Raw genomic sequence first — 56,849 nt, 5'->3', positions numbered from 1 at the left:
CGCGGCGCCAAGCATCTCGAAGAACTCGGCGACATGGCAGAGGCCGGTTACCGCGCCGTCATGCTGTTCGTGATCCAGCGGCATGATTGCGATCGCTTCCGGATTTGCGGTGATCTCGATGCGGTCTATGCCAGGGCTTATGAGCGGGCTTTGGCGCGCGGCGTCGAAGTCTATGCGCTGAAATGCAGGGTCTCGCCGACGGAAATCGCGCCTGCCGGGTTGATCCCGATAGACGAACCCGGCATAGCTGCATTAGATACCAGTATAAAGATTTCTGCTGAAGGCTAGTCATGGTGAATTACATCGAAGCGGCAACGGCGCCGGCAAAGAATACGGGCGCTATCCGCATTTACGGGCAGGATGCCTTTGCTGGAATGCGCAAGGCATGCCAGCTGACCGCCCGCTGCCTCGATGAACTGGCCGCGATCGTCAAACCCGGCGTGGCGACCGACGTCATCGACCGCTTCGTTTTCGAATTCGGCATGGATCACGGCGCCTATCCGGCGACGCTGAACTATCGCGGCTACATGAAATCCTCCTGCACGTCGATCAACCACGTCGTCTGCCACGGCATTCCCAACGACAAGCCGCTGCGCGAAGGCGATATCGTCAATATCGACGTGACTTATGTGCTGGATGGCTGGCATGGCGATTCCAGCCGCATGTATCCGGTCGGCGAAATCAAGCGGTCGGCCGAGCGGCTGCTCGAAGTCACCTACGAATCCCTGATGCGCGGTATCGCCGCCGTGCGCCCCGGTGCCCGAACCGGCGCCATCGGCGAAGCGATCCAGACCTATGCCGAGGGTGAGCGCTGCTCGGTCGTGCGTGACTTCTGCGGCCACGGCGTCGGCAGCCTTTTCCATGACTCGCCGAATATCCTGCATTACGGCCGGGTCAATGACGGCCCGGAGCTGCGCGAGGGCATGATCTTCACCATCGAGCCGATGATCAATCTCGGCAAGCCGCATGTGAAGGTGCTCGGCGATGGCTGGACGGCCGTCACCCGCGACCGTTCGCTTTCGGCACAGTATGAGCACACAGTCGGTGTCACCGCGACGGGCTGCGAAATCTTCACCCTGTCGCCCGGCGGCCTCGACCGCCCCGGCCTGCCGCCGCTGCAGGGATAGTTCATGGCAAAACGTCCCGCTTCTTCCAACGGACATGGCGACATGCCCCTCGACAGAAGCGGGGAGACGGAGGCTTTGGAAGAGGCCCCGTTTCTGGACGAGCGACTATTCTTCGCACCCCAAGCCGCCAAGCCCGCCCCGATGGCCAAACCTACCCAGGCGAAGGTTGAAGCCGATTACCACGGCCATCGCGAGCGGTTGCGCAATCGCTATCGCGACGGCGGCGACACGGCGCTGGCCGATTATGAAATTCTCGAGCTGCTGCTTTTCCGCCTGATCCCGCGCCGCGATACCAAACCGATCGCCAAGGCTCTGCTAGCCCGCTTCGGCTCGCTCGGCGGCGTGTTCGGTGCGCCGGTCAGCCTGTTGACCGAGGTCAGCGGTGTCGGCGATGCGGTCGCACTCGACCTGAAGCTGGTGGCGAGCGTCTCGCAGCGCATGCTGAAGGGCGAGTTAGCAGGCAAGCCCGTGCTCTCTTCATGGAAAGCGCTCATCGACTATTGTCACGCCGCCATGGCACATGAGGCGCGCGAGCAATTTCGTCTGCTGTTTCTCGACAAGCGCAATGCCTTGATTGCGGATGAAGTCCAAGGTTTCGGCACGGTCGATCATACGCCCGTCTATCCCCGTGAAGTCGTCAAACGCGCGCTGGAGCTCTCCGCTTCGGCGGTAATACTCGTCCACAACCATCCCTCCGGTGACCCGACACCGTCGCGCGCCGATATCGATATGACGAAGACGATCATCGATACCGCCGCCCCTTTGGGCATCGCCATTCACGATCATATTATCATCGGCAAGAACGGTCATGTCAGCTTCAGGGCACTGCGGCTGCTCTCGTAAGTGACATTGCCGGGATCGCGGATCTCGGGGCCACGTCGTTCGAGGGACGATATTTGGACCAAACGTCAATGCGCCGACATCGGTGGGCTGAACTCAAGCCACCACCGCCAAGCCCGGCGAAGCACGCAAGCGGGCTATGTCGCGCGCCGGCGGCTCTCCAAAATGGCGGCGATATTCGCGACTGAACTGCGTCGGGCTTTCGTAACCCACGCGGAAGGCGGCGGTCCTGACGTCGATGTCCTGGACCAGCATCAGGCTGCGCGCGTCCTGGAGCCTGAGCTGCTTCTGGAATTGCAGCGGCGTCAGCGCCGTCACGGCGCGAAAATGCTCGTGCAGGCTCGACGGACTCATGCCAACTTCCGCGGCAAGCCGCTCGATGCTGAACCGTTCCCGAAAGTTCTGCCCTATCCAGGCGATAGCGCGGCCGACCTGGGCCACCCGACCCTGGCTGGAGGTGATGTGGCGCATCCTGGCGCCGTCCGGGCCGGCGAGCAGGTGATAGAGAATTTCCTGCTCGATAAGCGGTCCGAGTACTGGCAGCGCTGCCGGATCGTCGAGGAGGCGCAGCAGGCGTAGGACCGCGTCGAGCAGACGAGTGCCAGCATCGGACACCGTCTTGCCTATGGGCGAGGATGGCGCTCCCGCTGGCGGCGGTACACGCGACGCCAACTCTCCCAGCATGACCGGATCGAAATCGAGGTACAGGCAGAGATAGGGTTTGTCAGGCGTCGCCTCGACCACATGGCCTATAACCGGCAGATCGTAGGTCACGACCCCATAGCGCCCCGGTGCATATTGGAACACGCGGTCGCCCAGCATAACCTCCTTGTGGCCCTGCGCGACGAGGCACAGTTGCGGCCGGTAAACATTCGGCATCGGCATCGTCACCGTAGAGGATCGAGCAAGCGTCATCCGTTCGATGGGGGTGGCGTGGAAGCCATCCCTCGAGACGTGTCGGGCAATTACGGCCGCGATTTCGGTCAGTGTTTCCATGAATCGGACCATCGCACGTGCGCGGAAGGGCGGCAATGCGAACCGCGGCTTCTCGAGGATTGGGCAGTAATCCCGGCGCATCAGGCTAACGGTTCGGCTTCGCCGCGCATCATGATGTCAGTATCGCCTGGGTCACGGCAAACCTGGCGGCAGAACAACTAAGGAGCGAACATGACAATCGATAATCTGAAGATCCCCGCCGTCGCACTGGGAACCTGGGCTTGGGGCGATAGCGGCGAGACTGGCGACGGCTACTTCGGCAGCCTCTTGACTCGAGGTGGCCTGGAAGAACTTGCCGACAAAGCACATGCGGCCGGCTTCACCCTATGGGACACCGCCATGGTATACGGCATGGGCCGTTCAGAAACCGTACTTGGGGAGGTCCTGAAGCGCTACGCCCGCAGCGGCTACCAACTCTCGACCAAGTTCACCCCGCAGGCTGCGGGGACCAGCGATGATCCGGTGGCGGACATGCTGGAGCAGAGCCTGGCCCGCCTCGGTACCGACTACATCGACCTCTACTGGATTCACAATCCAGCCGATGTAGCGCGGTGGACGCCTCACCTGATTCCGTTGCTAAAGAACGGAAAGGTCAAACATGTCGGCGTCTCGAATCATAACCTGAGCGAAATCGAGCTCGCCAACCGGATCCTCAGAGAAGCCGGGTTCCGGGTCGAAGCCATCCAGAACCACTACAGCCTCCTTTACCGCAGCTCTGAGCAAGCCGGCATCCTGGATTACTGCCGCAACCAGGGCATCCCGTTCTTCGCCTATATGGTGCTCGAACAGGGCGTCCTGAGCGGCAAATACAGTCCAGAGAATTCGCTGCCGGAAGGCAGCAACCGGGCGAAGACTTACAATGGCATGCTGCCTCGGCTGAAGGCCTTGACGGACATGCTCACATCGATCGGCCGGAAGCAGGGTGCGGCGGCTCCCGATGTCGCGATAGCTTGGGCCATCGCCAAGGGCACAACGCCGATCGTCGGCATCACCAAATCCGATCACGTCGATGGCCTGGTCCGAGCCACCAGCATCAGCCTCACCGGCAATGAAATCGCAGAGCTGGAAGCTCTCGCTGACGCCGCTAATGTGAACACCCGCGGCTGGTGGGAACAAGAGATGTAAGTCCCTCGGGCCGCTGCTCCCAGCGTGTTGCGGGGGCAGCGTGTATTCGGCCTGGCCGCTTCCTGGGTCGCGGGGAGCGGCTAGCTCTTGATAGTGACGCATCATTTCTTCGGCGGTATTGATCCCCGATCTTCCATCGGGAGATCCCACACCGTCTCGCGCCGATATCGACACCGCCAAGCTACTGGACATCACCGTTCACGACCATGTTATCATCGGCAAGAGCGGTCATGTCAGCTTCCGCGCGTTGCGACTGATCTGAAATTACCGCGCGCAACTTAACTTATACATTCAAAAAGCAATTATATCATTTTGATAATATACATATTTCTTAATTCTGCTTTCGGTTCCGGATTCTCGAGCCTCCAAAACCGCCAATCGCGGTCCCCATTTTGGGTTTTCAGTTCAGCGTCAGGATGATCTGGCAGAAGGATCGCCGCATTCCAGTCGGCGAATCCGCTGGCGGAAGTCGTTGTTTTGATTTGGCCAATCCGCTTGCGCGGTTGGCCCGCCCCGGAGATCGCATGCCGAAGACATCGCCAACGCTTTCCCATCGCCTCCTTCGTGTTGGCCGCGGCGCGCTTGTCGCCTTGGGAGCCTTCGCAGCGGTGGCCGTCGGCTTCTACGCGCATATGCTCTGGACGACGAACTTCCACCCGGTTATCGCCGGCGAGCTCTATCGTTCCTCTCAGCCATCGGCCGCCACGATTGCGGAGCTTCAAAAGCAATATGGCATCAAGACCATTATCAACCTGCGCGGCGAAAACAGCGGTCATCGCTGGTATGACAAGGAAGTCGCCGAGGCCAAACAGCTCAACATCAACCACATCGATTTCCATATGTCTTCCGCTCGCGAGCTGACGCAGCAGCAAGCCGCACAGCTTATCGAAATTATGCGCGATGCGCCCAAACCGCTTCTCATTCATTGCCAGGCGGGAGCGGACCGCACAGGGCTTGCTTCAGCGCTCTATCTCGCTGCCATAGCCAAGACGAACGAGTCAACGGCAGAAAACCAGATGTCGATCTTCTACGGCCATCTTTCATTTTCCTTTACTCGCGCCTACGCCATGGATCGGACATTCGAGAAGCTGGAACCCTGGCTCGGCTTTTCCGCATCCTGACTGCCGGCCCTTCCTGTTAGATAATCTGTAACATTGAGCAGCTACCGGTTGACGGAGTGCATGTTGCGTTGCGACATTGATTCCCTATCCAGTCATCCGAGGCTTCCCGATGGACCAATTCGATCTCCTAGTCGTGGGTAGCGGCCCTGCAGGCCGCAGAGGCGCTATTCAAGCCGCCAAACTCGGTAAGAGGGTGCTCGTCATCGAGCAAGGCAAACGCGTCGGCGGTGTCTCGGTCCACACCGGCACCATTCCCTCTAAGACGCTGCGCGAAACCGCGCTGAACCTCTCCGGCTGGCGCGAGCGCGGCTTCTATGGCCGTGCCTATCGCGTCAAACAGGAAATCAGCGCAGAGGATCTGCGCCGCCGCCTGCTGATCACCCTCGATCACGAAGTCGAGGTGCTCGAGCATCAGTTTGCCCGCAATCGCGTTCAGCACATGCGGGGCAAGGCGAGTTTCGTCGATCCGCAGACCATGCAGGTCGTCAAGGACGACGGTGAAGTCATCAATGTCACAGCGACGAGCATCCTGCTCGCTGTCGGCACCAAGCCGTTCCGGCCGGATTACATCCCCTTCGATAGTAAGACCGTGCTCGACAGCGACGAGCTGCTCGATATCGAGGAACTGCCGCGATCAATGGTCGTCATCGGCGCCGGCGTCATCGGCATCGAATATGCGACGATCTTCAGCGCGCTCGACACGCAGGTGACGCTGATCGATCCGAAATCGACCATGCTCGATTTCATCGACAAGGAAATCGTCGAGGATTTCACCTACCAGCTGCGCGATCGCAACATGAAACTGCTGCTCGGCCAGAAGGCCGAGAAAGTCGAGCGCCTGCCAAGCGGCAAAGTGGAGCTGACGCTCGACAACGGCCGCCGCATCGCCACCGACATGGTGCTGTTTGCCGCCGGCCGCATGGGCGCGACGGATACGCTCAATCTGCCCGCTGCCGGCCTCGAAGCCGACGCGCGCGGCCGCCTGAGCGTCAATCCGGAAACCTTTGCCACCAAGGTCCCGCATATCTTTGCCGCGGGGGACGTCGTCGGCTTTCCGAGCCTTGCCTCCACCTCGATGGAACAGGGCCGCATCGCCGCGCGCGTCGCCGTCGGCGCCATCGCCAAGGAACCGCCGAAATACTTCCCTTACGGCATCTATGCCGTACCGGAGATTTCCACCTGCGGCCTCTCGGAGGAAGAGGTCAAGGACCGGCATATCCCCTACGAATGCGGCATCGCGCGCTTCCGCGAGACCTCGCGCGGCCACATCATGGGCCTCGACACCGGCCTCCTGAAGATGATCTTCTCGCTGAAGACGCGCCGCCTCCTCGGCGTGCACATCGTCGGCGAAGGCGCGACCGAGCTCGTGCATATCGGCCAGGCCGTGCTGAACCTCAAGGGCACCGTCGAATATTTCGTCGAGAACACCTTCAACTATCCGACGCTCGCCGAAGCCTACAAGATCGCCGGCCTCGACGCCTGGAATCGCATGGGCGACATCAAGTCGGAGCTTTGAGGGGATTATGATTTGAAGAGTTTATGGGGCCATCCTCGTCCTTCGACGCTCCAGCCATTTGCTTCCGCTCCTCAGGATGAGGATGGAACAAGGGTCATGCGCAAAAGATGAGCCCTCACGGTGGGGAGGCCCGAAGGGTCGTCTCGAACCACGAGCACGGATGATAACTCACTCCTGCCCTCCACCAGATCTCGGAGGTCTACTCACGATACAAAAAAGCCCTGCCGCGAACGGCAGGGCTTAATTTTAGTCCGGTAGAAAACCGATTACTCGGCGCTGTCTTCAGCAGCCTTCTTCTTCGGAGCAGCCTTCTTCTTCGGAGCCGCGGCTTCTTCGCCTTCGGCGGCAGCGTCCGTAGCTTCGGCCTTGGCGGCAGCCTTCTTCTTCGGAGCGGCCTTCTTGGCAGCCGGCTTGTCTTCAGCTTCGTCGTCAGCCAGCAGCGCTTCCTTGGAAACGGTCTTGTCCGTGACGTCGACTTCGGTCAGCAGATGGTCGATGACCTTCTCTTCGAAGATCGGCGCGCGCAGGTTGGCGGAGGCGCCGGGCGTGTTGCGGAAGAATTCGAGGATTTCCTTTTCCTGGCCCGGGAACTGCTGGAGCTGTGCGTAAAGCGCGCGCTGCAGTTCGTCTTCGCTGACTTCGACGCCGGCCTTTTCGCCGATTTCGGACAGAACGAGGCCGAGGCGAACGCGACGCTCAGCAAGCTTGCGGTATTCTTCGCGAGCCTTTTCTTCGGTGGTGTCTTCGTCTTCGAAGGTCTTGCCGGATTCGCCGAGATCGGTCTGGATTTGGCGCCAAATGCTGGCGAATTCAGCTTCGACGAGCTTCTGCGGGGTGTCGAACTGGTACATTTCGTCCAGCTGGTCGAGGATCTGGCGCTTGACCTTCTGGCGGGTCACCGAGCCGTACTGGCTTTCGATCTGGCCGCGAACGATTTCCTTCAGGCGGTCAGCCGATTCGAGGCCAAGCTTGGAGGCGAGTTCGTCGTTGATTTCGACTTCGCCGGGAGCTGCAACTTCCTTGACGTTGATGTCGAAGGTGGCTTCCTTGCCAGCGAGGTTCTTGGCCGGATAGTCGGCCGGGAAGGTTACGGTGATGACCTTCTCATCGCCAGCCTTGACGCCGACGAGCTGTTCTTCGAAGCCCGGGATGAAGCGGTTGGAGCCGAGAACGAGCTGCGAGTCTTCGTCCTTGCCGCCGTCGAAGGCAACGCCGTCGACCTTGCCGAGGTAATCGATGGTGACGCGGTCGCCGTTGGCGGCCTTGCCCTTCTTGGTTTCATAGCTGCGGGCGCTTTCGGCGATCTTGAGGATCTGCTCGGTCACTTCGTCTTCGCTGATTTCAGCGACTTCGCGGGTCACCTTGATGCCGTTGACCGGCTTCAGCTCGATTGCCGGGATGACTTCGTAGGAAAGCGTGAATTCGAAATCGGCCTCGGCGGAGAGGATCTTTTCTGCCTCGTCCTTGTCTTCGGTCATGGCGACTTCCGGCTGGGTTGCCGACTTTTCGCCGCGCTCGGTCAGGATCGCCGGCGGCTGGTCGCGAACGATTTCGTTCACCAGATCGGCCATGATCGACTTGCCATAGACCTTCTTCAAGTGCGAGACCGGAACCTTGCCCGGACGGAAGCCGTTGATGCGGACCTTGTCCTTGACCTCGGCGAGGCGCTCGTTCATGCGCACTTCCATGTCCTTGGCCGGGATGACCACCTTGATTTCGCGCTTCAGCCCTTCAGCGAGCGTTTCGATAACCTGCATTGTCCTACCTTCATTCATGGCGGCCGTGCCCAGACAGCCGTTCGTTTCGATGAGCACGACGCCGGAAAATCCCGAGCGTGGCTTGGATGCAATTCTCTTTCACCTTGCCAGAGCGCCGCGCCTTCGAATGAACGCGCAAAAGGCAGCTCTATCCCGTTACGAGCCAAAACATCCTGTCCCCTTCCTCATCGAAAGCGGGATGCTTTGGGCAAGATGGCGCGTCCTGCGGCATTTCGGAAGACAGACTTCATCAGCCTCCCCCCGTCCACAAGACAGTGTTGGTGCGGGTAGAGAGACTTGAACTCCCACGCCTTGCGGCACCAGAACCTAAATCTGGCGTGTCTACCAATTTCACCATACCCGCGTTCCCAAAACCGCATGGCGAATGCCTGCCCATGGGGCCTTCCGGAGCGCGGCGTCTCTATATCACCCGTTTCAAACCACGCAAAGGAAAAATGACGGTTCCGCGACGACGCTTAAAGCTTATCGGAGCTCTTCGCGCAGATGTCGTCAGTAAAGCGGCTCTTCGTAGACGGATTTGCCATCGAGCAGCAGGCTTCTGATATGGACAACACCATCGGAAGACACGCGAGCCGCGATGGCGACGCGATTATCGTTGCGGGCGCTCTCGAGATCGTGCCCCTGCCCCTCGGGCACGTAATAGCGCTCGATGCCATAGGTCACCCCGATGATCGCCTGCTGGGGATCGGTGGCATCGCCATAGAAAACATAATCGACAGGCAGGCTTTTGAGCACGACCGTGTCGGGTTTCGGACCGAGCGCTCCGAAAGATGATTCGACGATGCCCCAGTAACCGTCATCCTGCTTCTTCAGACGAACGGACAATATCGCGGCGCTTCGGCTCATCTTCGGTGGTCCCTCGACCATCGTCGAGAACGGAACCCGCGAAATGTCGTAGTTCAAGGTCACATAGTCACCGCGCAGAAGATCGCGTGGATCGACCGGCGCCGTCTTCAAGAGAATCTCGACGCCGCTCCGCAGACCCCAGGCCCGCTCGCCGACCATGTAGCCCAGCACGGCGGTCTGCAGAGCCGCAACGACGATGGCGGCAATCCAAAGGCGGCGGGGGCCGATGGTAGGGCTCCTCTCAGCGATATCAGTCATGCCCGCGTCCCCTGCCCGCGATTATCGGAAAAACGCCGTTCCAGCTGGATGACCAGCCAGGCGGCAATGGCCACGAGTATACCAGCCACAAGGAAGAAGCCGGCAGTACCGATGATGGAGCCGATCGTCTCGCTGGCGAGGTAGAGAACCTCGCAGGCAAAGACGAAATAGGCGAGATAGCGCACCGCACCATTGTCACGGCCGGCAAGGGCGATGGCGATCACCGAACTCGCCAGCGTCACCGCCGCAACGATGACGAGCGGCAGCTTGTCTTCCACCCAGACGTTGTTTTCGAAGGATCCATTGCTGATCTCGGCATGGACCAGGAAGAATCCGATCGAGGCGATCAGAAAACTATAGAAGGCCGGGGCCGCTCCAGCCGTCCGCACAAGCGACATCAGCGGCGAAGCGGGAATGCTGACGAGAAGAAAGGCCGCCATTCCGAGCCCGGCGAAGAGGATCGCCGTGTTCAGGCTCTCATGCCGGGCGAAAAGCCAGGTGAACCATCCCACCAGCATGAGGTAGGCGAGATGCCGCGCGCCTGGCGCGTCGACATAGCGAACGAGCGCAATCAGGATGACGGCCATCAGAGGCGGCATCCAAGGCATGACGCCATGCCACTGATCGAAATGGTCCCATAGATAGACGCAGCAGAACGCCCAGGCGAGGAAGCCGGCCAGCACGACCTGCGCGCTTAAGCGAAACAGTGCCGCCACGATGCAGGCCGCCGCAAACCAGACGAGCATCATCGTCAGTTCGTCGCCGGACAGGTTGTACATCTGACCGACAAGCGCCATAGCGCCGCCGAAGCTCAGCGTACCCAGGATCAAAAGTCCGGATGCAACAATCGAACGACCCAGAGTAAGGAGATGCGCCGCGCCGAGATAGAAGGCCCATATCATCGCGACGAGCCCTACGAGGCGCGCAATCCTTGGAATTGCCTCCCAATTGGCGGAAACGAAAAGCAGTATCGCCAGGCCAAGAAGCACGGCGGCTATGATAGCCAGCACTCGCCCCGCACTGAAGCTCGTTCGGCGACCGTCATATTCACGCAGCACCGCTTCTGCAGCACCTGCATCGACAAGACCTTTTTCGACCCAGATTTTCAGATCCCGTTCCAGCCTGCCCCTATACATCCCGGCTCCCTAGCTGCGACTCCCCTTGCATAGGAGAAATACCACAATTCAGCCATCTACGCCGCCGGCGCTTTCCGCACAAATATGTCTCACATTAATACAGAATTAAGTGGCAATCTGGCATCATATGGTCAGGTATCTCGATACCCTCGCAAGGCATGCGCATTCGGCATACCTCCCATGAAATTATTGCGCTGCACAAAATTAAAAAGTCATACTATTAATAGAACAACAAAACACGGCGATGGCGCGCCGGGCCGGCCCAGGTCGGAAAAGCCTGGGGATTTACGTCCCGACACGGAATTCGGAGCCGCACACTCCTCCTCCCAGTGCGCTCCGATAGATTGACGACACTCCTCCTCCCAGTCGTCAATCATCTCAAATGACGCCCACCGCATCCTCCTCCCGCGGTGGGCGTTATTTTTCCACCTAAATCGGTTTCATATGCTTCGAACGCCCCGATGGGCCGGCAAATGCCGGAACCTGACGCGCAAGCAGTCGAGCGAAGATCCGCAGGCGGAAAGCGGCCGACGCAGCCCTCCCCAAACGGCATGGCTGGCCAAAACATGGCCGAATGCCGGCAAAAAACGGAAAGCACCTGCGAAAGCCGGGGATTACCTTGAAGCGAGCCTCTCAGGAAGCTCTTCATTCGGCCGCGATATGCACATAAAGCAGCCATCATCTTAGGCAGATCGCCCCAAGGCTTGCATAACATGCATAGGTGACATGAAGCATTCGCTCTTTTAGTTTTCGCGCCGCAGCATATATTTAAATCCATTAGATCGACGACGGAACCAATCGCGGAACCGCTCGATCCCAGATCCTCGAAAGGGACTTAAAATGAACCTGACCCGCTCTTTCAACAACTGGCGCAAGTATCGTCAGACCGTCAACGAACTCGGCCGCATGAGCTCGCGTGAACTGCACGACCTCGGCATCGACCGCGCCGACATCCATCGCGTTGCCCGCGAAGCCACCGGCCGCTAATCGCCGGATAGGCTTCGCCCAATAGCGAAAGCCTTCTCAACGCCCGTTGCGGACCGCCGCGACGGGCGTTCTTTTTTGCCTGCGACTGAGCAGCTGCAGCATGATTGGGTTAGATCGAGCTATTCGCCATATGCAAAGCAGATAAATTTTAGGCATTGGCGGCTTTTTGGGCGTCATATTGCACAAATGCATAGCAGACGCCTTTTCTTTGCACTGCACAAGAGACCTCCTCGCGCCTATATAGAGTGCAAGCGCTGAGACGGTAATCGTACCGCTCGCAACCAAGATACCGAGGATAAGATCATGAACCCGATTCGCATTGCAAAGAACTGGATCAGCTACCGCCGCACCCTGAACGAACTTGGCAACCTCTCCAGCCAGACCCTTTCGGACATCGGCGTCAGCCGCTACGAGATCCGCAATATCGCTGCCCGTTCCTTCCGTTAATCGTTGGGAAATGCAGACTGCTTCAAGACGGCGCCTTTCGGCGCCGTTTTTGATTCCGGCGATTAGCCCCGTTCGATTTAATCGACCAGCAGAGCTTCCGTTGATCAGCGGCGAGCCGCCCACCCCACTGGCGCCGGATATCAGTGCCGCCAGCCATACAGCGTATGGCAACCATACGCCCCCAACTGGACATAGCCACCGCCGCCATCGCGCGCGATTTGGGAACGGAACCACGCCTTTTCTCATTTACAGATGGAAACCTTTTGGCAGGGAGGCGTGAGAATGCGAATCCAAGGAATTTACGCCGCGCTCGCGACGGCAAGCATGGATAGGGCGCAGGCGTTCTATACCCAACTTTTCGACCGGGGACCCGACGATCGTCCCATGGATGGGTTGATCCAATGGCGCAATGTCGCAGGCGCGAACATTCAAATCTTCCATGACAAGGAGAATGCGGGATTCGGCAGACTAACCATTGTAGTGCCGAAAATGGATGAAGCCCGCAGATCGCTCGAAGACTTTGGCGTGAAGCTCACAGGTGAATCGGAAAGTGACTACGGAAGGATCGCCCACTTCGCGGACCCCGACGGAAATCGCATCACTCTGGCAGAGCCGCCTTCGAGGCCTTTCGGTACATAGCCCTACCAAGCGCGGGACCAGAGATTAAGTTTGCCATAAGACCGCTGCGCAGTTTTGCGCGGCATGCTTTAGCAAAGCGATTGGATCGCCGCTCCGCCCGTGATAATGACGCGCGCATGACACAGACCAACTCCCATTCCCCCATCCACGTCATCGGCGGCGGGCTCGCCGGCTCGGAAGCCGCATGGCAGATCGCCAGCGCCGGCATACCCGTCATCCTGCATGAGATGCGCGGCGTGCGCGGCACGGAAGCGCACAAGACCGACGGACTTGCCGAACTGGTATGCTCCAACTCGTTCCGCTCCGACGACGCGACCAGCAATGCCGTCGGCGTCATCCATGCCGAGATGCGAATGGCGGGCTCCCTCATCATGGCATGCGCGGACAAGCACCAGGTGCCGGCCGGCGGTGCACTCGCTGTCGACCGCGATGGTTTTTCAGCAGCGGTGACGCAGGCGGTGGAGAGCCATCCCTTGATCACCCTCGCCCGCGAGGAAATCCAGGGCCTGCCTCCGAAGGAATGGGACCAGGCGATCATCGCCACAGGCCCGCTGACGGCGCCCGATCTTGCCAGCGCCATTCAGGCCGAAACCGGCGCGGATGCGCTTGCCTTCTTTGATGCCATCGCGCCGATCGTCTATCGCGAGAGCATCAACATGGACATCTGCTGGTATCAGTCGCGCTACGACAAAGTCGGCCCCGGCGGCACCGGCAAGGATTATATCAACTGCCCGATGGACGAAGCCCAGTACAATGCCTTCGTCGATGCCCTGATCGACGGCGATGCCGTCGGCTTCAAGGAATGGGAAGGAACGCCCTATTTTGACGGCTGCCTGCCGATCGAGGTCATGGCGGAGCGCGGGCGCGAAACCCTACGTCATGGGCCGATGAAGCCGATGGGCCTGACCAACGCACACAATCCCACGGTCAAGGCCTATGCCGTGGTACAGCTGCGCCAGGACAATTCGCTCGGCACGCTCTACAACATGGTCGGCTTCCAGACGAAGCTGAAATATGGCGCGCAGGCAGAGATCTTCCGGCTGATCCCCGGCCTTGAGAATGCGGAATTCGCGCGCCTCGGCGGCCTGCATCGCAATACCTACATTAACTCGCCCACGCTGCTCGACCGCTCGCTGGTGCTGAAGTCCCGCCCAGGCTTGCGTTTCGCCGGGCAGATCACCGGCTGCGAGGGTTATGTCGAGAGCGCCAGCATCGGGCTGCTCGCCGGCCGTTTCGCCGCTGCGGAGCGCAAGGGTGAAGCACCGTTGCTGCCGCCGTCCACCACGGCGCTCGGCTCGCTGCTGAACCACATCACCGGCGGCCACATCGTTTCGGACGAGGAGCCGGGCAAGCGCTCCTTCCAGCCGATGAACATCAATTTCGGGCTTTTCCCGGAGCTGGGGCCGGGGTCGATCGTCAAGCCGGAGGGTGTCAAGCGCTTCCGCGGTAAGGACAAGACCATCATGAAGCGCCAGCTTATCGCCAAGCGCGCGCTTGCCGATTGTGCGAAATGGCTGGGCGTGCAGGCGCCGGTTCTCGCAGAGAGTGCCTGACTGTCCCCTAGCTTTCGGGATTTTCAAGCCTTGGCCGGCGACGCCTGCTCCTGCAGCTTGGCGTCGTCACCGGCCACATAATTGCCGAGCAGCCAGAGCGATACTTCCGCGGCTTCGGCTGATGTCTTGAATTCGAACGTGCCGTTATGGTGGGGCGCATCCAGAAAATCGACGGTCAAGCCGCGACCGGTTGCTGAGGTCTTGGCATGCGCCCGGCCCGGCTCGATCAAATGGACGCTGAAGTGATTGCGCACATTGCGCATGAAGCCCGCTTTGTCGTCATGCAGCCGTACGAAGACTGCCTGTCCGTCGGCCGTCGTCTGCAACTGGCGGATCGCTTCGGTTGGAAAGGCGCGGCCGAACTCCAGAATGGCGAGGCCGGTATCGTGCAGGCCGTCTTCCTTGTTCTGCGATGCCATGCGCGTCGCGTAATAGGCAATGAAGATGACGATCGCGAACAATATGCACCAGACGATAATACCCATGGCAACTCCCCCGGAAATGCAAATTCAAGTGCCCGGCCTTCTGCATACAGGCCGAGACTTGCGCGAGCTTGTCGTATTTTAGATTTTCTTTGTAATCGACGCCATCGCCATGCGCGTCTGCTTGCGCCATTGCGGTAATCCCAGGGATCGATCGAAGAGACCGGCGCCGAGCTTCTGGGCCTGCTTCAAGACCGGTTCGGCCAGTATGACGGGAAGAAAGGCCGGGAATATCGCCGGCGATATGGCTCCTGCCGCCCTCGCCTTGGCAAGATGCTCGCGGCCCAGGCCGGCAAATGCTTCGATCGCCGCTGAAATGCGCTGACTATCCTCACCGGCAAGGAAGGAGTCGCGGTCGAGACCCGTTGCCGTTAGAATCTCAAGCGGCAGGTAAAGCTGGCCGCGATGGCGATGGAGCGGCATCAACAGCAGCAGTCCGGCAACCGCCTGTGCGACACCGGCATGGCCTGCGGCATCCGCGGAACGCTTCGCCTCATCCGCCGACAGGACCAGGCTTGCCAGCTGGATCAGGGCCGAAGCCGTCTCGCCGGCGTAGCCTTCGAGGCTGCTGCGGCTCTCCATGGGATCGTCGTAGAGATCGAAGATGCGCGCGTCGATCATGTCGATCAGCGTCTGGCGCGGCAAGCGGTACTCTTCGATCGCGGTCAGAAGCTCGGACGCCAGCGGATTGGCTTCGCTCGAGCCATGAGCCTGCCCTTCAAGAAGATCGCGCCAGTACTGCATGCGCACTTCACCGGGCAGCGGTTCGTGCACGAGATCCCGCACGCGCGCCAGCTCTGCATTGAAGGCATAGAGCGCAGCCAGCGCGGGACGTTTCTCTGCCGGCGCCAGCAGGCAGGCGAGATAGCGATCGCGATCGGTGTCGCGAAGCGTGGCGAGGCAGATGTCCCGATTGCTACGGGGCGCAGCTGTTATCGTCATACGTGGATCCGAAGGTCAAACGGCGATCAGCGCCGCAGCCACGGCACGCGACTCGGACAGCATGATATTGAAGGTGCGCACGGCAGCGCCGGTGCTCATCGGGTCGGACGAAATCTGTTTGGCGCGCAAGGCTGCCTTCAGCTCGGCGGGGAGCGGTCGCAGCTCCGTGCCGGTGCCGACGAGCAGAACTTCGATCTCGGCAGCTTCATCGAGAACCTTCTGGAAGCGATCCGGCGTCAGCGCATCGCCCTGCAGCATGTCCCAGCCATAGATGCCCGAAGGCAGGCAAAGCAGCGAGCCGCGATGCGACATGTCGGCAAAGCGGAAGCCGCCATTGCCGTAAGCGTCGATCGGTGCGCGCCCGGGAAAATGCGCGTTACGGATTTCTATTCCTTTAGCCAATGTATCACACCGCTGGTTTGCCTGACTGGATATCGCCGGCCGCGGGTCCATTGCTTTCGCCGCCGGTCTGGAACTTGTCCGGCCGCAGCTTGAACAGGATCAGCACCGGCGCCGCAATATAAATCGACGAAAAAGTGCCGACCGCGACGCCGAAAAGCAGCACGAAGGTGAAGGCACGGATCACCTCGCCGCCGAAGATGTAGAGAGCGAAGAGCGCCAGAAGCGTCGTCGCAGATGTCAGAATGGTACGAGATAGTGTCTGATTGATGGAGGCGTCGATCAGAATCGGCAGCGGCATCTGGGAATAGCGCTTCAGATTTTCACGCATGCGGTCGTAGACAACGACCGTGTCGTTCAGCGAATAACCGACGATGGTCAGGATCGCGGCAATGCCGGTCATGTTGAATTCCATGCCCGTCAGCACGAAGAGGCCGAGCGTCAGAATGACGTCATGCAGCGTCGCAATGATCGCGCCAACCGCAAATTGCCATTCGAAACGCAGCCATATGTAAACGAGAATCGCAACGAGAGCCGCCAGAACGGCAAGAGAGGCCGTCGTCGTGATTTCACCCGACACGGCGGGACCAACCACCTCTACGCGTGAAAAATTATAGTCCTTGCCCAATTCGTCCCGCACGAGGGATACGGCGGATTGCTCGGCATTTTCACCGCCCTCCTGCGCATGCACGCGAATCACGGCGCCGAGGCGATCGGCAAGCCGCTCGACGCGCACATCGCCCGGAATGACGGCCTCGAGGCGCGATTGGATATCCGCCGCGTCGGCAACACCCTGCTTGGCGCGGACCTCGATAACCGATCCCCCGGCGAAATCGATACCGAGATGCATGCCGACCGTCGCGAAGGTGACAAGCGTGATGACCGACAGAGCCGCCGATACCGTGAAAGTGTAGCGGCGAATGCCCATGAAGCGGATATTGGCGTTGTCGAAAACGCCGCTCCGCACGCCAACCAGCAACGTGCGCGGCTTGCGGCGCGATATCCACATATTCACCAGCGACCGTGTAACGAAGCAGGAGGTGAAAAAGGTGGTGAAGACGCCAACCATGAGAGTGGCGGCAAAGCCGCGAACAGCACCCGTGCTTGCATAGAAGAGAATGGCTGCAACGATGAGCACGGTCAGATTGGCGTCGGCCACGGTCGCGGCTGCCCGGTTGAAACCGTGGCGCAACGCATCGACGAGAAGATGGGTTTTCTTTTCCTCTTCGCGCACTCGCTCATAGATCAGCACCAGCGCATCGAGGCCGATACCGATGATCAGGACGATGGCGGCAACACCCGGCAGCGTCAGCGTGATGCCGAGCACGCCCATGAGCGCTGCCACCATGATCAAGTTGATGACGAGCGAGATGGTCGCGATGATGCCGAGCAGGCGATAGAAACCAACCATCAAGGCGGCAACGAAGACCGCAGCGGCAATGCAGGCAATCAGGCCGTAACGCGCCGTTTCGCCGCCGAGGCCCGGCTGAATAGTCCGCTCCTCGACCGTCGTCAGCATTGCCGGCAGCGGTCCGCTCTTGATCATGACGGTCAGATCCTGCGCACCTTGAACAGTGAAATCTCCCGGAACATCGATCTCGCCGGTGGCGATGACGGTCTTCAGGGAAGCCGCGGAGATGACCTGATCATCGAGAACGACGACGATGATCTTGCCGAGATTGCTTGCGGTCGATTGCGCGAAGCGGTGGGTGGCCTCCGGCGTCAGCTTGACGGAAACCGTCCCCTCGCCGCTCTGATCGTTGGTAACGGAGACCGCGTCGGAAAAATCGACGTTCGAAAGCAGAGGTTGCCTCTGCACGAGATAGCCGACTGGCGGGTCGTCTTCGGAAAACAGCACATCGGATCCGGCGGGCGGGTGATTATCCATCGCATCCTGGACCGTCACCGATGGATCGACGAGACGGAAGCTGAGTTTGGCGGGCTGGCCGAGGAGGTTCTTCAGCCGCTGCGCATCGGCGAGATCGGGCACTTGCACGACGATGCGGTCAGATCCCTGCCGGCGGATCAGCGGTTCCCCGACGCCGAGTTGCGCGATGCGGGCATGGATGACCTTGATCGCGCGTGCGATCGCCGCTGACACATGGCTGTTGATGTCAGCATCGGTGATATCGAGCGTCAGCGCACCGTTGTCTCCCTGGGACAGAACCACGGACGGCTTGTCCGGCCCAGCGGTCAACGGTCGCAACGCCGTCAAAGCAGTCTGAACCTGTGCGGGATCATTGATGCGAAGCTGGATCTTGCGGCCGGTGCCCGTCAGGCCCGAATAAGCGACATTGACGGTGCGCAACCGCGTCGAGATATCGCCGACGATGGTTTCCAGGCGATCCTTTTCGACGTCACCCCGTTCGATCTTCAGCAGCAGATGCGATCCACCGCGCAGATCCAGACCTAGCTCGATCTTTCGATGCGCCCACCATGCCGGGAGGGATGAAAGCGCGCGCTCACCAAATAAATTGGGAGCGGCCAGAAGCACGCTCAAGAGAACGACGAACCAGATCAGGGCGGTCTTCCACCAGGAGACGTGCAGCATCGCTCTCTCGACTTAGGGCTTCCCTACCGCGCCCCGCTTTCAAAAGAAAATGCAACGGGCGCAGTAACATCTTGAAATTGTGCACAATCCCTCAAGAAAGTCGATCCCGATTTTCGAGGATGCGCAAGCGGCGACAGGCGCCGCTCTCAGCCAAGGGCCTTAAGCGGCATCTGCCTTGACCGGCTCACCCTTGACGCGAACTTCCGAAATGGCGCTGCGGACGACACGGATGCGTACGCCTTCGGCGATCTCGACTTCCAGTTCCTTTTCGTCGATGACCTTGGTGACCTTGCCGACGATACCGCTTGTGACGATCTGATCGCCGCGGCGGATGTTCTTCAGGATCTCGTCACGCTTCTTCGCCTGAGCGCGCTGCGGACGAATAAGAAGGAAATACCAAACGACCATCAGCGGCACAAACAGGATGATCATTTCAAAGCCGGACCCGCCGAACATGCCTGCGGCTGAATCTGTCGCGCTCTGCGCATATGCGTTGGTGATAAACATCGAGAACTCCCTTGAATTCCGAGCGGGAACAGGCCCCGCGTCAGGTGGCCGGAATATAGTTAGGCGCATGGCGATTGCAACAAAAACAGCCGCCAGCCGTACCGTTTTCCCGGTCTGTTAGCCTTTCAGCCCCCAAAGGAGCATGATACCCGGCAAGACAGCGCGCATTTTACGACTTTCTTGTTCAGTATTCAGGAGGAAACGGTGACTGAAGACCAAAATGCCCTGATCCTTGCCGCGGTCCGCCGCCTTGCCGAAGCTGTCGAACGCCTTGCCGGACCGGCTCCGGCCGTCAACGACTGGAATGCCGCCGATTGTTTCGTCTGGGCTCCTGTCCGGCTCCATCTGCAACCGGTTCCCCGGCCGAACCGCGTGGCGCTCACCCTCATTCGCGGCGTCGACCATGTGCGCGACATTCTGCATGAAAACACCTTGCGTTTCGCAGAGGGCTTTGCCGCCAACAACGTCCTGCTCTGGGGCGCGCGCGGCATGGGCAAGTCGTCGCTGGTCAAGGCCGTGCATGAAGACGTGCGCCGCTCGACCGGCGTTTCGCTGAAGCTGATCGAGGTGCATCGCGAAGATATCTCGTCGCTGCCCGTGCTGCTCGATATCCTGAAGGCGGCGGCGCATCGCATCATCATCTTCTGCGACGATCTCTCCTTCGATCACGACGACACGGCTTATAAGTCGCTGAAGGCGGCGCTGGATGGCGGCGTCGAGGGGCGGCCGGACAATGTGCTGTTCTATGCGACGTCCAATCGCCGCCACCTCCTGCCGCGTCATATGATGGAGAACGAACAGTCGACCGCCATCAATCCTTCGGAAGCTGTGGAAGAGAAGGTTTCGCTCTCTGACCGCTTCGGCCTTTGGCTCGGCTTCCATAAATGCAGCCAGGAAGATTACCTGCAGATGATCGATGCCTATGCCGATCATTTCAAGCTCGATCTCGATCGTGCGCAGATGCATCACGAGGCGCTTGAATGGGCGACGACCCGCGGCGCCCGCTCCGGCCGCGTCGCCTGGCAATATATCCAGGATCTGGCCGGCCGGCTGCGCATTGTGTTGGAACGGGATTGATCTTCAATCATCTAGAGCCTTTCCGCTTTTCTCCGAATCGCGAAAACGCTCTATCCTCTTGTTTTTACGCAATCCCGGACGGAAAACCGCTTCGCACTTTTCCTGGAATTGCTTTTGGCCATGAACGACAAAAAGCCCGGCACTGACCGGGCTTTTTGCAGAGTCCTTGAGACGCACTACCTATTCAAGGAACGTCATTGGGTTGACCGGAGCCGAATTCTTGCGGACTTCGAAGTGCAGCTGCGGCTGGCTGACATTGCCGCTCATACCGGACGTTGCCAGCGTCTGGCCGCGCTGAACCTTCTGGCCACGGGTAACGCTGAGCGCATCGGCATGGCCGTAGACGGTGACGGTACCGTCGTCGTGACGGACAAGAACCGTGTTGCCGAGCTCTTTCAGGCCGTTGCCTGCATAGATGACGACACCGTTTTCGGCAGCCTTGACCGGCGTGCCCTCGGGAACCGAGATATCGATACCGTCGTTGCGGCTGCCGTTGACGTTGGAGCCGTAGCCGGCAACCACGGCACCGCGAACCGGCCAGCGATACTTGCCGATGCCGGTTGCTTCCGGCGCATCGGCCTGCGCATCCGACTTGGCGGCGTCATTGATGGACTGGCTCGGAGAAGCGGAGGCAACTTCCTTCGACTTGGCAGATGTGTCGTTTGTGGTATCCGCATGAGCGACAGTCTTCGGGGCCTGCTTTGCGATCGGTTCGGCGGCCGCCTGCTTCGGCTCTGCGACCGGCACGGCGCCGGGCTTGGCCGAAACCTTCTGGGGCTCGATGGAAGCAGTCTTGACCGGATCTGCAGCGGCAACGGCGCCGTGCGGCAATGCCAGCGCCTGGCCGATGCGGATGCCGTCGCCGGCCTGCATGTTATTCGCGCGCTTCAGTTCGGCGACGGTAACACCGCTCTCCTTGGCGATGCGAGCAAGCGAATCGCCCGGCTTGACGACGTAGGTGCCGGCGCCCTTCGGGGTCGGACCCTTGCCATTGCCGGCTGCAAGCTTGTTAGGATCGGCGAGGCCCGCCTGAGATTTGCCGCGCATCTGGTTGCCGGAAGGCAGTGCGAGGGCTTCCTGCTGCGGTGCCTTGGCAGGGCCTGGCATCTTGCCGCCCTTGGAAAGATCCGTCGCCTCGGACGCCATCTTGGCCGGGCCTGAAACACCGGCGCCATTCATCGTCGGGATGATGATCTGCTGACCGGGCTGAGCACCGGCGCCGTTACGCAGGCCGTTGGCGCGCAGGATTTCCTTTTCCGGAACGCCGTAGCGGCGCGACAGAAGCGCAATATTTTCGCCCTGGCGCAGCGTTACGCTCGGCGCGTTGACCGTGGTCCAGCCCGGAGACATCTCAGGCGCTGCCGCCGTCTTGATCGTGCCGGTCGACATCGCATCGGGTGCGAGAGCCGGCGCGGCGCGAGAGCCGTTATTGTTGTGCGATGCCGGGAACGGCTGAGCAAGCGCTTCGGTTTCGGCGCGCGAACCACCACGGGGACGAGCGGCACTGGCGGAAGCGCCGGGAGGAGCAAGTTCGGTGCGCTGAATTGCGACAGGTGCGGTGGATGCACGTGCACTGGAATAGGACGGATTATAGCGGGCCGGTGAGTTCGGATAAGGTTGCGATACCGGCGCGCTCTGCTGCGAATAATCCTGCTGACCGTAACCGCCGGCCTGTGCGACATCGGCGCGCGGTACTGGATCGCCGTTCGGACCATTGAGGCCGCGCCGGTTGATCGAACCGGTCGTCACATTGTCCGTCTTGTTGAAGAGCCCGCTGAACCGGGTCGTATCTGAGCTGCAAGCCGTCGCGGTGCTCGCCAGAAGAATGGCCACCAGGACTTTCCCTGCCGATTTACCGAAGTTCGAAGAAAGACTGAAACCCATGACTCGACCCACTTGAGACGCAACCGATTATGGGTCGATTAAAGCGCGTTAATCTTACCATGCGGTTAAAGCACTGGTGCGGCATGTGTTTTTTTGAGGAATTGCTAACCATAGAAGATGAAACGGCGCCGAGACGCCTGGTTTCACAGGCATTATCCCGAATTGAGCCTCAAAGATAAGAGGCGAGCATCGGCACGATGGGCTGATAGGGAACATCGAACAGCTCTTCGCGCTCGAAGCGGCTGCCGGTCTTTGTCAGCCGCACCAGACGGCAGACATCGTCCGATACCATCAGCGGCGCGATCATCGATCCGCCCGATACCAGCTGCTCGGCATAAAAGCGCGGCATGGTCGGAAATGCGGCGGTGACCAGGATGCGGTCGAAAGTACCCTCGCCGGGCAGACCGGTGCTGCCATCTGCCTGGCGGATGACGACATTGCGCAGTCCGAGCGCATCCATGCGCTGCTGCGCCGAAGTGGTCAGCGTCTTGTATCGGTCGATCGTCAGAACACGCTCGACGATTCGCCCCATGACTGCGGCGGTGAACCCGCTCCCCGTCCCGATTTCGAGAACGCGGTGTCCAGGCTTGATCTTCAGGCTGTGGAGAATACGCACGACCAGATCGATGCCCTCCATGAAGGAACCGCAATCGATCGGAATCGTGCGGCCGGAATAGGCATCATCGGTAAATTGCGGCGGCACGAAAGGCAGGCGCGGCGTCTGCTCGACCGCCGTCATGAGATCGATATCCAATATGCCTTCCGCCCGCAGCCGTAGAACCACGGCCGCAAAGCCTTCCTTTTCCACCAAACGAGGTGTCAATCCGCTACTCCATACCGAGCGCCCGCGCCACGCGGTCCTGCGCCGAATAATCCGTCAGATCGAGTTTCAAAGGCGTTACCGAAATACGATTTTGTTTCAACGCCTGAATATCAGTCCCCGGACGGAAGATACCACTGCGTTCGCCGAAGCGAAGCCAATAATAGGGGAAGCCGCGGCCGTCGGCCCGCTCCTCGACCTGCACATTGAAGGCGAGATTGCCCTGTGCCGTCACCTCCGTCCCATCGACCTCGCCGGGACGGCAGTTCGGAAAGTTGAGATTGAGGAAGGTCCCGTCGGGCAGATCGACATCCATGAGCTTGCCGAGCAAGGCCGGAGCATGCGCCTCGGCTACTTCCCAGGGCACGACGCGGGCACCGTTTTCATAGACATAGGCCTGGCTCAGCGCAAAGGAGCGCACACCCTGCAGGGTGCCTTCGATCGCGCCGGCTATGGTTCCGGAATAGGTTACGTCGTCGGCGACATTGGAGCCGGAATTGACGCCCGAAAGCACCAGATCCGGTTTGCCGTCCAGAACCTGCCGGATCGCCATGATGACGCAATCGGTCGGCGTTCCCCTGAGCGCAAAGTGCTTGTCGGAGACCTTGCGCATGCGCAACGGCTCGGAAAGGCTCAGCGAATGAGCAAGGCCGCTCTGATCCGTCTCTGGCGCGACGACCCAGACATCATCAGACAAAGTGCGGGCGATACGCTCCAACGCAGCCAGTCCTTCGGCATGAATGCCGTCATCGTTGGTCAGAAGAATACGCATCGCCCCACCGCTTGATTATGCTGCTTTCTCGATCCTTGTCACACCACCCATATATGGCAGCAGTGCGTCGGGAACAGTGACGGAACCATCGGCATTGAGATAATTCTCGAGAACGGCAATCAGGCACCGGCCGACTGCGGTGCCGGAGCCGTTCAGCGTGTGAACGAACTTGGTGTTCTTGTCGTCCTTGCCGCGATAGCGCGCATTCATGCGCCGGGCCTGGAAATCACCGCAGACCGAGCAGGACGAAATCTCGCGATAGGTATCCTGCCCCGGCAGCCAAACTTCGAGGTCATAGGTCTTGCGCGCGCCGAAGCCCATGTCGCCGGTCGAGAGCGTCATGACGCGATAGTGCAGACCAAGGCGCTTCAGCACTTCTTCCGCGCAGGCCGTCATCCGCTCGTGCTCGGCAATGGAGCTTTCGGCATCGGTGATCGACACCAGCTCGCACTTCCAGAACTGATGTTGGCGCAGCATGCCGCGCGTATCACGGCCGGCAGAGCCGGCTTCCGAGCGGAAGGACGGCGTCAAGGCCGTGAAACGCAGCGGCAGCTTTTCTTGATCAAGGATATCGCCGGAAACGAGATTGGTCAGCGAAACCTCCGCCGTCGGGATCAGCCAGCGACCGTCCGTGGTCCTGAAGGAATCCTCGGCAAATTTCGGCAGCTGGCCGGTTCCGAACATCGCCTCGTCGCGAACGAGCAGCGGCGCGCTGACTTCGGTATAGCCATGCTCGCTGGTGTGAAGATCGAGCATGAACTGGCCAAGCGCCCGTTCGAGGCGAGAAAGCTGCGCGGTCAGCACCGTGAAGCGCGAGCCGGAAAGCTTGGCGGCACGCTCGAAATCCATGTAGCCGAGCGCTTCGCCAATATCGAAGTGCTCCTTCGGCTCATGGTTCCAGGTCGGCTTCGCGCCCCAGACATGCTTGACGACGTTGTCGTGCTCATCCTTGCCGACGGGCACATCCTCGAGCGGGATGTTCGGAATACGTGACAGCGCATCATGGAGCTCGGCCGTCAGCGCGCGCTCTTCCTCTTCGGCAGCCGGGAGCGAGGTCTTGAGGTCGGCGACTTCGGCCTTCAGCTTCTCGGCAATCTCGTTGTTCTTCTGCGCCATCGCCGCGCCGATCTCTTTCGAGGCGGCGTTACGGCGGGACTGCATATCCTGGACGGACTGAATGATGGAGCGGCGCTTCTCGTCGAGCGCAATGAGGCTTTGCGACTGAGGCTCCGCACCGCGCTTTGCAAGCGCTGCATCGAAAGCTTCGGCATTCTCACGAATCCATCTGATATCAAGCATCTTCGTTCCAGGTCGTTTGACATGAGTACAGCTCCGACCGAGGTCTCGGTCGGAGGTCGAAACGGCAAATACCTGGGAAACGAAGCTGAGGCTCCCCTCGCCTAGACGTTATCCGTCTTGGTGATCTCGGAAGTCCCGCCAGTCTCTTCAAGCGCTTGCCGGGTACGCTGGCGTTCCACGAGTCGCGCCGCGTAGATGGAAATCTCGTAGAGAAGGATCGTCGGCAGTGCAAGGCCGATCTGGGACATCGGATCCGGCGGCGTCAGCACAGCGGCAACGATGAAGGCGAAAACGATCGCGAATTTGCGCTTTTCCGCCAGCCAGGTCGACGTCAGCAGGCCGACGCGCGCCAAAAGCGTCGTGATGACGGGAAGCTGGAAGACGAGGCCGAAGGAAAAGACCAGCGTCATGATGAGGCTCAGATATTCCGAGACCTTCGGCAACAGCGCGATGCCCACCTGACCATCGGCTGGCGCCTGCTGCATCTTCAGGAAGAACCACATGACCATGGGTGTGAAGAAGAAGTAGACGAGTGCTGCGCCCATCAGGAACAGGATCGGCGACGCGATCAGGAATGGCAGAAAGGCGGAACGCTCGTTCTTATAGAGACCTGGCGCCACGAACTTGTAGATCTGCGCGGCGATGATCGGGAATGAAATCACCAGGGCACCGAACATGGCGACCTTCACCTGGGTGAAGAAGAATTCCTGCGGGGCCGTATAAATCAGCTCGGCCTTGGAGAGATCGAGATGAGCCCATTCGACCGCCCATTTATAGGGATAGACCAAGTAGTTGAAGAGATGCTTTGCAACTGCAAAGCATCCGATGAAGGCGATGAAGAAGGCTACGATCGACCAGATGAGCCGCGTGCGCAATTCCATAAGGTGTTCGATAAGCGGCTGCGGCTTATCATCGATATCACCCGTCATGCCTGGTCCTTCTTCTTGGGCGTTTTAGGCGTCGCCTTGCTGGCGGTAGCAGTCGGGCGCTTCCTGGGAGCTGGAGGCGCCTTCTCTACGGCAGCAGCGGTCGCGACTTTGCGCGGGGCCCGTTTTGGCTTTTCCGTCACGACGGGCGTCTGGACGGCGGCGGCCGCAACATCGTCAGTCTTGGCAACCGGCTTCGGACGCGGCTTGCGCACGGCCTTCGGCTTTTCAACGACTGCACTTGCCACCGCCTCGCCTGCAACAGCGGATGGCTGTGGAGCGGGTACTACCACCGGGCTCGGATTGTTCGACGCCGATGTGGCCGACAGTGCCTCCGGCAAGCCGGACGAAACGCCCGGGACCGGCTCGGATGGCAAGGGTGTTGCGGCAGGTGCGGCCTTGTCGGTGCTAGTTGCGCGCTGCAGATCGGCCTTTATCTCGTTGCCCATCTCGCGCAGCGGGTTCATCGCCTCCCGCAGCGAGTTGACCGGATTGAGCTTCTGGGCGTCGGCGATCGTCTGGCGCACGTCGTCCAGTTCCGCCTCGCGCATGGCCTCGTCAAACTGGGCGCGGAATTCGCCAGCGACCTTCCTTGCCCGAGCCGTCATCTTGCCAATTGTCCGCAAGGTCGCCGGCAATTCCTTGGGGCCGATCACCACCAAGGCCACGACGGCAATAACCACCAGCTCGGACCAGCCTATATCGAACATGCAAAGGCTCCTGGGCCAACGGCAAGCCTCTCAGCTTGGCGCCTGCCCGACATGATTACTTCGTTTCGTCAGCCTTATGCTCGACCGTGCGGGACGTCGCCTGCGTCGACGACGTATCTTCGTCGTCGTTCATGCCCTTCTTGAAGCTCTTGATGCCCTTGGCGACATCACCCATCAGCTCCGGGATCTTTCCACGGCCGAACAACAAAAGCGCGATGGCCAGGACGATGAGCCAGTGCCATATGCTTAGAGAACCCATTGCTTTAACTCCCAATTACAGTGTCTTTCCGATGTAAGACGTTTGCGGATGTTTTTCAAACACCAAAATTTACTGCATCCACGCATATCGGGATGACGAACGCCCATGCGGGCGACCAAGCGTCTCCAAGTCGAGAGGATAATTTGTATATTCGCATCCACTGATGGCGAAAGAGAGACTTTGCCGGTGGTTTCGTGAAAATTTACGGAGAGAGCAGCAACCCGTTCCAACGGTCACCAAATGGCTCAATCGCTGGAATTTGCGCCACTCGGCGGCAGTATCCCAAGCTCTTCCAGATCCATCTGGGTAATCGGATCCTCGTCTTCGGTCAGCTCATCGTTCATCAAGGGCGACGGAATGTTGAAATTGGCCGGAATCCGACCAGACAACAGCCCTGCCCCCTTCAATTCTTCGAGACCGGGCAGGTCGCGCAGCTCCTCCAGGCCGAAATGATCGAGGAAATCGCGTGTCGTGCCGAGCGTGACCGGCCGCCCCGGCGTCCGGCGGCGGCCACGAAAGCGAACCCAGCCGGCCTCCATCAGCACGTCGAGCGTGCCCCTGGAGGTCTGCACACCCCTGATGTCTTCGATTTCGGCGCGCGTCACCGGCTGGTGATACGCAATGATGGCCAGCACCTCCAGCGCAGCGCGCGACAGCTTGCGCACCTCGCTCTCGTCGCGCCGGATCACGAAGGAGAGATCCGCAGCCGTACGGAAGGCCCAGGCTCCGTCCACCTGCACGAGATTGACGCCGCGCATGGCGTAATCGGCCTTGAGCTTCTGCATGATGGCGGGAATATCGACGCCATGCGCCACACGCTCCGCAATGAAAGCCTCCGAGACCGGCTGGGCCGAGGCGAAAACCAGCGCTTCAGCGATCCGCTCGGCATCGCTCAACCGGCGCTCGTCGATCTCAAGCGTTTCCGCCTCGGGTTCCATATGCTCGTCGTCCGGCTCGTTCACGCTCGTCCCTGTCCTATTCCGCCGCTTCCAGCGACGAATGCTTCGGCCCGCGCCGCATATAGAGCGGCTGAAACGCGCCTTCCTGGCGAATTTCCAGCTGCCCCTCGCGCACCAGTTCGAGCGAGGCCGCAAACGCGCTGGCGATGGCCGTTACGCGATCGCTGGCAGTCGTCATGTAGCTCAGCAGATAATGTTCCAATGCCGTCCAATCGGTGATTTCGCCGATCATCCGGTCGAGAATGACGCGGGCATCGGCGAGCGACCAGACGCGGCGCTTCTCGATCGTCACCTGGGTCACCGCTTGACGCTGACGCAGGCTGGCATAGGCCGTCAGAAGATCATAGAGGCTGGCATCGAAGGCGGATTGGCGCCTATCGGGAATATGTTCCGGTGCGCCACGCGCAAAGATATCCCGACCGAGACGATTGCGATTGACGAGGTCGGTGGCCGCGTCGCGCATGGCTTCCAGGCGCTTCAGGCGGAAAGCCAGCGTTGCGGCCATCTCCTCGCCCGTCGGGCCGTCTTCCTTGCTTTGCTGCGGGATCAGCAGCTTGGATTTCAGATAGGCGAGCCATGCGGCCATGACGAGATAATCGGCCGCGAGTTCGATGCGAATGCGGCGGGCGCTTTCGATGAACTGAAGATATTGCTCGGCAAGCGCCAGAACGGAAATGCGGGACAGATCGACCTTCTGGGTGCGCGCCAGATGCAGCAGCAGATCGAGCGGTCCTTCAAAGCCGGCAAGGTCGACGACAAGCGACGGCTCGTGCGAGCCGCGCTGCGTCTCACCCTCCTGCCAGAGCTTGTCCATCGGCGTTGCCGCCTGCTGAAGTTTGTCCGTGCTGCCGCTCACTCTGTCACCCGTCCGTTCCTCGAAGTCCGGTTTTACGCCACTGCGAACATCGCGTCGAATTCTGCCCGAATAGAGGCTTCATTAGCGCCATCATTTCTGCCGAATGCCGCCTCGACCGCCTTGACCCTTGTCAGCGATGCGCCCGCCAGGACGGGAACATTGCGCACGACCTGCTGCATCTCGTCCATAACGCCATTGCAATGCAGCACGATATCGCATCCGCCCGCAATAATATTTGCCGCGCGCTCGCCGATCGTGCCTTTCAGGGCATTCATCGAGGTATCGTCCGACAGGAGCAGCCCCTGGAAGCCGATATGCCCGCGGATAATCTCCTCGATCACCTTGCGCGAGGTCGTGGCCGGGTTCTCCGGATCGATATCGGTGAAGACGACGTGGCATGTCATCGCCATCAGCTCGTCCTTGAGTGCGACGAAGGGTGCGAAATCATGCGCCTCCAGCTCCGCAAGCGGCACCGAGACGACCGGCAATTCGTGATGCGAATCCGCAAAGCCGCGCCCGTGGCCGGGCATGTGCTTCATGACGGGCAGCACGCCGCCGGCTTTCAGGCCGTCCGCCGCCGCGCGTCCCATCTCCGTCACCGTCACCGGATCGCCGCCATAGGCACGATTGCCGATGACATTGCTCGATCCCTCCACAGGCACGTCCAGCACCGGCAGGCAATCGACATTGATCCCGAACTTCAGCAAATCGAAGGCGTGCAGCCTCGACATCAGCCAGGCGGCACGCAGGCCGCGTTCACGATCCTGACGGTAGATATCGCCAAGTGCCTGCCCCGAGGGGTAATGCGGCAGGATCGGCGGGCGGATGCGCTGCACCCTGCCGCCCTCCTGATCGATAAAAACAGGAGCATCGCGCCCGACGCTGTCACGCAGGGACGCAACGAGATCGGCAATCTGCGCCGGCTCTGAAATATTACGTCCGAACAGGATAAAGCCCCATGGCTGCTCCCCCTGATAGAAGGATCGCTCTTCGGGCGTGATGGAGTGGCCGCTACAGCCGAGGATCATGGATTTCGATTCGGTCATATCCGAATCATAAGGCTTGCGCCGGGAAATGCGAGTGACGTCAAGCGGAGATACACAGGAACAGCACATTTCAAACGAAAACGGCGAGCCGATGCCCGCCGTTTTCATCAGTTCCGTATCCGATCCTTACTTCGAGATCAGGCAGGTGCCGCCGGCGGCGCGATAGCGCGTGCAGATGGCTGCGGCCTCATCCTTCGAGCCGGCGACGACGCGGACGCGATAGTAGGTGCCCTTGCCGGCGATATCGGCCTTGCGGATCTCAAGCGGATGGTTGCCGATGACACCGGCGAACTTCACCTTGAGGTTTGCCTGCGACTTCTGTGCATCGGCCTCCGTCGGCAGCGAGGCAATCTGGACACCATAAGCGCCGCCGCTTGCGGTAGAGCCTGTAGCCGGCGCTGCCGCAGCAGGGCTTGCCGATGCGACCTGCTTCGACTGGGCCTTGGGCTGAGCTTGAGCTTGAGCTTGAGCTTCCTGGGCCGGAGCAGCCGTATTGGCCTTGGCGGCCGGTTCGGGACGTGCCGTCGGAACCGGGTTCGTCTTGACGACGCGGATCGGCGTGCTTTCGGCGCTGGCGGCATTGCCACTATCGGGCTGGGCCGCTGCCGGCGTATTTGCTTGAGACGGGCGCGGAGCGGTCGATGCGACCGGATTGTTCGCAGGCTTCGCGACGGCGGTCGTCGTCGTATCGACGGCCGGCTCGTCACGCGGAACCAGCGAGCCATCCGGCTTGACGATCATCGTGCGGACCTTGCGCGGCGAAACAGCCGGGACCTGATCGTCGCCATTGGCGGCAACATCGGTATTTCCGCCGTTCTGGTTGGGCAACAGGCGCGGGTCCTCGGTTTCGCCGACAGGCGTCGACGTGACCTGATCGGCGCTGCCGTCATCCGGAGAAACCGCTTCCGGTATCAGAGTCTTCTGCACGACATCGACAGGCTGCTCGTTCGAGGAGACGAGAGCCTTCTGCTTCGGCGCAGCAGTGCTGTCGCCCGCGACGCGGTCGTACACGGCCTTGTCCTGATTCGGGACCACGGTGCCGCCCGGATTTTCCGGAGCGACCTTTACCGGGTCGCTATCGGCGGTGATCACGCGCGGCTCGCCGGAGAAGCTGGAGATCGGCGCACCATGGCGAATCCAGCTATAGGCGCCATAGGCGCCGACACCGAGAACCACGATGACGGCAGCGGCGGTCGCCATGCCGCGCATCGAGCGCACAGGGCGGCGGCCGCCCGCGGCCGGGTTCAGCGTCATTCTGGCGACGTTCTCGACGGGGCTGGACGCTTCGCGGTAGCTGCGGCGGAAATCTTCTTCCAGCGCACGCTCGAACTCATCGAACTCCTCGATGGGCTGCTTGGCAACGGGTGCAGCTGGCTGGGCAACCGCATTCTTCGACCACGAGGCGGCACCGCCCAGTACGGCAGCGGCAGCCGGCTTGATCGGCTCGGATGCCGCTTCCTTGGCGGGCGTCCCCAGAAGGCTCGCCATCTCGGAATCGAGATCGAAATCATATTCCGGCGGAACGACGACCGGCTCTTCCGGCTCGATCGGCGGCAGGTGCGGAACATGCGAGCCCTCGAAGGTCTCGACACGATCCTCTGTCTCCGAGATCTCTGTGGGATCGAAAGGCAATGCCTGTTCGACCTCGAACGCCGGGGCTGCCTTGTGAGCGACGGGCAAGATCGGCAGCGGCGCTGCTTGGATCGACTGAGGCGCTACGACGGCAGCGGCAGGAGCGGCCGGCGCCGGCATAACCGGCGTTGCGCGGGAAATGATCGGCTCCACCGCCGGGGCAGCGGGAGCCGGCTGCTGGGCACTGGAGGATTTGTCGGCTTCGGCAAAATCGAGACCGGCAAGTTCCATCTCGATATCGGCGAGATCGAATTCGAAATCCTGACCTGCAAACGGATCTTCCGTATCGAAGGCGATCGGCTTCGGCTCTTCACGCGACGGCACAGATGCAGCCGGCGCCATCGACTGTTCGTCAAACGAAACGCTGAAATCGCCGAAGGCCGGCTCGGCTGGCGTGGCGGCCCTGGAAGGGACCGGATATCGATTCACATCGGCCAGCAGGGCATCGATCTCGGCGGCAAGCGCAGCGGGATCGGCCTTAGCGATCTTTGGCGGCTCGGGTGCCTTGAAGACAGCCGGAGCAGGCTCAGGCACTACCGGCTTCGAAGCCGGTTCCTGGGCGGTGAAAGGCTCGACAGGGCCAAGCTGCTCAAAATTCGGCACCTCGTCGAACATTGCTTCGGCGGGAGCGGCTTGCAGCACCGGCGGCGCAATGGAAGGCGCCGGCTGCTCGCGCGGCGCAACCGGGGTTGCCAGCGTGAAATTGGCTATCGGCAGCCGCATCGTGGCGGCAGCGGATTGCGGCGTCTTGGCGACCGGAGCTACCGCCGGCGGTTCGACGGGCGCAGCTTTCGGCGCCGGCTGCAGAGCAGGCGCAATCGACATCTCCAGCTCGTCGATCAGGTCACGAGCGCCGATCGTCGGCTTGATGGGAGCGGCAACCTGCTGGGCAGGCTCCTCAAATTTCGGGTCGACCCGCACCGGCTCGACGGGAGCCTGGCTTGGAGGAGATACCGGCTCCGTCGGGACGGAAATGTCATTTGCCGGACTCATTCGCGGCGTATCGTACCGCTCGAATTCGCGAAGAAGCTCGTCTTCGAGATTGAAGGCAGGCTCCTGCCGTTGAGCCGCGGGAGTTGCCTGAGCAGCAGAGCGCGGCTCAAAACCTACGATACGAGCGAGTTCTGCGAGCGGATCATCATCCGCAAAGAACTCGTCGTTTCCGCTTGCGCGATACGCCAACTGTTTTTCTGCCATCACCCGTTCCACTCGCAAACACTACAGTTAATGCCAGCGCAATGTGGGTAAATGGTGACGTTTATCGCATTTCGTCGGGTGCTGCGGTCCCGGTTATACCAAGACCCGACTTCAAAACCGACGCGACAGCGTACACCAGCCCAAGTCTGGCAATGCTCAATTCTCGGTTCTTATCGTTAACAAAACGTAATTCAGGTAAATCTTTACCTTTATTCCAGTGTCCATGGAAGGAACTTGCCAGGTCGTAAAGGTAAAATGCGATGCGATGAGGCTCTTGCGACTGCGCCGCAGCTTCAACGATTCGCGGGAATTCCGCAATCTTGGCGACGAGCTGAAGTTCGGCCGGATCGGAGATCGCACCGACGACCGCCTTCGACAGATCGAGCGAGGCGATGTCGAGATCCGGGAAGGCCTCCTTCGCCTGACGGAAGACCGACATGCAGCGGGCATGCGCATACTGCACGTAGAAAACCGGATTGTCCTTGGACTGCTCGGTGACCTTGGCGAAATCGAAGTCCAGAGGCTCGGAATTCTTCCGGTAGAGCATCATGAAGCGCACCGAATCGCGGCCGACTTCATCGACGACTTCGCGCAGCGTGACGAAATCGCCCGAGCGCTTCGACATCTTCACCGGCTCGCCATTGCGATAGAGCTTGACCAGCTGGCACAAAAGCACGGTCAGCTTCGCCGCACCATCGGAAACGCCGCGCGCGACCGCTTCCAGGCGCTTGACATAGCCGCCATGGTCCGCGCCAAGGATGTAGATCATCTCGTTGAAGCCGCGGTCGAATTTGTTTTTGAAATAGGCGACGTCGGCGGCAAAATATGTATAGGAGCCGTCCGACTTGATCAGGGGACGGTCGATATCGTCGCCCACCTCCGTCGAGCGGAAGAGCGTCTGCTCGCGATCTTCCCAATCTTCCGGCAGCTGTCCCTTCGGCGGCGGCAGCGCCCCCTTGTAGACATAGCCCTTGAAGGTCAGGTCATTGATCGCGGTGCGGATCAGTGCGGCGCCATTGGCATGCAGGGTGCGTTCGGAAAAGAACACACCGTGTTTGACGTTCAACGCTTCGAGGTCTTCCCTGATCATCGCCATCATCGCGTCGATGGCGCGATCCTTGACGATGGGAAGCCATTGCTCTTCCGGCATGCCGCGCAGCTTGGTGCCGAACTCCTTGGCAAGCGCCTCGCCGACGGGAACCAGGTAATCGCCGGGATAGAGACCCGCCGGGATCTCGCCCACCTGCTCGCCAAGCGCTTCGCGATAACGAATGAAGACGGAGCGCGCCAGCACATCGATCTGCGAACCGGCATCGTTGATGTAATATTCCTTGGTGACCTCATAGCCGGAGAAGGCCAGCAGGTTTGCCAGCGTATCGCCGACAACGGCCCCGCGGCAATGGCCGACATGCATCGGCCCGGTGGGGTTCGCCGAAACATATTCGACATTGACCTTTTGCCCCTCGCCCAGCTTCGAGCGGCCGAATGTCTCGCCCTCGGAGATCATCGTCGCGAGCAGCCGCTGCCAATAGCCGACCGAAAGACGGATATTGATGAAGCCGGGGCCGGCAACCGAAACCTCGGCAACGTCGGCGTCCTCCTTCAACTTGGCAACGATAATCTCGGCAAGCGCACGCGGACTCGTGTCCAGCGGCTTGGACAGCACCATGGCCGCATTGGTGGCGACATCGCCATGGCTGGCGTCTCGCGGCGGCTCCACGCCGATACGTCCGAAGTCGAGTTCCGATCGCTTTTCTCTCACAATATCAATTTGCTCGAGAGCGTTCTTAATTCTTACTTCGAAGTCGGTGAAAAGGTTCATGATATCGTCCACGCATAGCTTGGTCCGGCCGCTATCGGCCCGACGCCGCCGCTGCCTATCGCAAATCGGGAGTCTGGTCAAACAGGCGCTTGTGAGCGCTGATGGCGTAGGTGTCGGTCATGCCGGCCAGATAGTCGCCGACATGCCTTGCCTTGGGGGCGATCGCAAGCCCGGCGATATGATCGACCCAATAGTGGCTCTGCATCTCTTTGGGATTTTCCATATAGGCGTGGAAGAGGTCCGTTACGATCTGCGCCGCGCCGGCACGGATTCGCATGATGTCGGGATGGCGATAGATGCGCTTGAACAGCATCTGCTTGATCAGCTTGTCGGTTTCCGCCATGTCAGGCGAAAAGGTCGCGACGACGCGGCCGGCGGCCCGGATGTCGGCGACATTGCCCGGCTTGATTTCGGCAAGTGCCCGCTGCGACACCGCAATGACATCCTCGACCATGCGGGTGATCTGGCGGCGCATGATTTCGTGCGTGAAGCGGCTCGGCTCCAGATGCGGATAGCGCGCCCTCACCTCGGCCATCAGCCCCGCGAGAAACGGCACTTCCTCCAGCATATCGAAAGTCAGATAGCCGGAACGCAGGCCGTCGTCGATGTCATGCGTGTTATAGGCGATGTCATCGGCGATCGCAGCAACCTGTGCTTCGAGGCTGGCGAAGGACGCGATTTCGAGATCGTGGATCTCGCAATAGTCGAGGATCGGCTGCGGCACCGGCCCGCGAATACCCTTGCCGTCGGGCGTCATTAACGGGCCATTGTGCTTGACCAGGCCTTCGAGCGTTTCCCAGGTGAGATTGAGCCCATCGAAATCGGCATAGCGGCGCTCGAGCTTGGTAACGATGCGCAGCGACTGCGCGTTGTGATCGAAGCCGCCATAGGGCAGCAGCATCTCGTGCAGCGCATCCTCGCCGGTGTGGCCGAAAGGCGTGTGGCCGAAATCGTGAACCAGCGCCACACCTTCCGCGAGGTCTTCATCGAGTTTCAAAGCACGTGCCAAGGCGCGCGCGATCTGCGCCACCTCGATCGTATGGGTCAGCCGGGTGCGGTAATGGTCGCCGTCCTGGGCGATAAAGACCTGCGTCTTGTGCTTTAAACGCCGAAAAGCTGTCGCATGGACGATCCGGTCGCGATCGCGCTGGAATTCGGAGCGCGTCGGGCTCAAGCCCTCGTCGTAGAGCCTTCCGCGCGATGCCCAGGGGTCCGTCGCATAGACCGCCTTATCACCATATCCAAAACCCAATGCATGCGTATCGATCGTCATTATCAATCCATTCCGGCATTTGGCCCCCGCACAATAACAGATGCGAAGGTCGTTTCATCATACCCTGCCACGGCGTTGCCTGCAGATCGGAATATACTATCCCATCGCGAAGCGGTGACCCATTGACGCCGCATTGCGGCCTTCATACCTATAGACAAGAAAACAGCAAAAAGGTGCGTGGCTCAACCACGAAACCAGAGCTGTCGCCGGCCTGACTTTCATGATAAAGGCTATGGATATCAGCCGTTTGAAAGTTCGACGGCCTATTTGGTTCTCTCCGGATCTTGACCCCGGCAGGAGGAAGGCATGACTGAGACTAACGTTACTCTATCGGACGCCGCGGCGAAGCGAATCGCTGCGATCGTCGGCGCGGAAGCCGGCAAACGTGCGCTTCGCGTCGCCGTCGAAGGCGGCGGATGTTCGGGTTTTTCCTATAAATTCGATCTCGTCGAAGGCCCGGAAGATGATGATATCGTTGTCGAAAGGGACAACGCCACCGTGCTGATCGACCAGTTGTCGCTGGTCTATATGGCCGGTTCCGAGATCGATTTCGTAGACAACCTGCTCGGCCAGTCCTTCCAGATCAAGAATCCGAATGCGGTCGCAAGCTGCGGCTGCGGCACGAGCTTCTCGATCTGAGGCTTTCTCTTTTCCACAGCTTGATCGCCGGCCGGGAGCCATCGCTCCGGGCCGGTTTTCATATGGGCTGTAGTCAAGCCCGTCGGCGGCGGATACAACAGGGCGAAGCAAAGGAATGAGCTACCCATGAAAATCGCCACTTGGAACATTAACGGTGTCAAAGCGCGTATCGAAAACCTCTGCCAGTGGCTGAAGGATTCGAGCCCGGACATCGTCTGTCTGCAGGAGATCAAGACGGTCGACGAAGGCTTTCCACGGTTGGAGGTGGAGGCGCTCGGCTATCATGTCGAGACGCACGGGCAGAAGGGCTTCAATGGTGTCGCCATCCTCTCAAAGATCAAGCCGGATGAGGTGACACGGGGGCTGCCCGGCGGCGACGGCGATGAACAGTCCCGCTTCATGGAAGCGGTATTTTCCGTGCCAGGGCACGGCGCCCTGCGCGTCTGCTGCCTCTATCTGCCGAACGGCAATCCGGTCGATACCGAGAAATATCCCTACAAGCTCGCCTGGATGGAGCGCCTGCGGAAGTTCGCGTCGGATCGCCTCGCACTCGAGGAGCCTCTCGTGCTTGCCGGCGATTACAATGTCATTCCGGAGCCGCATGATTGCTTCGATCCGAAGGTCTGGGAAAGCGATGCGCTATTCCTGCCGCAGACGCGCCAGTCCTTCCGTCAGCTCGAACATCTCGGCTTTATCGATGCCGTGCGAGCGACGACGGATGCGGTGAAGCTTTACTCATTCTGGGATTACCAGGCCGGCGCCTGGCCGAAGAACAACGGCATCCGGATCGATCACCTGATGCTCTCGCCGGAAGCTGCCGATCGGCTGACGGCGACGGCAATCGAAAAGCATGTGCGCGCCTGGGAAAAGCCTTCCGACCATGTCCCGGTGATCGCGCATCTCGATTTCGCCAACTAAACGTTGGTCCGAAACAAAACGGTTCGGCTGCAGGCGCGGTGCTTCAAGCGGTAGCCGCGCGGTAAAGACCGGCAATCAATCGGAGCCGGCGACGTCAAGCTGATGAGCCATGGAGACCGCCACGCGACGGTCGTTCTCATTGGCAACAGAAAATGCCTGCTCCTGCAGGTCTTCCATCCAGCTGCAGTCCTTTGGCTTGCACTTGTCCAGTGCCGCCGTCATGAAGGCAAGCCCCCGGATGGATTGACCTTCCTGGAACAGGATATTGCCGAAGACGGCCATGGCACCCGGATGGCCGCTCTTGCGTGCCTGGTTCAGCCATTTCTTGGCCTGCTGGACATTGGTGGCGCCGCCCTCGCCCGTCAGCATCATCTGCGCGAGCTGGAATTGCGCTTCGGGAACGCCGAAGGTGGATGCAACCTGGAAATAAAGCTGGCGGGACTGATTGAGATCGATCTTGACCGGGCTGTTGGCAATACCGGTCTTGTAGTAGCTGGCAAGCGCCAGCAGCGCGTTGATAAAGAAGCCGGTATCTTCAGAGCCAGGCTCCACGCCTTGCTGGGCGATCTCGCTATAGATCTTGAAAGCTTCGAAATCGTTCTGCGTCACACCATCACCATCGGCATACATGTTGGCTAGAGCCCAGCGCGAGCCCGTATGGCCCTTTTCGGCGGCATAACGATAGGCTTCGACCGCTTCTTCCTTCTGCCCGTTCTTGTAGGCCTTGAAGCCAAACTTGAAGAGATCGAACGGACCCGATTCCTTGGTGACACCGGCAGTGATATCGAATGCCTTGGCTTGACCCGCCAGCGCCACTGCCGTGGCAAGGGACAGGCTGAGCATCATGACTCTCGCTGATATGAACTCGGACTTAAACATAACAGTCGATTTCTTTCGCTCCATTCGGGCCTGTCACGGCGCTTGCATGAACGCCGTCAGATTCGCGAATGTTTTCCCTGATGGCGCATGAGACTGGATCATCCTTTGCAAAGACGGTTCCCATGGCATTCAACCGAGGCTGTTTGCCACAATTGCGAGCATAACTTGCAATTATGTCCAAACCAGCATTCGTGCGGCCGTTATCGTATCCCATCGCCGAACCCGCGCTCTCATTCGCTTGCCGAGGAGTGAGATCGACCGTCGTCAGGCTGAGGGCTTCCCTTGGCGGACAAAGACTTTTCTCCTGCATCGGAAGCATCACGGCCCCGATCCCGGATTGTTGCTTATGCCAAAGTGGAAGTTCACCCATCGATCGTTTACGCACTTTCTACGAGGCCAACCCCTGTGCCCACGTAATCGCTGCTCCCCATTTGTGGCGGGAAATGGACAAATTGTAATCTGATCACGTGGCTGCAATGTCTTGAAATAGAGTGTTGCTAATTCGTCACAAAGATTTGACCGACCTTGTAACTTCCTTAACCATAAATCCGGCAAAGAGGCTGGTTTGGCGCTTCGATCCATCCAAGCAGGGCAAAGAAAAAGCCGCGGGACTTGTATAAGCCCGCGACCTTATCGATGTTATGAGATGATAGACGATAAGTTCGTCAATCCAATGACTTATCGTCAGAAGCTGACTTTCACCGACGTCTGAAGAGCGGCGACCAAGTCATTGCCGAAGCTGTAGCTCGCATCATCGCCATAGACGATGCCGCCGCGGGTGACCGGTCCGGATTTGCCTGATGTCATAAGGCCAAGCGCGCCGCCGAAATTGAACTGAACGTGCTCAGTCGCCTTGTAGGCAACACCTGCGCCGAGTGTCCAAGTGTCGGAGTTCATGCCGTAGCCGTCGCTCGTACCACGATCCCAGCTCAAGCTGACGGCGCCGCTCCATTTGTCATTGAACTTGTGTCCGATACCGCCCGTAATGGTCCAGCCGTCGCGATATAGAAGGTCAAGCGAGGTCAGTTGCGTCGGGCCGCCGGTCCGGCAGGCGACGCTACGGGTCGAGGTCGGGCAAAGGGCGATGCTTTGCAGGATGCTCCAATTCGTCCATTTGACCGAGCCGAAGGCCAGCCAGTCCGGCGCGATGCCGCTCTGCACTTTCCACTCCAGCGAGTCCGGGGCCTCGGCCGAGCCGAAGACGGAAGTGGCCGAGCCGAAGAACGGCCGAATCGGCGGCAGTTCGGTCAGATCGACGCTGCCCTTGAGATTGTCGTACTTGACCCGGCTGTTGTAGACGAGGCTCGTGCGGAAGGCATATTCCGGGATTTCATAGGCCACGCCGGCGCGCCAGCCCCAGCCGTGACCGTCCACATCAAGCGAGCCGACGCCGTCATAGACGGAGGAAAGCGGAGCTGGGATGGCCGAGACCAGGCGTGATTTGAAACCGCTGACCTCCTGGTAGAAACCGCCGCCGATGATGCGAAATTCGCCCGGGCCTGCATCGAATTTGTACGAGCAGGTCGCCCCATAATTGTTCGTGCGGACCTTGACCTCGATTTCGTTGTTGGCACCGGCCCAGTTCTGGCCCTCGTTGAGATGCCCGCCGAATGGCTGGGAATAATCGGCCATGCAGTCGATGTTGTCAGTGATGCCGATCTTGAAGGCGGCATAGGGCATTGCATAATTTTCCGAAGCATCGGTCGAGTGGCTTCGGTTATTGAGATTGCCGTCGCTCGGATCGGTGTCTTTCGCGTTCTTCAACTTGCGGTCGGGCATGACATAGGTAACGCCGGACTCGAAGACATAACGACCCTTGTCGAAGAGCAAGTCGATGTCATAACCGGAACGGTCGAGACCGCCCGCAAAGGCCGCGCTCGCAAAAGACGTACCGATGATGAGTGAAACTGCGCCCCTCAACGCAATAGAAAATGCCATTGTAACTCCCCCACGTGTGCATTCGCTTTTTCGATTGTTGCGACGATCACTTGAATTGGCAATGCGTCCTACAAGGGCCGAAACTCGGTAAAAGAGTGATTGATTTACGTAAGAAAACGAACCATGCCGCACAAAAAATGTGCGATTAGGTAAATTTTTTCTTTTTAATGTCATTTTTTCCCCTGCTTAGATTTTTATTCTTCGCGGCAACAATTCTGTTACAATATGACAACAGCTCTGCTTTTCACGAATGCTGAGCAGATTTCCATGTAATATGTTTTGCCTGTGTGAAACTGGCGGTGGATCAGGGCGCACAGCTTCGGTTGATCGACATCGAATCAAAGAAACAAGAAAGGCACGTGACGTAAGCCGCGTGCCTCTCACCAAATCTGAAAGCATGTCGCGCAAGGCGCGCAGCCATTTTGCGATTACGACATGCGCAGGACCAAGAACTTAGAGCGGATCTGAAAGATCGCGATACGCTTCTGTTCTCTCTTTCTCAGCTCGCTTCGCTGACCCGCGCCAGTGCCACCTTCAGGCTCGCCTGTTGCCCTTCGAGTTCACCGAGGCGCTCGCGCTCGGCGGCGACCACATCCGGATTCGCGTTCGCAACGAACTTCTCGTTCGAAAGCTTACCGTTGATGCGCGCGATCTCCTGGTCGTTCTTGGCGATCGCCTTGTCGAGACGCGCCTTTTCGGCCGAGAGATCGATGAGGCTGCCGAGCGGCAGGCAGATGGTCGCCTCGCCGACAACGATCTGTGCAGCACCCTTCGGCGCGGTATCGGCAAGCGAGACCGCTTCCACACGCGCTAACCGCTTGATGGCGGCGTCGTGACGGAACAGGCGCTCCCGAGTCAGGCTGTTCGCATCGACGACGACGAGCGGGGCGATCGCTGCCGGCGGCACGTTCATTTCCGAGCGCACCGAACGAATGCCGGAAACAAGGTCGATCAGCCAGTTGATTTCATCGGCGGCAACATCGTCCGCATAGGAAGGCGCCGGCCAATCGGCGTGGCAGATCAGGCCCTCGCGCTCATTGCCCTCGCCCGCCGTATGCGCCCAAAGCTCTTCAGTCATGAAGGGCATGAACGGATGCAGCAGCTTGTAGGTCTCTTCGAGAACGTAAGCAGCGCAGGACTGCGCTTCCGCCTTGGCGTTCTCGTCATCACCATTAAAGATCGGCTTCAGCAGCTCGAGGTACCAGTCGCAGAACTGGTTCCAGATGAAGCGATAGAGCGCGCTTGCCGCATCGTTGAAGCGGAAGCTTTCCAGCGCCTCGGTAACGTCGCGCTCGGCACGCGCCAATTCGGTCAAGATCCAGCGATTGACGGTGAGCTCGGCGGCTTCCGGCACGAAATGCGGATCGCTCTTGGCGCCGTTCATCTCGGCAAAGCGCGTCGCATTCCAGAGCTTGGTGCCGAAGTTGCGATAGCCGGCGATACGGGCCGGATCGAGCTTCACGTCGCGACCCTGCGCCGCCATGATCGCCAACGTGAAACGCAGCGAGTCGGCGCCGTACTGGTCGATTAGTTCCAGCGGATCGATGACGTTGCCCTTGGACTTCGACATCTTCTGCCCGTTCTTGTCGCGCACCAGGGCGTGGACATAGACCGTGCTGAACGGCTCGACAGGCTCGCCGTTCTCATCCTTCATGAAATGCAGGCCCATCATCATCATGCGGGCAACCCAGAAGAAGATGATGTCGAAGCCGGTGACGAGGACATTCGTCGGATAGTAGCGCGCCAGTTCCGGCGTCTCATCCGGCCAGCCGAGCGTCGAGAACGGCCAGAGCGCGGACGAGAACCAGGTATCGAGCACGTCTTCGTCGCGCGTCAGGATTTCGCCCGGCTTGAAATTCTCCAGCAGGTCCTCGACATAGGCCTTCATCGGCCCCTCATGCGAGAGATAATGCTGGATCGCCGCCTGCAGCGCCTCTTCTTCGGTCTTTTCGACGAAGACCTGGCCATCCGGTCCATACCAGGCGGGGATCTGATGACCCCACCAGAGCTGGCGGGAAACGCACCACGGCTGGATGTTTTCCATCCAGTCGTAATAGGTCTTGTCCCAGCTCTTCGGAACGAGCTTGGTGCGGCCATCGCGGACGGAGGCGATCGCCGGCTCGGCGAGCGTCTTGGCGTCGACATACCACTGCTCGGTCAGGCGCGGCTCGATCGGTACGCCGCCGCGATCGCCGTGCGGAACCATATGCTTGTGCGGCTCGATCTTATCCAGCAATTCGGATTCTTCGAGAATGCGGACGATGATCTTGCGCGCCTCGAAACGGTCCTTGCCCTCCAGCTCATCCCAAGCGCCGTGCAGCGCGGCGGGGTGATCAAGACCTTCGAGGAAGTCCTCGTTGTCCTTGATAGTGATGGTGGCTTCCGGGGTCAGAATGTTGACGACGCGCAGACCGCGGCGCTTGCCGACGTCAAAGTCGTTGAAATCATGCGCGGGCGTCATCTTGACCGCGCCCGTGCCAGCCGTCGGATCCGGATATTCGTCAGCGACGATCGGGATGCGGCGACCGACGATCGGCAGGATGACGTGCTTGCCGATGACCGACTTGTAGCGCTCGTCGCTCGGATTGACCGCGACACCGGTATCGCCGAGCATTGTCTCGGGACGGGTGGTGGCGACGACGAGATAGTCGCGCGTTTCCCACTCCGTCGGCTTGCCCTCGTCATCGAAGGCAACCGGATGCTGATAGGTAACGCCCGGCTCCAGCGGATAGCGCAGGTACCAGAGATTGCCGTTGACCTCGTGCTGCTCGACCTCGATATCCGAAATCGCGGTCAGCATCTTCGGATCCCAGTTGACCAGCCGCTTGTCGCGATAGATCAGGCCTTCCTTATAGAGCGTGACGAAGACTTCGAGAACGGCCTTCGACAGCCCCTCGTCCATGGTGAAGCGTTCGCGCGACCAGTCGCAGGAGGCACCGAGGCGCTTGAGCTGGTTGAAGATCAAGCCGCCCGATTCCGCCTTCCATTCCCAGACTTTCTCGATGAAGGTCTCGCGGCCCATCTTGTGACGATCCGGCTGCTGGCGTTCGGCGAGACGACGCTCGACAACCATCTGCGTGGCGATGCCGGCATGGTCCATGCCGGGCTGCCAGAGAACGTCCCTGCCGCGCATGCGCTCGAACCGCACCATGATATCCTGCAGCGTGTTGTTCAGCGCATGGCCCATGTGCAGCGAGCCCGTCACGTTCGGCGGCGGAATGACGATGGTGAAGGTTTCCGCGCCCGGCTTGGCGTTCGCACCGGCGCGAAAGGCGTCGGCTTCATCCCATTTTTGGGCGATCTTCGGTTCGACGGCGGCGGAATCATATGTTTTGTCGAGCATTTTATGACCGGATCTTGAGGATTGGATGATGCGGGTTGTAAATAGGATGGCTGTGGGCAAGTCAATAAAAAAGCCGCCCCGGAACCCGGAGCGGCGGATCGGTTACCCGAAGCTCAGGCTATCAGCGACGCGGGCCGCGGGCCACTCTTTCGATTTCCTCACGCACGAGGCGCTCCACAAGGGTCGGCAGATTGTCGTCGAGCCATTCCTGCAGCATGGGCCGCAGCATCTCCTGAGCCAGCTCATCGAGGGAGCGGCGCGGGCCGCCGTCAACGATGGCGGCCAGCTCTTCAAACGAACGGGTAACCTGCGCGCCGGCTGCTTCTGACATCAGCGGTGATGCAGACACGAGCTGGGCCGGCGGCAAGGACGCTTCCATCTCCGCCGCAACGGTTGCGGTCGGCTCCGGAGCCTCGAAAACCGGTGCTTCGGCAGGCGTGGCTGCCTGAGGCGCGGCCATTTGGGGCGCGGCGACGTCTACCGTCGGATGCAAGTCCTCCATTTCGGACTCGCCCCCAACGTCTGCCGCAGCCTGCGTAGCCAGTGGAGCTGCCGGCGCTGCGATATCGGTAATGGCATGCCGCAACGGCACATCGGCGATCGGCTCGACATGGACTTCGGCAAGACGCGCGGCCATGGCCGGCGGCAATTCACGCGGCTGCGGGGGCTCGCGCCCGGCATTCAGCAACGCGGCGGCATTGCGCTCGGAAGCGGCGCGCACACGCGCTGCGACATCCGCCAGCGATAGGCCACGACCGGCACCATCCGGTTCGGCAACGGGCATTTGCGAATTTGCGGCGATGAAACGCGGGTCCTGCTCCGCGGCGCGGGCGCGATCCGCGGCAGCGAACTCTTCATCCACGGTCAACGGAATATCGTCGTCGCGCATGTTGGAAGCGGCAAGATGAGGGGAAGAAATCGGCTTGGCGCCCACAGGTTCGTTGCTTTCGATAATCCTGCGGATCGATGCCAGGATCTCTTCCATGGACGGTTCACGCACTACATTTGGCTGAGCCATATTCATCCCCGTTTTCCATATTCAACGACCGGAAACACGCCGACGCGGCACCCGAATCAGGGCCACCCTAGATGACTGCCCTCGGGAAAAAAATCACCGTCAAAGCACTAAACCCGGTGATGCACAGTTTTGTTACGACCACGACGAATCGCTTCGCTGCCTGCGATTCTGCCACAGGCGGCGGCAATAAAAAACAGGCGCCCGGAGGCGCCTGTCGCAAGCTGGATCATCAGACCGTTCTGAAAATCAGAATACGAATTCCTTGGCTTTGGCAAAGCCCGGCAGCGGCTTGATCGATGCGTTGAAAAAGACGTTTTCCGAGAAGACGCCGCGTTCGCGCATGAAAACGGTGGCGCGGGCCGCATGGCCATAACCGATGACCGTGATCAGGCGGCCGTCTTCGCCGAGCTGGTCGAGCAGTCCCTGCGGCAGCTGCTCGATCGAGCCATCGATGAAAATCACGTCATAGGGGGCATTGCCGGTGTGGCCCTTTTCGAGATCGCCGGTGACGACCGTGACATTGTCATAGCCGAGTGCGGCGATATTGGCCTTGGCCTGAGCGGCAAGCTCCTCATCACTTTCGAGGGCGACCACCTTTTCGGCAAGCAGCGACAGGATGGCGGCGACATATCCGGTACCGCAGCCGACATCGAGAACCTTGTCTTGCTTGGTGATGACGCCAAGCTGCAGGAGTTTTGCCAATGGCGATGCCTCCATGAGAAAGCGGGCCGGCTTGCCGGCCGTAGCGGCGGCGATCTCGATGTCGTTGTCGATATAAGCCAGGAGCTTCGACTTCTCCGGCACGAAATTCTCGCGCGGTACCGTCAAAAAGGCATTCAACACGGAATGGGAGGTGACATCCGTCGTCCGGATCTGGTTCTCGACCATCTTCACGCGCGCTGCTTCGAAATCCATCTTGTCCTCTTGCGCCCTTCATGCCCGAACGGGCCTGCTCTGCTTTCTGTTATGCGTGTCTTAATCGCCTGACGTCACGCTTTCAAGGCATTGCGGCAACCGGGGCGGAGATTCATGGCCGGGCGTCGCCCACGCACAACAATCGGCGCCTTGAAATACGGATCCGAACTTCTCGACAAAGCCCGTTACCGACGACATCGCGCAATTCGCCGCGCCTCGGATCGGAGCATCCGTTAGCAAAATGTTAACTTCGCAGGACCACGCTTCGTAACCTGGAACCGCCCGAGTGTGGTCACAGATCAACCTTCCGGCCCGAAGCCCTTCGGGTTAAGACTAAATTCGAATAGAAGGTGACTGGGATGCCTGTCTCTCTCGTTCTTTTCGTTGCAACCTCGTTGCCGCTCGTGGTCTTCCTGGCTGCCAGTCTTTCTTCCATGATGTAGGTTTCCGAATGAGGCTTTCGCTCTCCCTCGCAGCGCTTCTCCTTCTCCTGCCCCAGGCCGCGTTGAGCGAGGAAGCGCCGCGGGAGGCGACGCCCATCATCGGACACGTCGTGACCGGCAAACAGCTCGACGAATGGTGCGAAGAAGATCGCACGCTTGCCTCGGTCTATATACAGGGCATTCTCGACGAAGCGCAGCGGACGAAAAACCTGACGATCCGCGCCACCAAGCAGACGCCGAAGAACTCGTCCCGCTATGAGCGCTATCTCCAGCAATTCGTCGGCGCCTTCTGTCTGCCGCCCGATCTCAGCAACGCAAAGGCAACCGCGATCGCCTGCAAGTGGATGGCGGAACACTCATGGCAGCTCGAACGACCTGCCAGCTCGCTGATTGCACGCGCTTATAAATTCGCCTTTCCATGCCTTGAGGAATAGGCATTCCTGATGGCTGTGGCGGCGGCTTTGAACTCCCGTATAAGCAATTGAACCCTGGCAAAGATCCCGCTCCCTGCATATGGACCCGTGGAACAATGCTTTTGCTTGGCCCACGCCACTGGGCCGCGCCACATCCCGTTCCTGTTGACAATTAATAAGGTAAACTTATAATTAGGGCGCTGAATTTGATTGACCTCTAGTCCAGCAAAAGGCGGCCCAGTTTTTTCCCTAGACTGGACCGCTTTTGCTTTTCCGGACGCGATGATCGCCACAACACTCAGTTGAGCTTCACGAGGCTATCGTCGCCAAGTCTGCAAAAATACCATCTCCTCTGTACCTTAAGCGTCATTGCAGTTTCGAATGCGACGCTGCGACGGGGGAATGTCCATGGAATTACCGAGGTCGCAGTGGTCTACGCTGATGTCGTGCGAGCGCAAAAAGCTCACTCGGCTGATAATGAAGATGTTGCTGCCAATCTTTGGAGCTCTAACGCTGCTTGGCGTCGCGTTGCTTATTCTGACGACATAATCCGAACAGGTTGCCGCTAACATGCGCCGCAGTCCAAGACGACGGTCTGGATAGCTGTGCCCGCCGAACGACCGGCAAATGGATCGCGTCAGGCAGTTCAAAGGGCACGACCCGAGGCAAAGAAGGCTAAAGCGGCAACAAACTGCCACACCTTCAAATAGGCGAGCCGAATTCAATGGTCTATCGATATTGAAGGGAAGGATGGAGGCCTCGCCCGGAATCGAACCGGGGTGCAAGGATTTGCAGTCCTCTGCGTAACCACTCCGCCACGAGGCCATCCGAAAACAATTTGCGTTGTGGTGGCGCGGATTTAGAATGATCCAAAGAAAACCGCAAGAGGCAATTTCTGAAAAATGTCCTCTTCGATTTCTAAAACTGCGCCTTCCCGCGCAACCGGCTTTACCCGTCGCATTGCGGACCTTAAACAACCATCCCGCGATTTCAAGCAAGACCTCGAGAATTCCGATATGCTCCTGCTGCGACCAGCCAGACCCGACGATACCGCGCGTAACTATGAGATATGGCGGACATCCGTCGACGCTACCCATCATTTCCTTGATCCCGCGGACCGCGAGGCGATCGCCAGGATGGTCATGGAAGACTATCTGCCGAACGCGGAATTCACCGTCGCGGTGGACAATGATGACCTGCCGCACGGCTTTCTGGGAGTGACCGGAAACAACATCGATTCGCTTTTCGTCCATGCCGATAGCAGAGGCATGGGCCTTGGGCGCTTGCTTCTCGATGGCTTCCGCATGGGCAAAGATGTCGTCACAGTCGATGTGAACGAGCAGAATTCCGCCGCGACGGGTTTCTACGAACGGCTTGGCTTTGTGGTAACGGGGCGCGCGGAACTGGACGATCAGGGACGCCCCTACCCGATCCTTCATATGCGGTGGCAGAAAGCGGCATAGTCGGAATGGTGCAAGCTGCCCTCGCAAGAGCCTTGTCCCGAAGCAACCTCACCGCCAGTCCATTCAGGTAGGTTATAGGTACCTACGGTAGATGCTAGAATCAGTACTACCGGTTTGGATGCCACCCCCGAACCGGACAGTGCCGCGTCCGACGAGAATACGCCCCCAGTAATGTCGTCGGACGCACCACCGTCAGGACGGCTCAGGAAACGCCTTTCTCCGATTTCTTTCTTGGGAGAATCATTTCGGCAATCGCGGCTCAAAGCCTCGATTTTGTAAGAGGCCATAGCGATCACCCATAGTCGATCGGCCGGAATCGGTGCGCGGCATGACGATGATCATACGACGGCAGCCCTCCTTTCTGCATCCGCCGCTCGCATATTCCCTTCGCCCGAACCCAATTCCAGCCGTTTCCGCGCTCAAAAGGCAGAAGTCGTGCTGACGAGATCAAAAGCGGCCGCGGTCGGTCGCGGCTAACGAATTGCGTCATTTTTGCAACAATGCCCACTTTCAAGTAGGGCACATATAGTTCGTAACTCTTAGTATCTTGCCAAATCAGCGAAGCAGGTCCACGAAATAGTTCGTGAAGCTTATTACTTCGCACCTACTGAATAGGGAACATGAACGGGATGAGGTTGGGCACGTCGTTTTTCGGCGCGATATCTCATGCCCAATCAAGAAAGATTGGAGTTACTATGAACATCAAGAGCCTTCTTCTCGGCTCCGCTGCTGCGCTCGCAGCAGTTTCCGGTGCTCACGCGGCCGACGCCATTGTTGCCGCTGAGCCGGAGCCGCTCGAATACGTCCGCATCTGCGACGCCTACGGTGCCGGCTACTTCTTCATTCCGGGCACGGAAACCTGCCTCAAGATCGGCGGCAAGGTTCGTACCGAAGGTGAATGGTACAATGCTTACAACCGCGCCAGCCACCAAGGTACATTGTGGCACACTCGCGCCGAGCTGAACGTCGACACCGCGACCGACACCGAATACGGTCCGCTGAAGACCGAAACCATCGTTCGTTGGGACTGGAACGACGGCGGCTCCACCTCCACCAACCTGCTGTGGTCCTATATCAGCCTCGGCGGTTTCACGGTTGGTAAGAAGGACTCCCAGTACAACCTTTATATCGGATACGCCGGCGACGTCATCAACGATGACGTGATCTATGACGGTCCGTATGAGCTCAACCAGTTGACCTATGAATACGATGCGGGCAACGGCTTCTCGGCAGTGATCTCGCTCGAAGACAGCAACTCCAGCGGTTCTGGCGCGTCCTACGGCGCAAGCTGGTGGACGGACGACAAGGCCAATCACTATGCTCCCGACGTTGTCGCCGGTGCTGGCTTCAAGTCCGGTGCATGGGGCTTCAAGGTCGTCGGCGGCTATGACTCGATCGTCGAAGAAGGTGCCATCAAGGCTCGTATCGATGCCGACTTCGGTGCATTCACAGCCTTCTTGATGGGCGGCTGGAACACAGACGGCGACAAGCTCAACAAGTATGCCGGTACCAACCAGGACGTCTCCGCCTGCACGGCGCCGAACGGCACCGTCAATGCATCGAAGTGCGGCTGGGGTGACTGGGCTGTTTGGGGCGGCGTTGGCGTTCCGTTCAACGACAAACTGAAGTGGAACCTGCAGCTTGCCTATTCCGACTCGAAGATCTTCGAAGCAACCACGAACCTGAAGTTCAATCCGGTCAAGAACCTGCTGGTCGAGCCCGAATTGACTTACGTTCACTATGACTATGCCCACGACGATACCGTTTCAGGCATCCTGCGCTTCGAACGCAACTTCTGACCTGATCTGACTTGACCTCCGATCAGAGAAGGAAGGGGTCCGGCTTTCCCTGCCGGCCCCCTTTTTGACGGCAATTCCTGGAAATTGCAGAGCCACCCTGCGATCGGAACGCGTGTTACAAGGCTTCCCGATCAACCGGAGAGGGGAACCTTGTCGTCACCGTGGCGTTTAGCGCTGAAAGGGACGTGGCTGAATATAGGAGTTACCGCCTTGAAACATCTCGCTTCAATCGCCTTGACCGCTGCGCTTGCCGTGGGTTCCGTATTGTCGACTGCCCTGCCCGCCGCGTCTACCTCGCTTGGCAGCTCATCGACCGCTTCGAACGTCATTCTGGTGCAGGAACGCGGAACACGCAGATATCCGGATTACGACCGCCGGCCTTATTGGCGCGATCGCGATCATGATCGCCGTCATTGGCGGGAGCGCCGCTGGGAACGGAGTCATTGGGACGACAGATGGCGGAGGGATGACAGATGGCGGGACGACCGTCGCTATTACCATCGGCGCCCTGGCGGCGTAATATTCGAGATTCGACCCTGATATTCCCGACATTGCCGCCGACTATGGCGTTATGTTCCCCGCTTGTTCGCCAAACCCGAACGAAGCGTGATTGACACCCCTCACATCACAGCAAAAGAAAAACGGCCGCTACCTGAGATACCGGTAGCGGCCGACTTGTTTTCAGAAGGGAACTTGCGCCAGTTCCGACTGTCTACCGCTCAGCGGCAGACGCGTACCCTGCGGACGACCCAGCGGCCATGAACCTTGTGTCTCACCTTCTTCATATAGCAATGATGATGATAATGATGACGGTGATAGTGGCGATGATGCATCGGAGCGGCCTCGGACGGCACGCTGAAGGTGAAGACCGATGCCAGAGCTACTGCGGAAGCAAGAAACAAGTTTTTCATGTCGAACCTCTAAAGCATTGGGGACTATGCTGCGCGGATCGCGCATGGATGTTCACGCGCCATATTGCATCGACGGCATGAACATGTTCTCACGCTTACGAGAGCAACCATACCTTGAACTATTTTTTTCAGAAATACCACATATATCCGCAGGAAGGCTCCCGGTCATGTCGGCTGGAGATTGCCGGCGTATCTTATTGGCACATTCTCATTAGCCCGCTACCATTCGCACTGTCCGGGCAAGTCGAGTGCGGCGCAAGTTATTGTTATTGCGGCGCAAAAACCGCGAATGATGTGCGCGCCGACTTTCACCTGATCGCAGAGCGGATGGGCAGGAGGCGCCGGACGCGCTCATCGCGAAGATAAAGTCCGCCCCACGCCATGACTCCCAGAAGCAAACTGATAAGTTGTGGCGGCGAGCCGATTTCTCCAAGGCGGAAATGCGTGCAGATCGCGCCGCCGAGAAAGCCCGTCATCAGGATTGCGCCGAGTACGGCGGTGCGCGGAATAGCGTAAAGAACCGCGCAGACGAGGATGATCAGCCCCACTGCTCCCGCCTGATTGGCCGGAAACCCGGTTGCGATCATCTCCGCCGTAAGCGTGGCGGGCGAAAACAAGTTGACGGCGGCGTCGGCCGCAAAGATAAGGGTCACGATCACCGTGAGCGCCCATCCCGCCCACGAAATGCGATGCGTATCCGCCTTCTCAGCGACTGCATTCTCCGCCATGCCAGATCTCCCCTGTCCCCTTGCGGTCCCAGTCAGTCCAATGAGCGCGGCGATCCTGCCACGACTTGGAAAGGCTGGCAATGAGAACGGTTTTCCGGTGAGATCTGGATGAAAGGCAAAAGGTCGAGAAATAACCGGCGCGAAGCATGTGCAATAAAACTGCCAAACTGCGCTGCTAAAGCTTTGCTCGTTTGGAGGCCAGCCAAATCCATCTGCACGAGGCGATGACCATCGGTCAGCGAAACGGCGGCGCTACCGCCACTATCTCTCTATTGCAATGTTTGTAGAAGAAAGTGGCTCCCCGGGCCGGATTCGAACCGGCGACCTGTCGATTAACAGTCGAATGCTCTACCGCTGAGCTACCAGGGAATGCGCTTGGCGCGGTGTGAGTGGGCTTCTACAAATGCTTTCTCGATTTGCCAAGCGGTTTTTTCAAAAAAATCGAATTCTCTTGCATTATTTCCCCGCCTCACCATTTCCTGTGGATGACCGATCAAAGCCAAACGACCGAAAATGCCGATCGAAATGGCCGGAAAACCCGCCGTTTCGGCATTGATCCCTCAACGCGCGAGCTTGTTTTCGGCTCCGTGAGAATTCCCCTGCCGCGCTCGCGCCTTGCCCGCCTGGGTGTGGGAGTGGCCCTCATCTTCGGCGGCCTGCTCGGCTTCCTGCCGGTACTCGGCTTCTGGATGCTGCCCTTGGGCTTCATCGTGCTCTCGCACGATATGCCCATGGTTCGCCGCTGGCGGCGTCGCTTCGCCGTCTGGTGGGCCAAGAAGCGCCGTCCGGCGAACTAGTCGCTCCCCGCAGCGACCGCGCGGGCTGGATTGCCGACAACGGTCGCACCGGCTGCGACATCCCTGGTCACGACCGCGCCCGCGCCGATGATTGCGCCATCGCCGATCGTCACACCCCCGACAAGGATCGCACCGCCGCCGATCCACACGCTGCTGCCGACTGTGACCGGCCGCGCGATTTCGATACCCGCACCGCGCAGCTCGCGATCCTTATGGTGCTCAGCGCAATAGATATGGACGCCCGGCCCCAGCATGCTGCCATCGCCGATGCGGACGCTGCCGCTGTCGAGAATGGTGCAGCCGGCATTCATATAGACCCGCCGGCCGAGCGAGATGTTGATGCCATAAGAGCAATGGAACGGCGCCTCGATGAAAACATTCTCGCCGGCATCGGCAAAGAGCGCAGCGAGAGCCGGTCCGAGGTTGCCGCGCTCGACAGGCGACATCGTATTGTGCTGATGCACAGCCTCCCGGGCCTGCCAGCGCAAACCGTCGAGTTCGGGATCGAAGCAGCAATACCATTCCCCCGCCGCCATCTTCTCTCGCTCGCTAAGATCCATCGCTCCCTTCCTCCCATGCTTTTCCGGATTCGCCTCGAAGCGATGATGCATCACCACTCGGTTAGGCAGCAAGCAGGCCAACCATTGGCTCGCGAACGTGCGACGAGCCCAACGCGAACCAGCTAATATTGCACGCTTTGATTAGCATTGACTCAAATGCTTGATCGTTCAAAGATCGTCTACCCGAAATCCCTGATTTCGGCCGGAAACGCGGGATTCTTGGCCTCAACAAACTGTCACACAGCTTGTCTATAACGCCGCTACCGCGGACTTGCGCAAGGCCACCGGTTCCGAGCTTTCAAAAAGGAAATAGGGATTATGTCGAAACTTAAAAATTACATTTCGGCCGCTGCTGCCGGCGTTATGAGCGTAGCGCTGGCTTTGCCTGCTGCTGCTGCTCCGACCAAGTTCGATTTCTGGTTTGGCCTGTCAGGCGATCTTCAGCGCGTCGTTGAGACGCTCTGCAAGAACTTCAACGATTCCCAGAAGGATTACGAAGTCTCCTGCGTCAGCCAGGGCAATTACGACGCCGCTCTGCAGAATACCATTGCCGCCTTTCGCGCCGGCAAGCAGCCGACGATCGTCCAGGTCTATGACGTCGGCACCGCGACCATGATGCTTTCGGGCGCCTACTACCCGGTCAGCAAGCTGATGTCCGAAAACGGCTACAAGGTTAAGTGGGACGACTATTTCCCGGGTATCGCCCGCTACTACGCCACCTCCAAGGGCGAACTGCTCTCCTTCCCGTTCAACTCTTCGACCGCCCTGCTCTACTGGAACAAGGACGCCTTCGCCAAGATCGGCAAGACTGCCGCTCCGAAGACTTGGGAAGAAGCTGCCGACGACATGAAGGCGCTCAAGGGCGCCGGCTATGATTGCCCGATGGCGATCAACATCTCCGGCAACGAAAGCTGGCAGCTGATGGAGCAGTTCTCTGCCATCCACGATCAGCCGGTCGCCACGAAGAACAACGGCTATGACGGCCTCGACGCCCGCCTGACCGTCAACAAGACGAAGTTCGTCAAATACGTGACCGACCTCAAGAGCTGGTACGACCAGGGCCTCGTCAAGATCAAGTCCAAGGACCTCGGCCAGGACATGGTTCAGGCCTTCGCCGCCGGCGACTGCCAGATGATCATGACCTCGGTCGGCGACCACGGTACGGTCGGCAAGACGCAGAAGGCCGGAATGAACTGGGATGTCGCCGAGCTTCCGGTCTACGCCGGCACCGAGCGCAAGAATTCGCTCGTCGGCGGCGCGTCGCTCTGGGTTCTCTCCGGCAAGTCCGCTGACGAATACAAGGGTGCTGCGGCGTTCCTCGACTTCATCGGCAAGCCCGAAACCGCTCTGTTCTGGTCCACCAACACCGGCTACATCCCAGTCAGGAAGTCCGGCTTCGACTTCATGAAGTCCTCCGGTTTCTATGATAAGGCTCCCTATAAGGGCCGCGAAGTCGCCATCGCCAGCCTGACCGCTTCCGAGCCGACCCCGATCACCCGCGGCGTTCGCCTTGGCAGTTTCACGCAGATCCGCGCTGAGTTCGGCAACCAGATGCAGGCCATCTTCGCCAACAAGGTCAGCGTCCAGGAAGGCATCGACAACCTCGTCAAGAACGGCGATGCCGTTCTCGACCGCTTCGAAGCCACCTACAAGGGCAAGCAGCTGCCGTAAGCGGCACAGCCTCGTGACAGCAGCGTCCGCCGGGTTCTCCCGGCGGACGTTCGTTATCAGAGCAAGCGCGACATCAGGCCCCCAAGCCGGAAGAGACAATGGAAAAGCGTATAACTTTCAGCAAATGGAGCGTCGGCATCCTGTTCGCGGTGCCGCAGCTGCTCCTCATCTTCACCTTTTTCTATTGGCCGGCAGGTCAGGCGGTGTTCTGGTCGCTGACGCTGCAGCAGCCTTGGGGCGGCGGCAACATCTGGGTTGGCCTCGATAACTTCAAATCCATTCTTGCCAATTCCGATTACTGGAACTCGGTCACGATCAGCATCACTTTCGCGGCCATCAGCACCGGTATTTCCATGGGAGTCGGGCTCATATTTGCAGCCCTGACCGATCGGCAATTGCGCGGTTCGAAAATCTACCGCGTGGTACTGATCTGGCCATACGGCATCGCGGCTCCCGCATCAGCAATGGCTTTCCGTTTCATCCTGGCGCCGGAAGCGGGCCTCATCGCCGTCGTCAATCAGTGGTGGCCGGGAATCTGGGACCCGGGCCTCGACGGCAACGCCGCCATGGCCAGCATCATCGCCGCGTTCTCGTGGAAGTATATCGCCTATAGCTTTATCTTCTTCCTTGCAGCTTTCCAGGCCATTCCGCGCTCGCTAATCGAGGCGGCTGCGATGGACGGCTCCAGCGTGCTGCGGCGCTTCTGGGATATCCAGTTCCCGCTGATAACGCCGACGATCTTCTTCCTATTGGTCATCAACATCACCGAGAGCTTCCAGGATTCCTTCGCTATCATCGACGTCATGACATCAGGGGGTCCGCACAACTCGACCAACCTTATGGTCTACAAGATCTATTCCGACGGCTTCAAAGGCCTCGATTTTTCCGGCGCGGCGGCGCAGAGCATCATTCTGATGCTTCTGATCATCGTGCTCACCATTTTCCAGTTCCGCTTCATCGAGCGGCGCGTGCATTACGGTTGAGGCTGACATGGTCGAGCGCACACCCATTCTTAATTTCTTCACCCATCTGATTCTGTTCATCGGCTTCGTGGTGGCAATGGGACCGATCGCCATCGTCGCGATCGCCGCATCCCATAATATCGCCGACGTCAACAAGGTGCCGATGTCGCTGATCCCCGGCTCGGACTTCTGGGTCAACGTGAAGACGGCCTGGACCACCGCCAATCTCGGCCCCAAGCTGCTGAACAGTCTGATCTTTGCGGGAGGCGTCGCGGTAGGAAAGGTGATCATTTCGGCGATCACCGCCTTCTCATTGGTCTATTTCCGCTATCCGGGCCGCACCATCCTCTTCTGGCTGATCTTCATAACGCTGATGCTGCCGCTCGAAGTGCGTATTGTTCCAACCTATGCGGTCATAGCGAACGTCCTGTCGCCCTACCAGGGACTACTCGACATCACCGGCATCAGCTGGCTCGTCGAGAAGCTTACTGGCGTTCAGGTCGCGCTGAACCTCGGGCTGCTTAACTCCTCAATCGGCTTGATCCTGCCGCTGGTCGCAACGGCGACAGGTACTTTCCTCTACCGTCAGTTCTTCCTGACGATACCGGACGAGCTGACCGAGGCCGCCCGCATGGACGGTGCAGGAGCATTGCGCTTCTTCATCGACATCCTGCTGCCGCTGTCGCGCACCAATATGGCGGCACTCGGCACCATCATGTTCCTCTGGGCCTGGAATCAGTATCTGTGGCCGCTGCTTGTCACCACCGAGCCGGCGCACATGACTGCCGTGACGGAGCTCAAGCAGCTCATCCCGAACTTCGGGGGCCTTCCGGAATGGCATATCGCCATGGCCGGCACGCTGATCGTCATGCTGCCGCCGCTTGCCGTCGTCGTACTGATGCAACGCTGGTTCGTTCGCGGCCTGATCGCCACCGAGAAGTGATCGGTTTATCTGCCGCGTCGAACCTACCGGCGCGGCAGTCCTTTTCGTGATCGAGCATCGATCTGCATCCTGCCGGCACTTCCATATGGCCGCCGGCTTCTCTCCAGGAATACATCATAATCAGTTGCGGCATCGGAGATCGTTCCGATGCTTCGCTATGCTGGCGTTTGCATCGCCGTAGACGGCTACAGCAGGAATAGCTCTCTGTTGGAGCAATCACTTGGCGGCAAGCAACCGCCAAGCGAACGCGCCGCAAATAAAAAGCCCGGAAGTCGGGAAAGACTTCCGGGCGCACTTGCTGAAAAGTTATGTCTGAAATCAGCTTGCCAGCACCTTCAGCGGCGTGACGGAGGCAACAGCGTCGAGCCGTAATCCGGTATCCTGGGCGAAGAGATGGGTGTGCTGCTGCGGCAGCTCCAGCGCGACCGACTGACCGGTCTGACCGGTCGTATGGTCGGCAACGGCGACTGCAAAGCTCGAACCGTTGATATCGCAATGGATGACGCGGCCGGCGCCGAGTTCTTCGACGAAATCGACCGTTGCCGGGATGGCACCCGGCGTGCCTGCGGGGACGAGGCGCGCATGCTCGGGACGGACGCCGAGTGCGACCGGCTGGCCGGCATGGCGCTTGCCGATATTGGCGTCGATGGCGATCGGAATGCCATCGAAGATGAATTGTTCGCCATTGGCAGCGAAGGTGCCTTCCAGGAAATTCATGGCCGGCGAG

At 59.6% G+C, this 56,849-nt stretch carries 52 protein-coding genes, 3 tRNA genes and 1 pseudogene (1 of these 56 running past the window's edge); 21 read left to right on the top strand and 35 right to left on the bottom strand.

Features of this window, described 5'->3' with window-relative positions; all coding sequences use genetic code 11:
- The 3 genes in view from sfsA to radC are tightly spaced (at most 3 nt apart) and all read left to right on the top strand, a layout consistent with a single transcriptional unit that may run on beyond the window.
- Positions 1-288 carry the end of a DNA/RNA nuclease SfsA gene (gene sfsA, locus FP026_RS26525; RefSeq protein ID WP_149637566.1) on the top strand. The gene continues 462 nt to the left of window position 1, outside the view, so 288 of the gene's 750 nt are visible here — the last part of the coding sequence; the start codon falls outside the window, past its left edge; it ends in the stop codon at positions 286-288.
- 2 nt (positions 289-290) lie between these two features.
- Positions 291-1,127 carry a type I methionyl aminopeptidase gene (gene map / locus FP026_RS26520; RefSeq protein ID WP_112340936.1) on the top strand — a complete coding sequence of 279 codons (837 nt, stop codon included), beginning with the start codon at positions 291-293 and terminating at the stop codon, positions 1,125-1,127.
- 3 nt (positions 1,128-1,130) lie between these two features.
- Positions 1,131-1,970: a RadC family protein gene (radC, locus tag FP026_RS26515; RefSeq protein ID WP_149637565.1), complete on the top strand. Its 840-nt coding sequence runs from the start codon at positions 1,131-1,133 to the stop codon at positions 1,968-1,970.
- A gap of 93 nt (positions 1,971-2,063) precedes the next feature.
- Here the strand turns inward: radC and FP026_RS26510 are convergent, their stop codons facing one another.
- A complete protein-coding gene (locus FP026_RS26510) occupies positions 2,064-2,963 on the bottom strand; it encodes an AraC family transcriptional regulator (RefSeq protein ID WP_149637564.1) in 900 nt (299 codons plus the stop codon).
- Positions 2,964-3,134: 171 nt separating this feature from the next.
- On the opposite strand from FP026_RS26510, the gene FP026_RS26505 reads away from it, so the two are divergent.
- From FP026_RS26505 to sthA, 4 genes and pseudogenes are all read left to right on the top strand, one after another.
- Complete coding sequence (locus FP026_RS26505; RefSeq protein WP_149637563.1) at positions 3,135-4,088, top strand: aldo/keto reductase; 954 nt, start codon at positions 3,135-3,137, stop codon at positions 4,086-4,088.
- A gap of 106 nt (positions 4,089-4,194) precedes the next feature.
- Positions 4,195-4,350: pseudogene (locus FP026_RS26500) on the top strand (JAB domain-containing protein); the annotation flags it as partial.
- Positions 4,351-4,612: 262 nt separating this feature from the next.
- The gene (locus FP026_RS26495) at positions 4,613-5,209 is read left to right on the top strand and encodes a dual specificity protein phosphatase family protein (protein ID WP_149637561.1); all 597 of its coding nucleotides are present in this window, start codon (positions 4,613-4,615) and stop codon (positions 5,207-5,209) included.
- A gap of 109 nt (positions 5,210-5,318) precedes the next feature.
- Positions 5,319-6,725: a Si-specific NAD(P)(+) transhydrogenase gene (gene sthA, locus FP026_RS26490; RefSeq protein WP_149637560.1), complete on the top strand. Its 1,407-nt coding sequence runs from the start codon at positions 5,319-5,321 to the stop codon at positions 6,723-6,725.
- A 266-nt stretch (positions 6,726-6,991) separates the two neighbouring features.
- Here sthA and tig read toward each other — a convergent pair whose 3' ends face one another.
- The 4 genes from tig to FP026_RS26470 all read right to left on the bottom strand — a co-directional run bounded on the left by tig (position 6,992) and on the right by FP026_RS26470 (position 10,743).
- Positions 6,992-8,482, bottom strand: a complete 1,491-nt coding sequence (gene tig / locus FP026_RS26485) for a trigger factor (RefSeq protein WP_149637559.1) — start codon at positions 8,480-8,482, stop codon at positions 6,992-6,994.
- A 279-nt stretch (positions 8,483-8,761) separates the two neighbouring features.
- Positions 8,762-8,846: transfer RNA gene (locus FP026_RS26480), tRNA-Leu, on the bottom strand.
- Between the two features lie 146 nt (positions 8,847-8,992).
- On the bottom strand, positions 8,993-9,607 hold the full coding sequence (locus FP026_RS26475; RefSeq protein WP_149637558.1) for a GDYXXLXY domain-containing protein: 615 nt from the start codon (positions 9,605-9,607) through the stop codon (positions 8,993-8,995).
- Positions 9,604-10,743 carry a DUF2157 domain-containing protein gene (locus FP026_RS26470; RefSeq protein ID WP_149637557.1) on the bottom strand — a complete coding sequence of 380 codons (1,140 nt, stop codon included), beginning with the start codon at positions 10,741-10,743 and terminating at the stop codon, positions 9,604-9,606. The genes FP026_RS26475 and FP026_RS26470 overlap by 4 nt, the downstream gene beginning before the upstream one ends.
- A gap of 840 nt (positions 10,744-11,583) precedes the next feature.
- Between FP026_RS26470 and FP026_RS26465 the strand changes: the two genes are divergently transcribed.
- The 4 genes from FP026_RS26465 (at position 11,584) to trmFO (ending at position 14,369) form a co-directional block, all read left to right on the top strand.
- Positions 11,584-11,730 (top strand): DUF1127 domain-containing protein, encoded by a 147-nt coding sequence (locus tag FP026_RS26465; RefSeq protein WP_015339702.1) that lies wholly within the window; start codon positions 11,584-11,586, stop codon positions 11,728-11,730.
- A gap of 303 nt (positions 11,731-12,033) precedes the next feature.
- Positions 12,034-12,177, top strand: coding sequence for a DUF1127 domain-containing protein (locus FP026_RS26460; RefSeq protein ID WP_069611985.1), 144 nt, complete (start codon positions 12,034-12,036; stop codon positions 12,175-12,177).
- Positions 12,178-12,459: 282 nt separating this feature from the next.
- A complete protein-coding gene (locus FP026_RS26455) occupies positions 12,460-12,816 on the top strand; it encodes a VOC family protein (RefSeq protein ID WP_149637556.1) in 357 nt (118 codons plus the stop codon).
- Between the two features lie 116 nt (positions 12,817-12,932).
- Complete coding sequence (gene trmFO / locus FP026_RS26450; RefSeq protein ID WP_149637555.1) at positions 12,933-14,369, top strand: methylenetetrahydrofolate--tRNA-(uracil(54)-C(5))-methyltransferase (FADH(2)-oxidizing) TrmFO; 1,437 nt, start codon at positions 12,933-12,935, stop codon at positions 14,367-14,369.
- A 23-nt stretch (positions 14,370-14,392) separates the two neighbouring features.
- Here trmFO and FP026_RS26445 read toward each other — a convergent pair whose 3' ends face one another.
- From FP026_RS26445 to yajC, 5 genes are all read right to left on the bottom strand, one after another.
- Positions 14,393-14,854, bottom strand: a complete 462-nt coding sequence (locus FP026_RS26445; protein ID WP_149637554.1) for a hypothetical protein — start codon at positions 14,852-14,854, stop codon at positions 14,393-14,395.
- Positions 14,855-14,932: 78 nt separating this feature from the next.
- On the bottom strand, positions 14,933-15,793 hold the full coding sequence (locus tag FP026_RS26440; RefSeq protein WP_149637553.1) for a phytoene/squalene synthase family protein: 861 nt from the start codon (positions 15,791-15,793) through the stop codon (positions 14,933-14,935).
- A 15-nt stretch (positions 15,794-15,808) separates the two neighbouring features.
- Positions 15,809-16,195 carry an Mth938-like domain-containing protein gene (locus FP026_RS26435; RefSeq protein ID WP_075852462.1) on the bottom strand — a complete coding sequence of 129 codons (387 nt, stop codon included), beginning with the start codon at positions 16,193-16,195 and terminating at the stop codon, positions 15,809-15,811.
- A gap of 4 nt (positions 16,196-16,199) precedes the next feature.
- Complete coding sequence (gene secDF, locus FP026_RS26430) at positions 16,200-18,743, bottom strand: protein translocase subunit SecDF (protein WP_149637552.1); 2,544 nt, start codon at positions 18,741-18,743, stop codon at positions 16,200-16,202.
- A 159-nt stretch (positions 18,744-18,902) separates the two neighbouring features.
- Entirely contained in the window at positions 18,903-19,250 is a 348-nt protein-coding gene (gene yajC / locus FP026_RS26425; protein ID WP_149637551.1) for a preprotein translocase subunit YajC, read from the bottom strand.
- Positions 19,251-19,454: 204 nt separating this feature from the next.
- On the opposite strand from yajC, the gene FP026_RS26420 reads away from it, so the two are divergent.
- Positions 19,455-20,327 carry an ATP-binding protein gene (locus tag FP026_RS26420; RefSeq protein ID WP_149637550.1) on the top strand — a complete coding sequence of 291 codons (873 nt, stop codon included), beginning with the start codon at positions 19,455-19,457 and terminating at the stop codon, positions 20,325-20,327.
- Positions 20,328-20,507: 180 nt separating this feature from the next.
- Here FP026_RS26420 and FP026_RS26415 read toward each other — a convergent pair whose 3' ends face one another.
- The 13 genes from FP026_RS26415 to FP026_RS26355 form a co-directional block, all read right to left on the bottom strand.
- A complete protein-coding gene (locus FP026_RS26415) occupies positions 20,508-22,211 on the bottom strand; it encodes a LysM peptidoglycan-binding domain-containing M23 family metallopeptidase (RefSeq protein WP_149637549.1) in 1,704 nt (567 codons plus the stop codon).
- A 169-nt stretch (positions 22,212-22,380) separates the two neighbouring features.
- Positions 22,381-23,034: a protein-L-isoaspartate(D-aspartate) O-methyltransferase gene (locus tag FP026_RS26410; protein WP_149637548.1), complete on the bottom strand. Its 654-nt coding sequence runs from the start codon at positions 23,032-23,034 to the stop codon at positions 22,381-22,383.
- A 4-nt stretch (positions 23,035-23,038) separates the two neighbouring features.
- A complete protein-coding gene (gene surE / locus FP026_RS26405) occupies positions 23,039-23,803 on the bottom strand; it encodes a 5'/3'-nucleotidase SurE (RefSeq protein ID WP_149637547.1) in 765 nt (254 codons plus the stop codon).
- 15 nt (positions 23,804-23,818) lie between these two features.
- Positions 23,819-25,102 carry a serine--tRNA ligase gene (gene serS, locus FP026_RS26400; protein WP_149637546.1) on the bottom strand — a complete coding sequence of 428 codons (1,284 nt, stop codon included), beginning with the start codon at positions 25,100-25,102 and terminating at the stop codon, positions 23,819-23,821.
- A gap of 101 nt (positions 25,103-25,203) precedes the next feature.
- Entirely contained in the window at positions 25,204-26,031 is an 828-nt protein-coding gene (gene tatC / locus FP026_RS26395; protein WP_112340953.1) for a twin-arginine translocase subunit TatC, read from the bottom strand.
- The gene (gene tatB / locus FP026_RS26390; protein WP_149637545.1) at positions 26,028-26,738 is read right to left on the bottom strand and encodes a Sec-independent protein translocase protein TatB; all 711 of its coding nucleotides are present in this window, start codon (positions 26,736-26,738) and stop codon (positions 26,028-26,030) included. Before tatB ends, tatC begins: the two co-directional genes overlap by 4 nt.
- 55 nt (positions 26,739-26,793) lie before the next feature.
- Complete coding sequence (locus tag FP026_RS26385; protein WP_149637544.1) at positions 26,794-26,997, bottom strand: twin-arginine translocase TatA/TatE family subunit; 204 nt, start codon at positions 26,995-26,997, stop codon at positions 26,794-26,796.
- A 245-nt stretch (positions 26,998-27,242) separates the two neighbouring features.
- Positions 27,243-27,935, bottom strand: a complete 693-nt coding sequence (gene scpB, locus FP026_RS26380) for an SMC-Scp complex subunit ScpB (protein ID WP_149637706.1) — start codon at positions 27,933-27,935, stop codon at positions 27,243-27,245.
- Between the two features lie 37 nt (positions 27,936-27,972).
- Entirely contained in the window at positions 27,973-28,770 is a 798-nt protein-coding gene (locus FP026_RS26375; protein WP_149637705.1) for a segregation and condensation protein A, read from the bottom strand.
- Between the two features lie 74 nt (positions 28,771-28,844).
- On the bottom strand, positions 28,845-29,858 hold the full coding sequence (nagZ, locus tag FP026_RS26370) for a beta-N-acetylhexosaminidase (RefSeq protein ID WP_149637543.1): 1,014 nt from the start codon (positions 29,856-29,858) through the stop codon (positions 28,845-28,847).
- 126 nt (positions 29,859-29,984) lie between these two features.
- Positions 29,985-32,687, bottom strand: coding sequence for an SPOR domain-containing protein (locus tag FP026_RS26365; RefSeq protein WP_149637542.1), 2,703 nt, complete (start codon positions 32,685-32,687; stop codon positions 29,985-29,987).
- A 61-nt stretch (positions 32,688-32,748) separates the two neighbouring features.
- The gene (gene argS / locus FP026_RS26360) at positions 32,749-34,509 is read right to left on the bottom strand and encodes an arginine--tRNA ligase (protein WP_149637541.1); all 1,761 of its coding nucleotides are present in this window, start codon (positions 34,507-34,509) and stop codon (positions 32,749-32,751) included.
- A 55-nt stretch (positions 34,510-34,564) separates the two neighbouring features.
- Positions 34,565-35,782 (bottom strand): deoxyguanosinetriphosphate triphosphohydrolase, encoded by a 1,218-nt coding sequence (locus FP026_RS26355; RefSeq protein ID WP_149637540.1) that lies wholly within the window; start codon positions 35,780-35,782, stop codon positions 34,565-34,567.
- Positions 35,783-36,088: 306 nt separating this feature from the next.
- Here FP026_RS26355 and erpA point away from each other — a divergent pair, with 306 nt between their 5' ends.
- Together erpA and xth are read left to right on the top strand one after the other, a co-directional pair.
- Positions 36,089-36,421, top strand: coding sequence for an iron-sulfur cluster insertion protein ErpA (erpA, locus tag FP026_RS26350; protein WP_149637539.1), 333 nt, complete (start codon positions 36,089-36,091; stop codon positions 36,419-36,421).
- Between the two features lie 126 nt (positions 36,422-36,547).
- Positions 36,548-37,339 (top strand): exodeoxyribonuclease III, encoded by a 792-nt coding sequence (gene xth / locus FP026_RS26345; protein WP_112340961.1) that lies wholly within the window; start codon positions 36,548-36,550, stop codon positions 37,337-37,339.
- A 75-nt stretch (positions 37,340-37,414) separates the two neighbouring features.
- On the opposite strand, the gene exoR is transcribed toward xth, so the two are convergent.
- The 6 genes from exoR to FP026_RS26320 all read right to left on the bottom strand — a co-directional run bounded on the left by exoR (position 37,415) and on the right by FP026_RS26320 (position 45,432).
- Positions 37,415-38,218, bottom strand: coding sequence for an exopolysaccharide production regulator ExoR (gene exoR, locus FP026_RS26340; protein ID WP_149637538.1), 804 nt, complete (start codon positions 38,216-38,218; stop codon positions 37,415-37,417).
- Complete coding sequence (locus tag FP026_RS30370) at positions 38,211-38,588, bottom strand: hypothetical protein (protein WP_188112702.1); 378 nt, start codon at positions 38,586-38,588, stop codon at positions 38,211-38,213. Before FP026_RS30370 ends, exoR begins: the two co-directional genes overlap by 8 nt.
- 314 nt (positions 38,589-38,902) lie before the next feature.
- Entirely contained in the window at positions 38,903-40,156 is a 1,254-nt protein-coding gene (locus tag FP026_RS26335) for an OmpP1/FadL family transporter (protein ID WP_149637537.1), read from the bottom strand.
- Between the two features lie 499 nt (positions 40,157-40,655).
- Positions 40,656-43,499 carry a valine--tRNA ligase gene (locus tag FP026_RS26330; RefSeq protein ID WP_149637536.1) on the bottom strand — a complete coding sequence of 948 codons (2,844 nt, stop codon included), beginning with the start codon at positions 43,497-43,499 and terminating at the stop codon, positions 40,656-40,658.
- Between the two features lie 121 nt (positions 43,500-43,620).
- Positions 43,621-44,523: a PopZ family protein gene (locus tag FP026_RS26325; RefSeq protein ID WP_149637535.1), complete on the bottom strand. Its 903-nt coding sequence runs from the start codon at positions 44,521-44,523 to the stop codon at positions 43,621-43,623.
- Between the two features lie 240 nt (positions 44,524-44,763).
- Entirely contained in the window at positions 44,764-45,432 is a 669-nt protein-coding gene (locus FP026_RS26320; RefSeq protein ID WP_149637534.1) for a protein-L-isoaspartate O-methyltransferase family protein, read from the bottom strand.
- A gap of 451 nt (positions 45,433-45,883) precedes the next feature.
- Here FP026_RS26320 and FP026_RS26315 point away from each other — a divergent pair, with 451 nt between their 5' ends.
- Positions 45,884-46,309, top strand: coding sequence for a Rap1a/Tai family immunity protein (locus FP026_RS26315; protein ID WP_149637533.1), 426 nt, complete (start codon positions 45,884-45,886; stop codon positions 46,307-46,309).
- A 730-nt stretch (positions 46,310-47,039) separates the two neighbouring features.
- On the opposite strand, the gene FP026_RS26310 is transcribed toward FP026_RS26315, so the two are convergent.
- Positions 47,040-47,113 (bottom strand) — tRNA-Cys (locus FP026_RS26310).
- Positions 47,114-47,304: 191 nt separating this feature from the next.
- Here FP026_RS26310 and FP026_RS26305 point away from each other — a divergent pair.
- Positions 47,305-47,751: an acetyltransferase gene (locus FP026_RS26305; RefSeq protein WP_149637532.1), complete on the top strand. Its 447-nt coding sequence runs from the start codon at positions 47,305-47,307 to the stop codon at positions 47,749-47,751.
- A 695-nt stretch (positions 47,752-48,446) separates the two neighbouring features.
- A complete protein-coding gene (locus FP026_RS26300; RefSeq protein ID WP_149637531.1) occupies positions 48,447-49,550 on the top strand; it encodes a porin in 1,104 nt (367 codons plus the stop codon).
- 719 nt (positions 49,551-50,269) lie between these two features.
- Here FP026_RS26300 and FP026_RS26290 read toward each other — a convergent pair.
- The 3 genes from FP026_RS26290 to FP026_RS26280 form a co-directional block, all read right to left on the bottom strand.
- Positions 50,270-50,461 carry a hypothetical protein gene (locus FP026_RS26290; protein ID WP_149637529.1) on the bottom strand — a complete coding sequence of 64 codons (192 nt, stop codon included), beginning with the start codon at positions 50,459-50,461 and terminating at the stop codon, positions 50,270-50,272.
- 308 nt (positions 50,462-50,769) lie between these two features.
- Positions 50,770-51,189 carry a DoxX family protein gene (locus FP026_RS26285; RefSeq protein WP_149637528.1) on the bottom strand — a complete coding sequence of 140 codons (420 nt, stop codon included), beginning with the start codon at positions 51,187-51,189 and terminating at the stop codon, positions 50,770-50,772.
- A gap of 294 nt (positions 51,190-51,483) precedes the next feature.
- Positions 51,484-51,558 (bottom strand) — tRNA-Asn (locus tag FP026_RS26280).
- 116 nt (positions 51,559-51,674) lie between these two features.
- On the opposite strand from FP026_RS26280, the gene FP026_RS26275 reads away from it, so the two are divergent.
- Entirely contained in the window at positions 51,675-51,986 is a 312-nt protein-coding gene (locus FP026_RS26275; RefSeq protein WP_149637527.1) for a hypothetical protein, read from the top strand.
- Here FP026_RS26275 and FP026_RS26270 read toward each other — a convergent pair.
- On the bottom strand, positions 51,983-52,546 hold the full coding sequence (locus tag FP026_RS26270; RefSeq protein WP_149637526.1) for a sugar O-acetyltransferase: 564 nt from the start codon (positions 52,544-52,546) through the stop codon (positions 51,983-51,985). The genes FP026_RS26275 and FP026_RS26270 overlap by 4 nt on opposite strands.
- A 318-nt stretch (positions 52,547-52,864) precedes the next feature.
- Here FP026_RS26270 and FP026_RS26265 point away from each other — a divergent pair, with 318 nt between their 5' ends.
- The 3 genes from FP026_RS26265 (at position 52,865) to FP026_RS26255 (ending at position 56,122) form a co-directional block, all read left to right on the top strand.
- Positions 52,865-54,217, top strand: a complete 1,353-nt coding sequence (locus tag FP026_RS26265; RefSeq protein WP_149637525.1) for an extracellular solute-binding protein — start codon at positions 52,865-52,867, stop codon at positions 54,215-54,217.
- 98 nt (positions 54,218-54,315) lie between these two features.
- On the top strand, positions 54,316-55,200 hold the full coding sequence (locus FP026_RS26260; protein ID WP_149637524.1) for a carbohydrate ABC transporter permease: 885 nt from the start codon (positions 54,316-54,318) through the stop codon (positions 55,198-55,200).
- A gap of 7 nt (positions 55,201-55,207) precedes the next feature.
- Complete coding sequence (locus FP026_RS26255) at positions 55,208-56,122, top strand: ABC transporter permease subunit (RefSeq protein WP_149637523.1); 915 nt, start codon at positions 55,208-55,210, stop codon at positions 56,120-56,122.
- 318 nt (positions 56,123-56,440) lie between these two features.
- On the opposite strand, the gene FP026_RS26250 is transcribed toward FP026_RS26255, so the two are convergent.
- Positions 56,441-56,849: TOBE domain-containing protein (locus tag FP026_RS26250; protein WP_149637522.1), on the bottom strand; the 409-nt coding region annotated here is incomplete at its 5' end.

It is taken from the genome of Martinezella tropici, assembly GCF_008370325.1.
In the GTDB taxonomy this organism is placed as follows: Bacteria; Pseudomonadota; Alphaproteobacteria; order Rhizobiales; family Rhizobiaceae; genus Rhizobium; species Rhizobium tropici_B.
The sequence above is the reverse complement of the archived record's forward strand: the minus strand, read 5'-3'. Positions and strand labels throughout refer to the sequence as shown.

What these genes read in the sequence shown, in the direction of transcription:
- map (WP_112340936.1), top strand. Translation starts at nt 291, where the DNA reads ATGGTGAATTACATCGAAGCGGCAACGGCGCCGGCAAAGAATACGGGC.
- radC (WP_149637565.1), top strand. Translation starts at nt 1,131, where the DNA reads ATGGCAAAACGTCCCGCTTCTTCCAACGGACATGGCGACATGCCCCTC.
- FP026_RS26510 (WP_149637564.1), bottom strand. Translation starts at nt 2,963, where the DNA reads ATGGAAACACTGACCGAAATCGCGGCCGTAATTGCCCGACACGTCTCG.
- FP026_RS26505 (WP_149637563.1), top strand. Translation starts at nt 3,135, where the DNA reads ATGACAATCGATAATCTGAAGATCCCCGCCGTCGCACTGGGAACCTGG.
- FP026_RS26495 (WP_149637561.1), top strand. Translation starts at nt 4,613, where the DNA reads ATGCCGAAGACATCGCCAACGCTTTCCCATCGCCTCCTTCGTGTTGGC.
- sthA (WP_149637560.1), top strand. Translation starts at nt 5,319, where the DNA reads ATGGACCAATTCGATCTCCTAGTCGTGGGTAGCGGCCCTGCAGGCCGC.
- tig (WP_149637559.1), bottom strand. Translation starts at nt 8,482, where the DNA reads ATGCAGGTTATCGAAACGCTCGCTGAAGGGCTGAAGCGCGAAATCAAG.
- FP026_RS26475 (WP_149637558.1), bottom strand. Translation starts at nt 9,607, where the DNA reads ATGACTGATATCGCTGAGAGGAGCCCTACCATCGGCCCCCGCCGCCTT.
- FP026_RS26470 (WP_149637557.1), bottom strand. Translation starts at nt 10,743, where the DNA reads ATGTATAGGGGCAGGCTGGAACGGGATCTGAAAATCTGGGTCGAAAAA.
- FP026_RS26465 (WP_015339702.1), top strand. Translation starts at nt 11,584, where the DNA reads ATGAACCTGACCCGCTCTTTCAACAACTGGCGCAAGTATCGTCAGACC.
- FP026_RS26460 (WP_069611985.1), top strand. Translation starts at nt 12,034, where the DNA reads ATGAACCCGATTCGCATTGCAAAGAACTGGATCAGCTACCGCCGCACC.
- FP026_RS26455 (WP_149637556.1), top strand. Translation starts at nt 12,460, where the DNA reads ATGCGAATCCAAGGAATTTACGCCGCGCTCGCGACGGCAAGCATGGAT.
- trmFO (WP_149637555.1), top strand. Translation starts at nt 12,933, where the DNA reads ATGACACAGACCAACTCCCATTCCCCCATCCACGTCATCGGCGGCGGG.
- FP026_RS26445 (WP_149637554.1), bottom strand. Translation starts at nt 14,854, where the DNA reads ATGGGTATTATCGTCTGGTGCATATTGTTCGCGATCGTCATCTTCATT.
- FP026_RS26440 (WP_149637553.1), bottom strand. Translation starts at nt 15,793, where the DNA reads ATGACGATAACAGCTGCGCCCCGTAGCAATCGGGACATCTGCCTCGCC.
- secDF (WP_149637552.1), bottom strand. Translation starts at nt 18,743, where the DNA reads ATGCTGCACGTCTCCTGGTGGAAGACCGCCCTGATCTGGTTCGTCGTT.
- yajC (WP_149637551.1), bottom strand. Translation starts at nt 19,250, where the DNA reads ATGTTTATCACCAACGCATATGCGCAGAGCGCGACAGATTCAGCCGCA.
- FP026_RS26415 (WP_149637549.1), bottom strand. Translation starts at nt 22,211, where the DNA reads ATGGGTTTCAGTCTTTCTTCGAACTTCGGTAAATCGGCAGGGAAAGTC.
- surE (WP_149637547.1), bottom strand. Translation starts at nt 23,803, where the DNA reads ATGCGTATTCTTCTGACCAACGATGACGGCATTCATGCCGAAGGACTG.
- serS (WP_149637546.1), bottom strand. Translation starts at nt 25,102, where the DNA reads ATGCTTGATATCAGATGGATTCGTGAGAATGCCGAAGCTTTCGATGCA.
- tatC (WP_112340953.1), bottom strand. Translation starts at nt 26,031, where the DNA reads ATGACGGGTGATATCGATGATAAGCCGCAGCCGCTTATCGAACACCTT.
- tatB (WP_149637545.1), bottom strand. Translation starts at nt 26,738, where the DNA reads ATGTTCGATATAGGCTGGTCCGAGCTGGTGGTTATTGCCGTCGTGGCC.
- FP026_RS26385 (WP_149637544.1), bottom strand. Translation starts at nt 26,997, where the DNA reads ATGGGTTCTCTAAGCATATGGCACTGGCTCATCGTCCTGGCCATCGCG.
- scpB (WP_149637706.1), bottom strand. Translation starts at nt 27,935, where the DNA reads ATGGAACCCGAGGCGGAAACGCTTGAGATCGACGAGCGCCGGTTGAGC.
- FP026_RS26375 (WP_149637705.1), bottom strand. Translation starts at nt 28,770, where the DNA reads ATGGACAAGCTCTGGCAGGAGGGTGAGACGCAGCGCGGCTCGCACGAG.
- nagZ (WP_149637543.1), bottom strand. Translation starts at nt 29,858, where the DNA reads ATGACCGAATCGAAATCCATGATCCTCGGCTGTAGCGGCCACTCCATC.
- FP026_RS26365 (WP_149637542.1), bottom strand. Translation starts at nt 32,687, where the DNA reads ATGGCAGAAAAACAGTTGGCGTATCGCGCAAGCGGAAACGACGAGTTC.
- argS (WP_149637541.1), bottom strand. Translation starts at nt 34,509, where the DNA reads ATGAACCTTTTCACCGACTTCGAAGTAAGAATTAAGAACGCTCTCGAG.
- FP026_RS26355 (WP_149637540.1), bottom strand. Translation starts at nt 35,782, where the DNA reads ATGACGATCGATACGCATGCATTGGGTTTTGGATATGGTGATAAGGCG.
- erpA (WP_149637539.1), top strand. Translation starts at nt 36,089, where the DNA reads ATGACTGAGACTAACGTTACTCTATCGGACGCCGCGGCGAAGCGAATC.
- xth (WP_112340961.1), top strand. Translation starts at nt 36,548, where the DNA reads ATGAAAATCGCCACTTGGAACATTAACGGTGTCAAAGCGCGTATCGAA.
- exoR (WP_149637538.1), bottom strand. Translation starts at nt 38,218, where the DNA reads ATGTTTAAGTCCGAGTTCATATCAGCGAGAGTCATGATGCTCAGCCTG.
- FP026_RS30370 (WP_188112702.1), bottom strand. Translation starts at nt 38,588, where the DNA reads ATGGGTGAACTTCCACTTTGGCATAAGCAACAATCCGGGATCGGGGCC.
- FP026_RS26335 (WP_149637537.1), bottom strand. Translation starts at nt 40,156, where the DNA reads ATGGCATTTTCTATTGCGTTGAGGGGCGCAGTTTCACTCATCATCGGT.
- FP026_RS26330 (WP_149637536.1), bottom strand. Translation starts at nt 43,499, where the DNA reads ATGCTCGACAAAACATATGATTCCGCCGCCGTCGAACCGAAGATCGCC.
- FP026_RS26325 (WP_149637535.1), bottom strand. Translation starts at nt 44,523, where the DNA reads ATGAATATGGCTCAGCCAAATGTAGTGCGTGAACCGTCCATGGAAGAG.
- FP026_RS26320 (WP_149637534.1), bottom strand. Translation starts at nt 45,432, where the DNA reads ATGGATTTCGAAGCAGCGCGCGTGAAGATGGTCGAGAACCAGATCCGG.
- FP026_RS26315 (WP_149637533.1), top strand. Translation starts at nt 45,884, where the DNA reads ATGAGGCTTTCGCTCTCCCTCGCAGCGCTTCTCCTTCTCCTGCCCCAG.
- FP026_RS26305 (WP_149637532.1), top strand. Translation starts at nt 47,305, where the DNA reads ATGCTCCTGCTGCGACCAGCCAGACCCGACGATACCGCGCGTAACTAT.
- FP026_RS26300 (WP_149637531.1), top strand. Translation starts at nt 48,447, where the DNA reads ATGAACATCAAGAGCCTTCTTCTCGGCTCCGCTGCTGCGCTCGCAGCA.
- FP026_RS26290 (WP_149637529.1), bottom strand. Translation starts at nt 50,461, where the DNA reads ATGAAAAACTTGTTTCTTGCTTCCGCAGTAGCTCTGGCATCGGTCTTC.
- FP026_RS26285 (WP_149637528.1), bottom strand. Translation starts at nt 51,189, where the DNA reads ATGGCGGAGAATGCAGTCGCTGAGAAGGCGGATACGCATCGCATTTCG.
- FP026_RS26275 (WP_149637527.1), top strand. Translation starts at nt 51,675, where the DNA reads ATGACCGATCAAAGCCAAACGACCGAAAATGCCGATCGAAATGGCCGG.
- FP026_RS26270 (WP_149637526.1), bottom strand. Translation starts at nt 52,546, where the DNA reads ATGGATCTTAGCGAGCGAGAGAAGATGGCGGCGGGGGAATGGTATTGC.
- FP026_RS26265 (WP_149637525.1), top strand. Translation starts at nt 52,865, where the DNA reads ATGTCGAAACTTAAAAATTACATTTCGGCCGCTGCTGCCGGCGTTATG.
- FP026_RS26260 (WP_149637524.1), top strand. Translation starts at nt 54,316, where the DNA reads ATGGAAAAGCGTATAACTTTCAGCAAATGGAGCGTCGGCATCCTGTTC.
- FP026_RS26255 (WP_149637523.1), top strand. Translation starts at nt 55,208, where the DNA reads ATGGTCGAGCGCACACCCATTCTTAATTTCTTCACCCATCTGATTCTG.